Below are 44,989 nucleotides of genomic sequence, written 5' to 3'. Positions count from 1 at the left end.
CGGCGCGCCCGGCCCCGGGGCGGCGGCGCACCGGGACGGGCCAGGGGCGGGCGGCGTGCCGGGGACGCGCGGGTGCGGGCGTGGGGGAGAGTTGAGAACGTCAGCAGGCGGGGTAGGGCCGACGAAGTGAGGTCGGGGACGGACATGGTCGTCGCATTCATACTGGTCGTGGCCGGCTGGTACGCGCTGCGGGCGCTCGGACTGGCGTGGGGGCCGGCCCGCCGGATCGTCGCGGCCTGCGAACCCTGGACGCACCGCGCCCACACCTGGGCCCTGTCGGCGCCCGCCACGTTCACCTACGTCGCGGTCTTCACCGCGTCCACCCTCGTCCAGTTCTCCGCCCCGCCCAAGCTCATCGACCTGCTCACCACCCTCCAGAGCACCAACCTGCGGAACCTGCACCGCGCGCCGCTGCGCGCCCTGCTCGACAGCGCCCTGTGGGTCGCCGACAAGGGCGAGGGCCTGGCGATGTACGTGGTGCTGTTCGTGACCGTCGTCGCCTGGGCCGAACGCCGCTACGGCACCCCCCGGATCCTGCTGGTGTGGCTGAGCGGGCACGTCCTGGGGTCCCTGCTGACCGCCCTGGTCGAGACCCACGCCCTGGAGAACGGCCGCGCGCCCGCCCGCCTGGCCATCACCACCGACGTCGGCGTCAGCTACATCATGGTCGCCGGATGCGCCGCCGCCGTCCTGCTGATGCGGGGCCGGTGGCTCCTCTTCGGCATCGCCGGGCTCCTCTTCGGCGTCGTCGGGCCCGTCTTCTGGAACCACTCCCTGTGGGACCTCGGGCACCTGTTCGCCACCACCTGCGGCCTGGCCGCCGCCTGGGCCCTGCTGCAGATCGCCCCGGCCCGCACCCCGCCGGACCTGAGGCCCTGCCTGCCGCGCCCGGCGCCGCTGTGGGGCCGCCCGCCCGGCCCTCCGCTTCCCGGCACCCTCGGCACCGCCGCCCCCACCGGCCCCGCCCCGGACGGGGAAGGGCAGGAAATGCGGGACGACGGCCCCTGACCTTCGCCCCCGCGAGCGTCCTGGCGTGCGGTCCGGCGTGTGTCCTGGCGGGTCAGGGGAGGCGGGAGAACCAGGCGAGGGACGTGCCCGCCGCCGCCAGCGCGAACAGCAGCGCCACGCCCAGGAACCGGGCGGAGATGTCCCGATGCTCGGTCTTGAACCCCAGGGAACTGCCGATGTGGGTGTACACGTCGGTGAGCTGCCCCAGCGACTCCGCCTCGTAGGCGCGGCCGTCGGTGGACTCGGCCAGGGACCGCAGCGTCTCCTTGTTCACCGACACCCCGGTCGTCTCACCCTCGATGTCGACGGTGCCGTACGGCGTCCCGAACGCGATCGTGGACACCGGGACGTGCGCGGCGCGCGCCGCGTCGACGGCCTCCTGCACCGACCGGCCCGTGGTGTTGTCGCCGTCCGACAGCAGCACGATGTGCGCGGGCGGCGGGTCCTGGCTGGCCTGGGAGTCGAACGTCCGGACGGCCTGCAGGCAGGTGAACACCGCCTCGCCGATCGCGGTCCGCTTGGCCAGCACCAGCTGGTCGATCGACGCCAGCGCCGTCTGCCGGTCCGCCGACGGCGCGGCGATCAGGTTGGCGTTCCCCGCGAACGACACCACGCCCACGTTGAACCGGGACGGCAGCTCCCCGATGAACTTCTTCGCCGCCGACCTGGCCGCCTCGACCCGGCTCGGCGGGACGTCCTTGGCCATCATCGACAGCGACACGTCCACCGCCACCATGATCGTCGCCCGGTCGCGGGGGACCTTCACCGTCCCCGCGGGACGCGCGAACCCCACGACCATCAGCGTGATCATCACCAGGAACAGGCCCGCGCCGACATGCCGCCGCCACCCCGGGTGACGTGGCGCGACCTGCGACAGCAGCGCCAGGTTGGTGAACCGGACGGTGTAGCCGCGGCGGCGCCGCTGCAGCAGCACGTAGACGGCCACCAGCAGCGGGAGCAGCAGGAGCAGCCAGAGCCGTCCGGGGGACAGGAGGGTCATGCGTGGTCTCCCGCGGACGTGCCGCCGGTCGAAGGGGCAGAGGCAAACGAAGAACCGGCAACCGAAGAACCGGCAGAGGAGGAGCCGCCGCCAGCGGGGCCGGCGGCGCGTCCGGCGGACCGGCGCCGCCGCAGTGCGAACCGGGCGATGTCGGTGACCCAGTCACGGTCGGTGCGCAGCACCAGGTGGTGCGCGCCCGCGCGGCGCAGCGCCGCCCGGGTCGCCTCCCGCTGCTCCCGTGCCGCCGCCGCGTACCGCTCGCGGACCTTCCGCGACAGGTGGATCTCCTGCGTGGCGCCCGTCTCCGGGTCGGTCATCACGACCGGGCCGATGTCGGGAAGGTCCAGCTCACGCGGGTCGATGATCTCCACGGCGAGGACCTGGTGCCGCGCCGCGAGCCGCCGCAGCGGCCGCTCCCACGGCAATTCCCCAGGTGCCATGTCCGGGACGGGCGCCGCGTCGCCACGGCGGCCCCGTCCCCGTCCCCGGCCTGAACCGGCCTCGGCCGCGGCGGGCCCGGTGAACGCGGCGTCGGGGAGGAAGTCGGAAATGATCACGCGGAGGCCGCGGCGGGTCTGACCCCGGTGCAGCGCCGCGATCCCCGCCGCCAGGTCCGGCCGCACCCCACCGGGCAGAACCCCCGACAGCGTTCCCGGCGCGGAACCCGGAACGGCCTCCCGCAGGGCACCCGCGAGCCCGATCGTCCCACCCGGGCGCGCGGCCTCCGGACGATGCGGATCGGTGTCCAGCACGTCCTGCAGCAGCGCGTACAGCGCCGCCTTCCCCGTCCGGGCGGGCCGCCGCCGCAACCGGTCCCGGTCCAGCAGGTACGCCCCGACCCGGTCGCCCAGCCGGACGGTCAGGAACCCCACCGCCGCCAGGGCCGCGACCGCCAGGTCACGCTTGACCATCCGCGCCGTCCCGAAGCCCATGCTCGGCGTGAGGTCGGCCAGCGCCCACACCTCCAGCTCGTGGTCGGCGATCAGGTCCCGGACGTGCGGGGTGGTCGTGCGGGCCGTCACCGCCCAGTCCATGTGCCGGACGTCGTCCTCACCCGGCTGGTACAGGCGCGCCTCGGCCAGCTCGGTGCCCGGACCCGGCAGCAACCCCAGATGCTCACCGTTCAGCAGGCCGTCCAGGCGGCGCGTCACCGACAGCTCCAGCCGCCGCAGCGTCCGCTCCGGCACCAGCTCCGCCAGCCGCGAATCCCGCGGACCGGACCGCTCGGGCGCGGGCGGCAGCGGCGGCGCGAACCCCGGCCGCTGCCCCCACGCACCCTCACCTGCCGCGGGGGTGCCGGGATGGCCGGGGCCGTCCGCGCCCGGCACCGGATCGGACGGCGGCGGCGGTGTGGACGGGCCCGTGGCGGGAGGCATCAGGCCGTCACCTGACCGGCACCGGCCCCGGCACCGGCGGTCGTCCCCTGGTTCCACACCACGCGCGGCGGCGGCACCGCCGCCAGGATCTGCTCCACCACGTCCCCGGTGTCGACACCGTCGGCGAGGGCGTCGAACGACAGCACGATCCGGTGCGACATCACGTCCCGCGCGACCGCCCGCACATCGTCGGGCAGCACGTAGTCACGGCCGTTCAGCAGCGCCAAACCCCGCGCCGCGCCCACCAGCCCCAGCGTCGCCCGCGGACTCGCGCCGATCTCGATCACCGGCCGCAGGTCCGGCAGCCGGTACTGCTCCGGCTCACGCGTCGCCATCACCAGCCGCACGATGTAGTCGGCGACCAGCTCGTGCACCGACACCTCCTCCGCGGCGCGCTGCAACCCGATCAGCATCTCCGGGGTGAGGAGCGCGTCGGCCTCCGGCGGGTCCACGCTCATCCGCCGCAGGATCTGCAGCTCCTCGTGCGCCCCCGGATACCGCACGTCGATCTTCATCAGGAACCGGTCGCGCTGCGCCTCCGGCAGCGGGTACACGCCCTCGGACTCGATCGGGTTCTGCGTCGCCAGCACGATGAACGGCGCGGGCAGCTTGTAGGTGTGCCCGCCCAGCGACACCTGCCGCTCCGCCATGACCTCCAGCAGCGCCGACTGGACCTTCGCGGGCGCCCGGTTGATCTCGTCGGCCAGCACGAAGTTCACGAACACCGGCCCGAGCTCCACGTCGAACTGCTCGGTCGAGGGATGGTAGATCCGCGTGCCCACGATGTCGGACGGCACCAGGTCCGGCGTGAACTGCAACCGCGCGAACGTCCCGCCCACCACCCGCGCGAGCGTCCCGACCGCCAGCGTCTTGGCGACACCCGGCACACCCTCGATCAGGCAGTGGCCGCGCGCGAGGAGCGCCACCACCATCCGCTCGACCATGTGCTCCTGCCCGACGATGACCTTCTTGACCTCCGTGACCGTCCGCTGGAGCAGCGCGGCGGCCTGGTCGACGTCGTGGGCGGCGACGGTCATCTGCGGGTCCCTCACTGGATGGACGGCAATGGACGGACGGGCGGTGCGGCACGAGGCGCGGCGCCCGGAGCCCCGACCAGGGGCGGGACGGCGCCACCGAAACCTCCAAGGGCGCCGGCCGCGCGTCCCGGCGGGCCACGGCGGGCGGGGACGCCCCGTGCCGGTGCGGCCCCTTTTCCGACCTTACGCGATCACTCCGAGGGGTGTGGCGGGGAACACCCACCCTTGCCCTGCGGACACCATCCGGCCAGGCCCGGCACGATCGCCCCGGGAGCCCCACAGGAACGCCCCGCCCGGCGGCCGGCGCGACGCCCGCAGGGGCGGTCGGCGGCCGCCGCCACGGGCGGGATCCCGGAGCGGGCGGGTGTTGTTAGGCTGACGGACATGTCACGGCCGCTGCCCTCCGGGGATCCTGTCCGGGTGGGGCCGTTCCGGCTGACGGCCCGGCTCACCGAGAACGCGGCCGGGATCGTGTACCTCGGCGTGGACGACCAGGGACGCCGCGCGAGCGTCGCGGTCCTGTCCCGCGACGCCGCCTCCGACGCCGCCGCCCGCGACCGGTTCCGCGCCGCGATCCTGGCGGGCCTGGCAGGAACCTCTCACGCCCCCGGCCACCTCCCCGCGCCCATCCCCGGCGCCACCGGAACCGTCCCGGGGACCGCCGCGCCCACCCTCACCGACCCCACCCCCGCGCCTGCCCCGGCGGCGCCCGGAGCAGGGCCGGACCCGGGGGCGGGGGCGGCCGTGGACGGTCAGGCGCGTCCGGTGTTCGCCGCGCACGACGAAACACCCGGCTTCGGCACCGGACCCGCAGCCGCGCCCGCGCCCGTGGTAGGTGGCGGGCCCGGGGGAGTGGCGGAGATCCTCGCGGCGCAGCCCGACGGGCCCGCCCCCTGGATCGCGACCACCTTCGACGGCCACACGCCCGGCGCGGAACGGTTCCTCGAGCCCGTCGTCCCGCGCGGCGCGCTCCGCGGACGCTGGGGCGGCGTGCGCCGCCGCGGCCCCCTGTTCCAGCCGTACTGGGCGGGCGGCACCGGCGAACCCGCCCTCGAGGCCCCCCTGGGACCGCCGCTGCCCGCCGGGCCGCCCCCCGAACGGCCCCCGGAACGCGGCCTGGTCGCCGCGATCCTCACCCTCGCCGGAGTCCTGGCCGTCCTCGCGGTCCTGCTGCTGGTCCTGTTCGCCTGCCAGCCGACGGTGAAGACCCCGCCGCCGCAGCCCCCCGAACCGACCCTCGAGAGCCCGTCGGACACGCCACCGCCGACCACCCCGGCGACCCCGTCGCCCTCGCCGACGCCGACCCCCCGGGGCACCTCACCCGTGACCCCGGGCCCGACCGGCTCACCCGGCGACGACGGCGGCGGCGCCGGATCCGTCTGACGCCGCCCCCGGCGCGCCGGCGGGCCGCCGGGCGGTCTTGCCACGGGACGCGGCGCGCGGCGAGGATGCACCCGTGAACGAACTGGTGGCTTTCCTCGGCGCGGCGTTCCTCATCGCGATGGTGCCCGGACCCAGCACCGTGGTGATCGTCCAGCGCGCCGCGCGCGAAGGACGCCGCGCGGGACTGGCGACCGTCCTGGGGAACGAGACCGGCGTCCTGGCCTGGGGCCTGGCCGCCGCACTGGGACTGTCGGCGCTGCTGGTCGCCTCCCGCGTCGCCTACGACGTCCTGCGGATCACGGGCGCCGCCGTCCTGGTCTGGTTCGGGCTCCGGGCCCTCTGGCAGTCCCGCCGCGCGAAGCCCACCGCTTCCACGGCGTCCACGTCATCCGCGGCGTCTGCGTCGTCTGCGGAAGGGGCGGATTCGGAGGCGGCGGGCGGCGAGGACGCAGCGCCGACGGGCGTGGGACGGAGCTACCGGCAGGGCGTGGTGACCAGCTTCGCCAACCCCAAGGCCGGCGTGTTCGCCGTGTCGTTCCTGCCGCAGTTCGTCCCGCACGGCGCGTCCGTCCCCCTCACCCTCATCGGGCTGTCGGTGCTGTGGGCCCTGGTCGACCTGGCCTGGTACACGCCGATCGTGTGGCTCGCCGGCGGCGCCGGACGCGTCCTGCGGCGGCCCCGCGTCCGCCGCGTCCTGGAACGCGTGTCCGGCGTCGTCCTCCTCGGCTTCGGCCTGCGCCTGGCCACCGACTCCACCTGACCGGACCACAAGATCACGGACACGCGGAACGGGCACCGCGTGACCGCCCGCCGCCGGGCCCTACGCTGGGGAGATGATCACTTCCCTGGACGCGCTGGCCGACCGCCACGTCGACGAGATGGCCGCGCTGGACCCCTGCCTGGCCGCGATGATGGGCATCGCCGGGCAGGACGACCGGCTCACCGACTACAGCCCCGACGGCGAAGCGGCCCGCACCGACCTGGCGCGCCGCACCCTCGCCGAACTCGACAAGACCCCCGTCGACGACACGGGCGGGGCGCGGATCGCCGCCGCCGTCCTGCGCGACCGCCTCGAAACCGAGATCGCCCTCGCCGACGCCGGCGTCCGCGACCAGCTCCTCGACACCACCGACGGGCCCGTCCAGCGGCTGCGGCAGGCCGTCGAACTCCTCGACCAGGGCCCCGCGACCCGCTGGGAACCCGTCCTCGCCCGCCTGTCGGCGTTCCCCGCCGTCCTCGCCGGGCTCACCACCACCCTCACCGCCGCCCGCCAGCGCGGACGCGTCGCGCCGCTCCGCCAGGTCCAGCGCAACATCGAGGTGTGCCGGATCGCCCCCGCCTACCTCACCGGCCTCGCCGACCGCTACGCCCAGTACGGCGGCGGCCCCCTCGCCGAACCCCTCACGGCCGCCGCGCGCGCCGCCGCGGCCGCCCTCCACGACTTCGCCCACTACCTCGAAACCGAGATCGCCCCCCACGCCCCCGCCCACGACGCCCTGGGCCGCGACGCCTACGCCCTCGGCGTCCGCGACTACCTCGGCACCACCCTGGACCTGGAGGAGACCTACGCCTGGGGCTGGGCCGAACTCGCCCGCGTCGAGGCCGAGATGGCCGAGGAGGCCGCCCGGATCCTGCCCGGCGCGCGCGTCGCCGAGGTCATCGCCGCCCTCGACGCCGACCCCGCCCACCGCGTCACCAGCGCCGAGGCGTTCCGCCGCCACATCCAGGACCTCGCCGACCGCGCCATCGACGACCTGGACGGCACCCACTTCACCATCCCCGAACCGCTCCGCACCGTCGACTGCCGCATCCCCCCGGTCGACTCCGGCATCTACTACCTGGCCCCCGCCGAGGACCTCTCCCGCCCCGGCACCGTCTGGTGGACCGTCCCCGCCCCCGACGCCGACATGATCACCTGGACCGTTCCGGCGACCATGTACCACGAGGGCGTCCCCGGCCACCACCTGCAACTCGGCGCGACCACCCTCAACACCACCACCCTCAACCGCTTCCAGCGGACCTCCAGCGAACTCCACCCCGGCCACTGCGAGGGCTGGGGCCTGTACGCCGAACGCCTGATGGACGAACTCGGCTACTACCGCAACCCCGCCCACCGCCTCGGCATGCTCGCCGGCGGACAGCAGCTGCGCGCCGCCCGCGTCGTCCTGGACATCGGCCTGCACCTGGAACTCCCGATCCCCGCCGGGACCGGCTTCCACGAGGGCGAGCGCTGGAACGCCGACCTCGGCCGCGAGTTCCTCACCCGCCACGGCGGCGCCATGACCCCCGCCGAGGTCGCCTTCGAGATCGACCGCTACCTCGGACGCCCCGGCCAGGCCATCGCCTACAAGCTCGGCGAGCGGATCTGGCTGGAGGCCCGCGAGGCCGCCCGCCACCGCGACGGCGCCGCGTTCGACCTCCGGGCGTTCCACCAGCACGCCCTGGACCTCGGCCCCATGGGCCTGGACCGCCTCCGCGCCGAGTTCACCCACTCCGCCTGACGCCTCACCTCCACCCCACATCGCCCACGTCCCCCTCGGCCACCGAACCGGCCGAGGGGGACGCTCATTGGTGGGGGAGCGCTCACAGACCGGTGACGCGGAGCGTGAGGTTCAGGCGCCCCGCGCCCATGCCGGTACCGGACGGGCCCGTCCCCGGCAGCACCCGCGTCACCCCATGGAACGCCAGCCGGTTCGGCCCCCCGAACACCAGGACGTCACCCGACTCCAACGGCACGTCCCGCCACGGGCGCCCCCGCCCCTCCGGATTCCCCAGCCGGAACACCCCGGTGTCGCCCACGCTGAACGACACCACCGGCGCGGCGCTGCGCTCGTCCCGGTCCTGGTGCAGCCCCATCCGGGCGTCGGCGTCGTAGAAGTTCACCAGGGCCACGTCCGGATCCCAGCCGTCGGCCGCCGGATCCGCGGCCAACGCGGGGGACAGGCCGCGCGCGTCCGCCAGCGCCCGACCGCCCAGCTCCGCCAGCCACTCCGGGAACGGCTTCACCGGAACACCGTCGACGGCCCGGACGTACCGGTACGGCTCCCAGTGCCACCCCAGGCACACCGTCCGCACCGACATCACCCCGCCACCCGGAAGCCGCACCCGCCGCATCCCGGCGGGGCCACGCGCCCATTCCCGGCACGCCTCCACCAGCCGCGCCTGCACCCCGGGCCCCAGCCAGCCGGGAACAAGGACGACACCCGGCGCGAGTTCGGCAGGCGGACGCGGGATCAGCGCGTCCACGGCCGTCAGCGATCGGCGGGCCGCTGCCCGCTCACAGCATCCGCGTTCACGTCCGCGTCCGCGTCAGACGCGGTGTCGGACGCGGTGTCGGACGCGGCGTCGGACGCGGCGTCGCCGCCCGTGGCCCGCTTCGGGCGGGCGGGGGAGACCGCCTCGAGGTGCTCGCGGTGCAGCCACAGCTCCAGGCCGTCCAGGATCCGCTGCGCGCCGAACTCCGCGCCCTCCTCAGGACCGTCCCACCCGGCCATCTGGTCCCGGTTCTCCAGCCACCACCGCGCGTAGGCCGGATACCGCTCCGCCTGCTCCACCACAAACGGATCGAACCGCTCCAGCAGCTCCTCGTGCTCCAGGCCCAGCCCCTCGGTCGCCCGCTGGTAGGACGCCTGACCCGCCGCCGACCCGACCGCGTGCGACATCAGCACCGAACTCGCCCACGACACCGCCTGCCCGGAGAACCCCGCCGAGAGGAACACCTCGATGAACCGGTCACTGAACCGCAACGAGTTCGGGCCGATCGTCAACCGCGTCCCGAACAACCCGATCACCCAGGGATGCCGGACCAGCATCCGCCGCATCTCCCGCACGAACCCCGCCGCGGCCTCCCGCCACCTCACCTCCGGGCCCGGCAGCGGCACCTCGCCCATGATCTCGTCCATCGCGAGATCCAGCAGCTCGTTCTTGCCGTCCACATAGAAGTACAGCGACGTCGCGCCCGCCCCCAGCGCCGCGCCCAGCCGCCGCATGCTGAACCCCTCCAGGCCCTCGGCGTCCAGCAGCGCCACCGCCGCCGTCACGATCTCCCCCCGGCTCAGCTGCGGACGGCCCCGGCGCGGACGCTCAGGACGCATCCACACCGAGTCGCTGATCGGGTCGGTCTTCCGCGGCATCACACGTCCTTCGATCTCACCAGGTCCCCGGGCAGGGAGCAGGCCTTCACCCTACCTACCGTCGTACAGCGTGCGACGAGTAGTACAGTGTTCGAAAAATCGTGCACCGTACGATAGGAAGTGAGCACCCCCATGCCCACCACCACGCCGGATCCACGGCGCTGGCTCATCCTCGCCGTCCTCTGCCTCAGCCTCCTCGTCGTCGTCATCGACAACACCGTCCTGACCGTCGCGATCCCCTCACTCATCCGCGACCTCGGCGCCAGCAACGCCGACATCCAGTGGATCCTCGACGCCTACATCCTGGTGTTCGCCGGACTCCTCCTCACCGCGGGAGCCCTCTCCGACCGCTACGGCCGCCGCCTCGGCCTCATCACCGGCCTCATCCTCTTCGGCGGCGCCTCAGGCCTCGCCGCCTACGCCGGCGACCCCACCGAACTCATCACCGCCCGCGCCCTCATGGGCATCGGCGGCGCCTTCCTCATGCCCGGCACCCTGTCGATCCTCACCACCGTCTTCGACGACGACGAACGCAAGAAGGCCATCGCGATCTGGAGCTCGGCCCTCATGGTCGGCGCCCTCGGCGCCCCCGTCGCCGGCGGACTCCTCCTCCAGCACTACTGGTGGGGCTCGGTCTTCCTCATCAACATCCCCGTCGCGATCCTCGGCGTCATCGCCGCCCTCATCGTCATCCCCGAATCCCGCGGCCCCGCCAACCGCCCCGACCTGCCCGGCGCCCTGCTGTCCACCACCGGCATGACCGCCCTCGTCTGGGCCGTCATCAACATCGCCCGCCACGGCTGGACCGCCCCCACCGTCCTCATCGGCTTCGCGCTCGCCGCCCTCGGTCTCACCGGCTTCGCGCTCTGGGAACGCCACACCCCCCACCCGATGCTCCCCATCGCCCTGTTCGCCAACCGCAACTTCACCGGCGCCAGCCTCTCCATCGTCCTGATGTCCCTGTCCGCCGGCGGCCTCACCCTCGCCCTCACCCAGTACCTCCAGTTCGTCCTCGACTACACCCCCCTCAAGACCGGCCTGGCCTTCATGCCCATGCTCGTCACCGTCATCGCCTTCAACGGCATCGGCGTCGCCCTCGACCGCAAACTCGGCACCCGCGCCGCCCTCGCCACCGGACTCCTCCTCCTCGCCGCCGGATTCGGCCTCCTCGCCCTCATCCGCCCCGGCGACGGCTACCCCCACCTCGTCGCCGCCCTCATGGTCATGGGCGCCGGCAGCGGCACCGCCGGACCCGCCGCCTACGGCACCCTCCTCGCCGCCCTCCCCAAGGACCGCGCCGGAGTCGGCTCCGCCGTCAACGACACCGTCCAGCAGATCGGCCAGGCCCTCAGCGTCGCCATCCTCGGCACCGTCCTGACCACCGCCTACTCCCGCAACCTGCCCGACACCATCACCGGCCCCGCCCGCGAATCCCTCGGCGACGCCCTCGCCCTGGCCACCCGAACCCACGACACCGCCCTCGCCCACACCGCCCGCGACGCCTTCGTCCACGCCATGACCACCATCGCCATCGTCGGCGTCCTCGGCGGCATCGCCGCAGCCGCCGTCGCCTACACCGTCCTCCGCCGCCCCACCCCCCAACCCGCCACGGACCCAGACGCGGGAGAACCGGGAGAGCAGACCACCGCCCCCGAACCCACCCCGTCCACCACGGAATGACCCACCCACCTCCAGCGGACGCGCCCGGAAACCCACAACCCCGGGCCGTCCCACAGACACCACACGCCCCACCCGGCAGGCACCCGAACACCCCACACCACGAAACGCCCGCAGCCGGTCGTCGCCGTACGAGGGGATTCCGGGACGGGGGACCAGAGGGGCCAAAATCGGACGAACCGCAGGCAGATCTACATCGGATGGGGCGGCAAGTACGCCAGGAGCAGGGGGCGGCGCACTGAGAAGCGGCGCCACCGGCAGCACCGTCGTCGAGACCCGGCCCTGGACGACCTGAGCGCCCGCCCGGCCGGCCCCCGAACCACCGCGCCCAGTCGGCCGGTGAGCCTGCTCGTTCGACGCTGGTACCGCTCGAGCAGCCGGGCACCTGCTCACGGAACGTCTGATGAAGGCATCCCCGCGCCGGGCAGACCAGACGCCGCACCCGTACCGAAATCACCGCCCGCGCTCAGCACCACTTGGACGCTGCGGTCCGCACCGACGCCCGGACCCGGCTGGACGCTGGCGAGGTTGCGCACGTGGCGGAGTTCGACGTGATCCGCAGGCTGACCGGCGTCGGCGGCTACCTGCTGCGCCGCGCCCCGCACGATCCTCTGGCCGCCGATGTCCTGAGCTACGTGGTGCGTCCGACCGAGCCGTACCTTGGCGACGACGGCGTCTAAGGTCTCCACCATGACCACACTCAGTAATCACAAACCTACTGCAGGCGAGCTCCGCGCCGACCTGACCGCCAGGCTCGTCCAGCAGGGCCTCGTCGCCCCCGGCACCCCGATCGAGAGCGCGCTGCGGGAGGTGCCCCGCGACAGGTTCGTGCCCGGGGTGCCGCTCGCGGACGCCTACGCCGACACCCCCGTCTACACCAAGTACGACGGGACGGGCGCGAACATCTCCGCCGCGTCCCAGCCCGGCATCGTCGCGATGATGCTCGGCCAGCTCGACGCCCAGCCCGGCCACGCGATCCTGGAAGCCGGAGCCGGAACCGGCTACAACGCCGCGCTCATGGGCCACATCGTCGGCCCCGCCGGCCGCGTCGTCACCATCGACGTCGACGAAGACCTCGTCGACGGGGCTCGCGCACACCTGACCGACGCCGACGTCACCAACGTCACCGCGATCCTGGGAGACGGTGCCCTCGGCCACCCAGAGGGCGCGCCCTACGACCGGGTGATCGCGACGGTCGGCGCATGGGAGGTCCCGGCCCCGTGGCTGGAGCAGACCGCCCGCGACGGGCGCCTGGTCGTCCCCGTCCGGCTTCGCGGCACCGCATCCCGGTCCATCGCCTTCGAACGCACCCGGGACGCCTGGTCCTCGGTCGACAGCCGGCTCGCCGTGTTCATGCCGCTGCGAGGGATCGGAGACGACCCGCGCCGCACCGTCCACCTCACCCCCGAAAGCGACGTCGCACTCCAGATCCACAAGGACCAGCAGGCCGACGGAACGGCCCTCGCCGGCATCTTCACCACGCCCCGGCACGAGGCATGGACCGGCGCCCGCTTCGGTCACACCACATCCATGGAGTGGATGGAGCTGTGGCTGTCGCTCACGCTCCCCAACCCGCTGATGCGCATGCAGGTCCAGCCCGCGGCCAAGGAGCGCGGGACCGTGACGCCGCTGTTCGGCTGGGGCGCGATGGCCACCACCAGCGGAAGCAGCCTGGCGTACCTGACCTCGCGGCGCGGCCAGGAGGACGTCGAGGTCGGTGTCGTCGGCCACGGCCCCGACGGCGCAGCTCTCGCAGACCAGGTCGCGAACCAGGTCCAGACCTTCAACACGCATTGGCGGAACCGGACGGCCTCGTTCGCGCTGCCTGACCCGGGCACCGACCTGGGCAGCAGCACCCCCGGCACCGGCCGGTTCGTCCTCCAGCGCCCGCACCGGCCCATCGTGGTCACCTGGGAGTGACCACATGGATCCCACCAGGCCGACCGCGTGCCGACACCGTGCGGCGCGCACTCGAACCCCTGGACAGCCTCGCCCGTCTCCTCACCCGCGCGGGACGCGGCGGCGACGCCTACACGCTGCTGGCACGCCAGTACCCATCGGTCACCGGGCGCGCCGCCTCACCATCGACGGCATCGAGCCTCCTACCGACGAGCTCACCGCCACCGCGCGCGGCCACCAGGAGATCAACCGTTCCCCGAAACCTCACGCTTTGCCGCAGAACCGGTCGATCCAACATGACGGGCGCCCTGCATCTCTTGCCCGACACCTCTCGGCGCGAACGATGAAGACCTCAGCCCCGATCGCCTTCGAGTATGGCTGGAGCTCAGATGACCACCTGGGACATGCGCCTGCGGGCCATCCCCGGCATGCCACGCATCCACACCGGCGACGAGCTCGGCCGGCTCATCGCTGACGCGATCGCGTGCGACGGACATGTCCTTCAGCCTGGCGACGTCCTGGTCGTCGCGCAGAAGATCGTGTCCAAGGCCGAAGGGCGCATCGTGTCCCTCGACTCGGTCACCCCGGGCGACCGTGCTGAGGAGCTCGCCCACCGCACCGGCCGTGACCCTCGCCTGTGCGAGCTGATCCTCACCGAATCGCAGGACGTCCTGGCGATCTTCGGCCGCCACATCATCACTCTCGACAACCGCGGCATCGTCGACACCTCCGGCGGCGTCGACAGCAGCAACGCCGGCCCGTTCGCCGAGGGCTGGGCCTGCCTGCTCCCGGTCGATCCCGACCGATCCGCCCGCACCATCCGAGACGATCTCCACGCCCTCACCGGGATCCGCCCCGCCGTCATCATCTCCGACAGTCTTGGCCAGCAGTGGCGCGAGGGATCCTCCGGCGCCGCGATCGGCCTCGCCGGGATCGCGGGCCTCGAACGCCCCGTCCCAGGCGACAAGGACCTGGACGGCAACCCGGCCTGGGGCGACATCAACCGCGTCGACGAGCTCGCCGCCGCGGCATCCGCCCTGATGGGGCAATCCGGCGCAGCGACACCTGTCGTCCTCATCCGAGGCGCCACCTACACCCCCGACGAGAACGCGACCATGCACGATCTCCTCATCCGCGTCCCGCAAGCCCAGGAGCTGCTCTGACGCGTCCAATCGACCCCTGACCGCCACGCGGACGCGCCTCAGCCGAACCTCGGTTACTCGAAGGAGGCGTCGGCACTGAACGTCGCGCCATTGAGGACGGCTGCAGCCGTGAGGTTCAGCAACGTTTGTGCGCGGGTTCGAGTGACGGCTGTGGAGGCTGGGAGGCGGTGATGTCGATGAGGATCAGCGACGGTGGCGGGGGTGGAGTACGCCAGGTGCGCTGGTGATCAGGCCGGCGGCGACCAGATGTAGGGGGTCGTGGTGGTGATCGCGGTGAAGCCGAGACGCTCCAAGATGGGGCGGCTGTCGTCGGAGGCGTCGACGTGCAGGTATCGGTAGCCATGCTCGGCGGCCAGGCGCGCTCGGACGGCCACGAGGGCCCGGTAGATGCCCTGGCCTCGCCACTCCTTCAGCGTCGACCCGCCCCAGAGGGATGCGAAGACCCCGCCCTCGATGAGCTCCACCCAGGCCGCGCCGACGACCTGGCCGGCGGCTTCGGCTGTGAAGATCGCCAGGCGGTCGGGAGCGGCGGCCAGACTGCCGGACAGGTGGTCACTGATGAAGCCGCAGTCGCGTTCCCAGACCTGCGACTCCATCGCCACGATCGCGGGGATCGCCTCGCGGCCGACCCTGCGGATCACCACGCCATCGGGGGCGGACGGTGCGGTCAGTGTGTCGGAGATACCGCCGATGACGACCGTCTCGGTGGGGTCGGCGACGAATCCCGCGGCTCGCAGCCGGTCGGGCAGGTCATGAGGGAGGTCGTGGCCACAGGCCTTCCACTCCACGGCCTCACCGCGGCCGCCGAAGAAGGCGATCTGCGCGGCGATGAGAGCTTCGACGTCATGGCCGGACAGGTCGCGCGGCCCGGTGACGAAGCCGCGATGCTCCCCGACGATCCGCAGCAGCGGACCGTCCCGCTCGATCCAAGCGCCCAGTGCCGGGACGCCTGTTCCGCGCAGATGCTGGTCATAGGCGGCCAGAAGATCTTCACTCATCCGGCCGAGAGTAATGACGCGCCGTCCGGGTGGCGACGGCATTTCCACGCCCTCGATCCACCCACGCTTGAAGGCAGCGTCTCAGCCGGCAGCACGAGCTCGGGCGCGGGGCTGGGCAAACCGGTGGGAGTCGGCGCCGGTCTCGATGATGGTGCCGCCGAAGGCTTCGTTGGGAGCGACGGCCAGGCTGTTCTTCTCCTCGCGCTTGGTGAGAACCCGGAACAGCAGTTCGGCGCCGCGGCCGTAGCGGGCGATGGTCTTGATCAGCGGCTTGTCGTCGGCCGCCTCGACCAACTCGTTCACCAGCTTGGTGGCCAGGGCGTGGATGGTGGCGGGGTCGATGCCCGGTTGGCCTCGAAGTCGAACTCGCGCGGCGACTTCTGGCGGGGGAAGGCGGCGGCCTTAGGGCGGCTGACCGGACTCCGGCGAAGGATCAGCCCGGTCCCCGGCTGCCCTTATCCCGCCCACGGCCTATCGCGGCGTGCCACCGGGGGCTCCCGGCCGCGCCCCGGCGGCCGGTCCGCGGGGGCGACCCCCGCAGGACCCCACCGTGGCACGGCCGGGAAACCTCACCCGCCGCTGCTCGGCCAGGGCTCCTCCTTCGGCGGGGCGAAGGTGCCACCGCCGGGGTAGAAGTCCTCCTTCGGCGGGGCGAAGGTGCCACCGCCGGGGTAGAAGTCGTCGCTCGCCGGAGCGAACCCGCCCTTGCCCGGCCATATCTCCTCACCCGCGTGGGCGGGGGCGGCGGCCAGGCCGAGGCCCACGGTCGCCGCCGCGGCGGCGATGAGGATCTTGAGGTGTGCGCGCATGCTTCTCCCTTGCGCCGGATGCCGGATGCGGGGGTGCACGGCCGGGGACGGCCGCTCGGACCCAGCCTTGGAGGCGGAGAATTGTCTGACAACCCCCACCCACCAACGCCGGACAAACACGCACGGGCCGCGCCGCCCCGGCCGTCGTCGACGCATCGGCGACCGATCTGCGGGCGTCAGCGCGGCAGTCCCCAGATGAAGAAGGTCGCGAAGAGGATCTCCAACCCGAAGACGAGCGCGAACGCCGCGCCTCCCGTTGGGGGGCGACCGGAATACGGGAGAAAGGGGCCGCGGGGATGGCCTGGCGTCGCGGTCTTCGGAGCTGGCGTCGCTTCCGAAGCTGACCCCAGCCCCAAGGTAGCGATGCGCTAAGTCACGGTCGCGTCCCAGCTCGCCCTGGCCCACGCCCGTGAACCCGCCTGCATCCTCGTCGACGAGTGGAAACCAGCTCCGCGAGCACCTCGAGCTGCCGGAGCGCGGGTGCGGGGTCCGCACCGGGCGGAAGGTGACTGACACTTTGTGTGGTTGGGCACCGTTGATCTTTCGGTGGAGCTAGCCTGAAGGGGTCCGATTAGCTCAGTGGATAGAGCACCCGTCTCTTCGGCGGGGGGTCCCAAGTTCGAATCTTGGCTCGGACACTCAAGCTCCATCTGGACTTCGCGGGCCCCGGCTCCGGAGTCCAGTTCTTTTTGGGCGCCCGCACCGCGGCGGGCCGAGGTGGGCCTGCCCCCACCAGGAGCTCAGCCGGACACCGACTTTGGGGCTGGGGTCAGCTTCGGGAGCGGGACGCCGAGCTGGTCGCTAGCTTGATCGGCCATGGGCTTCTTGGGGGCGGCCGGAATACGCCGGAAAGACACCGTCAGAGCTAGACGCTTGCCCCGTGCTAGTGGCCACTGAGACCTGGGGGTAGGCGGTCAAGATCTAGCGGTGTACGGCCACCGGGAACGGCATTGGGCGGACGCGGTGTTGGTGATGGACGGTCAACGGGGGCGTTGACGGGCGGCCATGGCCTGGTGGTGGGCGGACGGGGAAAGTGGAGGTCCGGGCCGCGGCTGGGGTTGATCAAGGGGACCCCGCTTCGCGTGAACACGCCCCCTTGATCAACACCAGCCGGTCCAGCGAGGGCACGACCGGGGTGTCGCCGGGCCGCAGGTAGTCCATCGCCTTGATCAGCTCGTCGCGGTCGGCGTTCTTGCCGGATTGCTGGTCGGCGAAGATCCGGATGCAGCCCACGCCGGTGAGGGCGGCGCCCCGCCCAGCCCCGTTCCTCAGCCCCGAGAATCGAACGTTTTACGACACGCCTCGCCTGGCGGTCCTCTCGGGGCAGCCGGCGGCGTAACCGCAGCTACAGAGCTGCATGTCACCTATAGGAGTCAATAGTGACCCTTCGTAGCCTGTCACTCATCGATGGTGACGGGGAGACTGCGAAGCGCACCACGGGCGCCAACCGCCATCCCACCTCGGAACCCGATAGGAGAGCCTCATGCGCTTCATCATCTCTTCCGCGTTCGCCGGCGTGACGGTGGCGGGTCTGGCGGTGATGAGCCCGGAGGGAACGGCGGCTGCTGCGGCCGACCCGCCGCCGCGGTCCGTCGTCAGTGTCAAGACGCCGTACGGGTGCCTGACCAACCACAGCGGCCCCCACGCCTCCATGCGCAAGTGCGCCCAGGGCTCCCGCACCCAGCAGTGGGTATGGACCCCGGGCCCCGACAAGTCCGTGCTCCTGCGCAACGTCGCCACAGGCCGATGCCTGGACGGCGACAGGACCGGCTCGGTCTACACCTCCCCCTGCAAATCCGACAACCGCTACGAGCAGTGGCGCACCAGCGGCCCCGACAACAACAAGCAGTTCTACAGCGTAGGTACCGGCCGCTACCTGCGCGCTAACGCCTTCAACAACCTCTACACCGTCGTCCTGGGCGAAGGAGCCCTTCCCACCGGTTTCGCGGTCGCCCGAGTCTCCTGACGCCGGGAACGCCAAGCCCGCCCCTCGTCGGCACCTCCACGCGCCCCCCCGGGCCCCGGGGCTGAGGCTGCCCCTGCCCCCGAGCGCGGGTCAGGGTCCGCCTCCGTTATGCCGTGGCGGAACCCGGGCCGTGGTCTCGGCTGCACCGTTACGCCATGGCGGACACCAGCGTGGACACAGGCCCGAGGCGGTGTGCGAGCGCGGTCTGCTCCAAGCTGCTGCCGCCCGACGCGGGCCCACGCCGCCGGTACTGCTCACCGGCCTGCCGCCAGGAGGCCCATCACGCCCGGCACCGCTACGCCGACCCCACCTCCGAGCAGACCCGGCACCGACGCGCCTGGGCGTCCCGCCGGGCCGAGGTCGCCGACGCCGCGGCCACGCTGCGTCTGCCCCTCTCCGACCTGACGACCAGGATGACCAGGATGACCAGCGACACCGACGGCCGCCGCGGCGCGATGACCGCGGCCGCCGCCGAGGTACTGGCCGCCCCTCGGGAACGGCGGCCCCAGCCCGAACCGGAATCGGAGGCGCAGACCGGAGGCGGCCATGGGGGCGGCTGGGACGACACCGACGCGTGCCTTTGGCGCGATGAGGGCCGATGGGGACTGACCGGCCTGGACGGCGACATCGAGGCGCCCGAGTTCGGCTGCTCGGCAACAGCTTGCGCCCCAGCGACACCACCGGGCGCCCAAGCCGCGGCCGCCGCAGCCATCACCGCGATCACCGGCCGTGCCGTCACCGGCTGGGACCGGGACGCATGGGCCCGCTCGGTGTACGGGCCCGCCTCCTGGTAGGCGTCCTTCTCCCGAACGTGGCGATTCGGGCTCGGGACGAGCCCCCGCGTCACAGCCTCTGGAGCGTCCCGTTGACGCACTTGTAGTACGAGCTCCTGATGTGGAGGACGGCTCCCTCGGGGGTGGTCTGGCCGTAGCCCAGCTTGCAGTCCGCGAGGCCCGGGGCACTCGCCGCCTTGGCCGCGGTCCCCACGGCCCGGGACTCGGGTCCGTGTCACCCAACCTACTTTGGGGCCGGTGGCACGGACCCGAGTCCCGGGACTTCCGGGTGGTGGCGCCGTCCTGGGACGAGTCGCTGGGGCGTGTGATCGCGTGTCTGGACACCACGCTCCGGTGGATCGGGGCCGCGCCGACGTATCTGCTGACCGACAACGCCAAGACCGTCACGGTCCGGCATGTGGCCGGGGTCGCGGTCGGCCGTCCGGGGCCTCCTTGCGGGTCGGCCGGAGTCGGGGTGTGGGGTAGCGGCTCGGGGCGGGCCGGGGCGCCCAGCCCGTGATTGCTCAGGGTGGGTTTCCCCGGCCCGCCCGCTCTACGCGGCCCTGCCGAGCACCGCGGGGTACGTGCGTGGGTGACGTCCGTGTGACCGGCTCGGAAGGGACGCGATGGGTCCCATTCACTGGGAAGGCGTCGGCTTGCTCATGTCAGCCGTGCTGGTGCGGGTTCCCCAGGTAGGGGAAGTCGGCGAGAAGGTCGGTGTGGGGCCGCAGCCCGTCGTGGGGCACGGCGCCGCCGCTCAGCTGGGCGATGCCCATGTTGATGACGTCGTCGGTGAGGTTGCGGCCGTTGGGGAATCCTTCGCCGCTGGTGTAGTCGTAGGTGAGGAGGTCGGGGAGCAGGCTTTCCGCGAGAGCGGCGGCCCGGTCGGCGGGGTGACCGGCGTGCTCGAAGACGTGGGTGAACTTGCCGAGGAATCTCTCGCGATCGTGAGACGGCTCCTGCTGGTTCCAGACCCGCTTGTCGTCGTCGTCCTGGTTGAAGTTGTTGTCGATCCCGGGCCGCCCGGCCCGGTCGCCCTGGACGAGCCGGCCGTCATGGGGGACCAGGACCCTGGCCCAGACACCGACCCGGGGGTTCGGGCCGAGCGCACTGTTGGGGACCTCCAGCACGATGCCGAACACGTTCTTGTCGGCGAAGAAGTCCTTGCCGGTCCACTGGAACTTGTCGGTCGCGCCGACCGGGTCGGCGAAGAACGGGTCGCTGCGGAGCCCGGCGAAGAACCTGAAGCCGCCGTCCGCGGTGACCTGCGGTTCGGAGCCGAAGGTCACCGGCGCGTCGGCAAGGATCGTGTCCCCTGCGTCGAGGTCGGCGGCGGCGTCCCGGCCGGTCGCCAGTTGCACGCTCGCGGTCTGTCCGTTGTCCCGCACGGGGGAGAAGCGGACGCGGAAGGCGATGTCGGTGACCGCGTCGCCGTCGGTGTCCACACCGAGCTCGTAGACCGACTCGTGGTCGACGGCGTCGTCGGTGATCGGCGAGGTCGGATTGACGTCGACCGCCAGGATGGTCTTGCTCACATCGCCCGGCTTCTGGAAAACGTAGAGGTCGGTGATGTGGCTCCTGGGGTCCATGCTCGTGGGGCTGATACCCAGACCGGAGACGTGGTGCGCCATGCCGAGGCTCCTATCAGCTTGCGGTGCGGACCGGGCCCGCCGCCGCTGTCCGCTGCGACAGGTATATCGATCTCCTGCTTCGATGGGCCTGGGGCCGGGTAGCCGGAACCGGCCAAGTAGTACGGCAACCGGGGCCTGCTCTGCCCCTCACCCCACTCGCCTACTGCCAGGCGCGGCAGGGCCGACGACGCGGGACCACTACGCCCAGATCGCCGCTTCCGACTCCACCGCCGACCGGGAGGGGGAGGAGCGGCTGTCACGGGAGGTCGGTCCCGTACAGACTCCTCGTCCGGAAACCGGTCGTGTCCGCGGACGTCTCGCCGGGAGGTCAGGCACGACCACCGGTGGCGGGGACGCGCGGCCGCTCGTCCCGCGGTACCGCCGCGCGCCGGGGTGCCCGAGCGATGACCACGCCCGCGAGGATCAGGAGGCCGCCCGCCGCCGTGTTCCAGCCGATCGGCTCGGACAGGAGCGTCGCCCCGAGCATCGTGGACCACAACGGGGCCACGTAGGTGACCGTGGCCGCGACCGTCGAACCGGCGCTGCGGATCACCGCGAGGTTGAGGACGTAGGCGACCCCCGTGCCCGCGGCGCCGAGGACCAGCAGGGCCGCCCCGGCGCGTGGGCCCGGCCAGGTCGGCGCGCCGCTGATGAGCGGGGTGAGCAGGGCCAGTTCGGCCGTCGCGCACCCGATCTGCATGGCCGACAACCCGGCCGCGGAGGCGCCGTGCCCGGAGAAGAACCGCTGGGTGTAGGCGAAGCCCGCCCCGTAACAGATGGTCGTCGCCAGACAGGCCAACGCACCGGCGACAGTGCCGCCTTCGATGCCCTGCCACACCCCGAGGACGACGAGGACCCCGGCGAACCCGGTCAGCAGGCCGAACAGACGCCGCCCGGTGAGCCGCTCCTGCGGCACCAGAGCAGCGGCGAACATCATCGTGGCGAGCGGCGTCGTCGCGTTCCAGATCCCGGCCAGCACCGAACTCACCTGCGTCTCCCCGTAGGCCAGCAGCGTGAACGGCACGGCATTGAGCAACGCCGCCACCACGAGCGCGTGCCCCCACAGCACAGGTTCGCGAGGCGGCCAGGTCCGGCGGATCGCGCAGATCCCCAGGAGAGCCAGGGCGCCGAACAGGCACCGCCACAACGCGACCCACGCCGGGGCCACCCCGGCGTCGACCGCCACCTTGATCAACGCGAAACTGGCCCCCCAGATCGCGGACAGGGCGACGAAGCCGGGCATCCATCGGAACGTGTTCAGCACAGGCCGCATCCTGCGGACACCTGCCATCATGAGTCCAACAAGTAAGCACGCGCGCCCCATGAGGAAGGCTCATGAACATCAGCTTGCCGCAGCTCCGCGCCTTCCTCACGGTGGCCGAGGAAGGCAGCTTCAGCGCCGCAGCCGACGCGCTCGGGGTCAGCCAATCCGCCGTTTCCCACTCCGTGGCCACGCTGGAACGCGCGCTCGGCAGCCCCGTGCTGACCCGGCACGGGCGCCCGCAGCCGACCGCGTTCGGCGACCGGATCCTCGCCCACGCCCACGCCGCGATCGCGGCCACCGCCGCCATCTGCGACCTGGCCGCACAACGCGACGGACTCCCCGCCGGATCACTCCGGCTGGCGGCCCCGCCGACCGTGTGCCAAGGCCTGCTGCCCGGACTGATGATCCGCTGGAAGGCCGACTTCCCCCGCGTGGAGATCGCCCTCTTCGAAGGCGAGGACGACGAAGTCGCCGACTGGCTCACCAGGAACACCGTGGACCTCGCCGTCCTCGTCGACCCGCCCCCAGGCCCGGGCACACCCATCGGACGCGACGTCTTCCAGGCGGTCCTGCACCGCGACCACCCGCTCGCCGGCGAACCCGCGATCGACGTCGCCGACCTCGACGACGACCCCTTCCTCCTCTCACAGGGCGGCTGCGAGAGACACATTCAGGAACTGTTCCGCCGCGCCGGTACACCGCTCGCTCCGACCCACCGCGTACGCGAGCTGGGAACCCTGCTGGCCATGGTCCGGGCCGGCATCGGCGTCTCCATCGTGCCCGGCCTCACCTTGGCGATGATCGACCCGCAACTGGTCCTCGTCCCGCTCCGGCAGCACCTCGAACGCACCCTGGTCCTCACCGGACCACCCCACCGACCCTGGCACCCGGCCGCCACCGCACTCGTCAACGCCACCAGCACCACCAAGCCCCTGAGCACACCCGCGTGATCGTGATCTGACCAGGGCCGTTGGGTGATGGCGGATGGGGGAGCGGAGGCCCCGGTGGCATGGCCGGGCCCCCAGGGGGACGACCACCGACGCCAGCCGCGGCACACGCTCCCATCGGTCAGCCCTGCAACCCCGGTATCGGCGGGCGGTCAGTGGACCTGTGCCTGTGCCCCGGCGACGGCGGGAGACACCGTCGAGGCACGCGTGTCTCGAGGCTCCCCTCACATCCACCGGCATATACCTTACTTTGTAAAGGCCCGGGGCGGGTTCAGTGCCTGCTTAGCCACCAGCATGAACCTCCTCTCGCCACCACCAGGGGGCCGTGGTGGTGGTCGGTGACCGGGCCACCTCCGAGGACGTTGTTCAAGGTTGTCGTGGCGCTGCAGCAGCCGAACACGGGCGTGCTGGGCGTCGAACTCGGCGGTGCGGATGCGGCGCTGCTTCCACAGCACCGCCAGCCAGCGCAGGGCGCAGGTGCGCTGGGCGGCCAGGAACAGGTGCCGGTCGCCGGGCGTGACTCCCAGGTCGGGCAGCAGCACGATCCAGGTGCTGTCGGGGATCTCACGGGCGCTGATGTGCTCGATCAGGTCCGCGGCGTCGAAGACTTTCGTGCTGTGCCCGCTGTACTCGAAGTCGACGCAGGGCGAAGTGTCACCGTCGCGGAGCCAGTTGAGCAGGTTGGAGTCTCCGCGGGAGAACACCCCTGGGGCCGTGGTCTGGCTCAGGAGTTCGGCGTCGCCACTGTCGTGCCAGGCGGTGAGCAGAGCCCTCATGGCCGGAGTCAGGGGACCGTCCTCATCGTCTGCCAGGAGCGCCGGCCAACTGCCGGTGAGACGCTTCATGTAACGGGGGACCGAGTCGACACGCTCGAGGTCGGCGAGCAACCCGGACAGGGGCACCTGCTGCAGGCGACGAGTGGTGTGGGCGAGGCCCCTGAGGGCGGCCTGGTGGTCGGCGCTGTCCAGGAGCGGCGTGCCGTTCAGCAGCGTCATGCCGATGGCGGGGACGTTCTCGTTGCTGTTGAGCCACAGCGGGCGGGGGACACCCCTGACCCCGTGCTCGGCGAGCAGGGTCAGGGCCGCCCACTCGCGGTCGACGCGGCGGCGGTGGTTGCCCTTGGCGTAGAGCTTGATGCAGATGGGGCCATGATCAGGGTCGTCCCAGGCGTAGACGTGGTTCTGGAAGCCGCCCGCGAGCGGCCTCAGACCGTGGCACTCCAAGGCCGCAAGGCGATCTTCGTGCGTCCATGCAGGCGCTACCCAGCTCGGCGAGGAGAGCGGCGGTGAGCGGGGTGATCACGTGGCGTTCATACGGGTGCCCCGTACATCCGGCGGCCGAGGCGAGTTGAACTCGAGCGTGGCGATCCTGGCGACGAACAGGGGGGCGATCCCCGCAGGTCGATCCACGACGTAGCCGCACCGCAGTTCCTCGACGTTGTGCATGTGGTCGTAGGGCGGGTTCATAGCTTTGTCGCAGGTGTACTTGCTGTTCACAGGAGTTCTCCGGGGTTTGAACCCGGGGCGGGGTTTGATTCGGAGCGGCCGGGTGGGGCCGCTGGTCGCTGAACGGTGGTGATCGCGTCGTGGACTCGGCCGAGGTCGAGAAGCAGCCACGCCAGAGTGCTGCTGGTGGCAGGCAGTTGGGCCTGGAGAACGGTGATGGCCTGCTCGGTGCGGCCAGCGTCGACCAGGACAGCAGCGACTGCGTCGGCGACGCGCCACGTATCGGCGTCAGGGTGGGCTCGGGCGAGTTCGATCGCTTCGTCGTGTCGGCCGCATTGGCTCATCAGCCACAGGCGCAGCCCGATGAAGTCGCCTTCCTCGTCGAGGAGGCGTGCCTCGGCCGCGTCGAGGTAAGCCAGTCCGTCGGCGGCGCGGCCGTGGTCGGCGAACAACTTGCACATCATGGGCACGATGCAGTCGTCGCTACCGTCGGGGGTGTCGGCCAGAGGGCGCAGCACTTCGATGGCCTCCTGACCTCGGTTGTGCCGGGCCAGGAGCTGGGCGAGCTGCACCGCGTGGTGGATGCGGCGGGCGGTCGACGCCTCAGGCTGCTGCGGGTACAACGCGATCGCGCCGTTCAGGTCACCGCGCGCCTCCAGTAGCTCGGCCAGGCATCGGGTGGCGTCGTCCGAGGGGCTGGCGGCGGCGTAGGCGCGTAGCTCGGTGATCCGGTCGTGCCGGGCCAGCAGGTCAGCCAGCTGGTCGCGGCCGGATATCGAGGTGGACTCGCGGGTGTGGAGCACCGCGATGGCCTCGTCGATCCGGCCCTGGCGTTCGCGGATCCCGGCGAGCAGTTCGATCGCATTGGACGGCCGGATCTCGACGTGCAGGCACGTCGGTGAACCACAGCGGCAGCGCTCACCCGCCTGGATGCACGCCTCCAGTAGTTTCGCGGCGTCGTCGGCTCGGCCCGTGGCTTGGGTGGCCTGGGCCATGGCAGCGGCCAGATACCAGTCGTCGATGTGCGGGGCCAGCAGGGTGAGTCCTTCGTCGGCGCGCCCGTGCCGGGCCAGCAGCCGTCCGACGAACTCCAGTGCGTTCCGGTCTCCGGCCTCGGCATGGGGGAGGGTCAACGCGATCGCTTCCTCGCCGCGGCCCCATTCCTCCAGCAGCTCGGCCGTCTCCTTGGCCGCCCGCCACCATCCGGTTGCCGCATACGGGGCCAGCACCTCCAGGGCCTGTTCCTGGCGCCCCTGCTCGCCAAGCAGCTGAGCCCACTCGTACGCGCAGAACCATTCTCCTCGGCCGGCCTGATCTGCCACCTGCTCGTGGTGGCCGAGCTCCAGCAGACGCGAAACCAGATATGGCGGGATGCAGTCGGACATCATCCGGTGCCGATGCTCAAGCTCAGTAGCGTTCACAGGGCCGCACCTTAACCAGGCTCACTGACAACGCCAGCTGGCCGTCCCTCGCTGCTTCAGCACCCCGAAGCGGGGGCTGCGTTCTCGGGCGGCATGGGCCGCCTGGCGTCGGACACCGCCAGGCGGCCGTGGAACCCGCCGCATGGGCCGACACCGATCGTCGCCTCAGACCTGAAAGCGCGCAGGCATGGGAAGTAGAGAGGGTGTCGCCTGCCTGGATGGACCGGCCGAGGAGGTCGCCGTTCAGCTGGCCCCACCGGTCAGTGTTGGCGCTCGTCGCCTACAAGGTCTCCAGAGCGAGGCCAGCAGAGCTACGGTGAAGTCCTGGTCGACAGTGCCTGGGCGCTGAGGATGCGCACTGCGGTCGGCGCTCCGTCCAAGGCCGGGTTGACCATCACGCGCCATCCAACTCGGGCAATACCAACGCATTGCCATACGTGCCTCAGAATCCGAACCAGGCGTCCGCCTCTACTTCGAGGCCGAACCCGCTCACCAGCGACCGGACGATGCCTTCTTGGGCGGGGAACGATGAACGAGGACACCACGAACGTCACCGACCCGAGCAGCGACCATCGCCGCCCCCGTCACGACCAGCGCGGTCTGGGCGGCGCCGATCGCTCCGAACGCCAGCAACGGCCCGACCAACAGGGTCCGGTGGGGGATCCTGTCGGCGGCCGCCCCGGATACCGGCATCGGCAGCACATGTGTCCCGACCTGCGCCGGCAGCAGCATCGCGATCCCCGACCCGAGGGCGTTGGCGACCGAGGACCGTTGCACCGCTGGCACCCGGGCAGGCGCGCAGCGGCGCGGAGATCCGGACGGACTGACCACGCGCCTGGCCCACGACTCGGCGAGCAACCCGGTTCCCACGCCGCCCGCCGCCGCCCAGAAAGCGGGACCGCCGTGCGACACGTCGTGGACGTCACTGGAGAGCACCGCATCGGCCTTCTCGCCCCGCACGGCACACCTACGACTGCTCGGCTGCCAGCGCCCCAGGCTCCCGCCCCGATTCGGTGCTCGAGCCTGGTTCCGGTCAGGGACTGCCGCTCCACCCTGTCGGCGGTGGGGCACGAACGTCACGTGGTCAAGCCGATCCTCGACCGCTCGTCGATGAGCATGACGCGCAGGGAACTGGGCCTGTGGCGCGGCGGTTGTACCAAGTGCTTCTGGTCGATCGCCGAGTGCGGTGCTTCCACGTCCGTGAACGCCCTGACATGCTCTGGTTGGCATGGCGAACATGGATGTGTGTCTGCCTGGAGGATGCCCGTGGACCTGAATCTGGATGTGGATCCGCTGGAGCCAACTGATCCGGGCAGGGTGGGGTCGTATCGTCTTCGGGGGCGCATCGGTGCCGGTGGCATGGGGCAGGTGTACCTGGGGCGGAACCGGGGCGGCCGCCTGGTCGCGGTGAAGCTGGTCCGTCAATCATGGGCCGATGACCCGCAGTTCCGTCAGCGCTTCGAGCAGGAGGTCGAGGCGGCCCGCAAGGTCGGCGGGTTCTACACTGCTCACGTCGTCGACACCGGCCTCGCTGATACCCCACCCTGGGTTGCCACCGCCTACATCCCCGGCCTCTCGCTGCAGGAGGCCGTTCACGCACACGGGCCGTTCTCGGCGGAGGCTATCGAGGATCTCGGCGCCGGGCTCGCCGACGCTCTCGCCCATATCCACGAGTGTGGGCTGGTGCACCGCGACATCACGCCCAGCAATGTGATCCTGGCTGTCGACGGTGGTGTCCGTGTCATCGACTTCGGCATCGCCCGCGCCCTGGACGTCCGCACCACGACCGGAACCGACTTCGGAACCCCGGCCTACATGTCTCCCGAACACGCGCGCGGTGAACCCGTCGGCCCGGCCGGCGACGTGTACTCGCTCGGGCGTGTGCTGGTCTTCGCCGCCACCGGCCGTAACCCCTCCGCTCCCCATGTCGGCCCTGACCACGAAGGTGTTGAGAAGGAAGCTTCCGAGAAGGTCGCCTCTGGCGCATCCGACCTCGCCACCCTGCCGGGCAGCCTGCCGGACGACCTCATCACCCTGATCACCGACTGCTTGGCCGAGGATCCCGCCCAACGACCAAGCGTCTCCGCGATTCTCAGTCAACTCGCGCCGGACTACGACGGCACAGTGCGGCTTTCACCAGACATCACGGAAAAGATCACCCGGCGGGGCAAGGCCGCCGACTCCCTCTCCGCCATAAGTGGTCGCTTCCTTGGCCTCGCCGCAGTCGGCCTTGCCGCCATCGCGATCACGCTGACCGTCGTCGCTGTGCTGGCGCCAGGGCAAGACCGCCGCGCCGACACGACCAAGCAGCCCGAGACCGTCCGTGCAGCCGCGGTGCCGGTATGGCCGTCCTGCAACGACGGCGTCCGCCAGATGCTCGGCCCGTCGGTCCCGATCAGCGTCAAGGCCCCCGGCAACGACCACGCCCGCCCCGTAGGCGACCTGTACCTTGCCTGGATCCCGAGCTGCCGCCGTGTCTACGCCGAGGTCCACTGGCGCTCTGGAGATCAGAATCCCGGGCGCGGCCCATCATCGGCCGACGTGTCCGGAGGCGACATCTACCTCAACGACCAACTCCACAACACCGTGGGCCACCACGTCTTCACCAAGGCCGACGTCGCCCGCTCGGCGTGGACCACCTCGGGCCTGGTGTCGGTTGACGTGCCGCCCTACGACCGGGTGCCGGAGTACGCCAGCCCGAAGTCGTTCACCGCCGCCCTGCGGTGGTCCGCGTTCACCGGACGCTGCGAGGGAGTAGCCGTTGGCAACACCCACTCCTTCTCTACCAGCGCCAACAGCGGCGGCAGCGGAACGCAATGCAAGCCATGACCGGATCACCCCATCCCACAGCGGCCCTTGCCCGCACGCCTCCACATAGCTGGGCACCCAGCCGGTCATCTCGGCCATCCGCCGCGCGCTCCTCATCAGGGGCGAGTAGACCGACACCGCTGTCGCCCATGCGCGGATGGGCCGCTGGGCGGCCCGCGAGGAGGCTGAGTGCAGAAATTAGCGGTATCCCGTCGGGCTCTCGGTCGCTCCCGAACGTGACCTGATCCCCGAAGTTGGCGCGACTTTCTGGACGGGGTTTTCAGGACGGTATCGGTGCAGGTCGCTAAGGTGTCCTGTCGATTTCAGGAGTCCTGTGCAGTGGTGTCAGAAGTGGTCTGCCCAGCCTGGTCTCGGACTGCCGTGTCGACGGCTGTGCACAGTCGTGCGATCGCCTGGTGGTGGGCGGCGGGATCCTGGTCGGCGAATGCGGATGACTGCCAGAGGCTGCCGGTGAAGCGGTCGGCTCGGTGGGTGCCGCGTCGCTCGTCGAGGTGGAGAAGGGCCCCGATCGCCGGGCCTTGGTCGTAAAAGCAGTCTGTCTGCGGTAGGTAGCGGTCCAGGTAGGCCGCCAGGATGTCGGCGTCCTCGCTCTGGCCGAATCTGGCGAGGGCGAAGCAGTAGCCCTGGCCCGCGTAGGGACCGGCGCTTTCCAGGAGGAGATCGCCGAGGACCGAGCGATAGCGCTCGCGGCGGTCGATGCCGATCAGCCATGCGGCGGTCAGGCGTGGCCGCCAGCCGCAGGACAGCAGCCGATCGAGGTCGGGGTTGCTGATCTTTCGGGCGTCCCGCAGGAGGGCGTTGCGGAACCGGCGGTCCCACGCTTCGAACCGGCCGCCGATGAGCTTGAGGTATCGGGGTTTGAGGCCTCGTGCATTGACGTAGCGCTGGATCGCTTTGGCGTTGTCGGGATCGAGGTCTGGGATGGGGCGATCGTTAGTGCCGAAGACATGCTGCAGGAGAGCGTCGGCCTGACGTTCGTTCAGCTCGGCCATCTCACTGTCCTTCCGGGCCGGGACTGGATGCTGCGCCGACTGCACGGTCCAGAACGCGGTAGACGGTGGCGCGGCCGATGGAGAACACCTCCATCAGCTCGGCGATGGTGTAGTCGCCGGTGGCGTGCATGCGGACCAGCTCGGCCTGTTGACGTGCGGTGAGTTTGGGTTGGCGGCCTTTGAGCTTGCCGCGGGCGCGGGCGATGGCCATGCCCTCGCGGGTGCGCATCTTGAGCAGGTCGGCCTCGAACTCGGCGAACACCGCCAGCATGTTGAAGAACATCTTGCTCATGGGGTCGGCCGGGTCGTAGATACTCCCGCCGAGCGACAGCCGGATGCCGCGGGTCACGAGGGCGTCGCCGATGTCGCGGGCGTCGGGCACCGACCGTGCGAGGCGGTCCAGCTTCGGGACAACGAAGGTGTCGCCGGCTCGGACGGCCGCGAGGGCCTGGTCGAGGCCGGGCCGTTCCCGGTTGGTGCCGGTGAGTCCCTTGTCGAGATAAATGCGGTCTTCGGGGACGCCGAGTCCGATGAGGATCTCGGTCTGTGCGGTCAGGTCCTGCAGCACGGTCGAGCACCGGGCGTAGCCGATCAGTTCTCCCACCCGCGCAGCGTACCGTTTAGGCCCCCTTCACCGGACACATTCGCGGACCACCTATGTGAGACGGCGTCGCCGCAGGTCGCGATCTCGCGAACGAGGTGGTCGCGGGTGTCCGGTGAGCGTTCCCCTAACGGACACACCCCTGTCGGTCCTTGTGAAGGTCACTGGATACCTCGGTCCCAGTACAGAACGCCGTCCTGCGGCACGTGAGGGCGGAGCCCGTCGAGTGGGGTGTGGTTCTCCAGCGCGTCGGCGACCTCGGCCAGCATGTCGGCGATCCCGGCCCACCGCGGCTCCAGGTCGGTGAAGACCTTGTCGAACTCGCGGACGCATCCGTGCAGGGGCCCGGTCCGCAGATCGACGAACAGGGTCTCCCCACCGACACCGCCGGCGATGGGCAAAAAGCCCGGAAGCCACATCCCGGCCTTGCTCCCTGCGGGGCCGGCCTGGGCACCGAGGAAGTCCTCCTCCGCCAGCCATCCCCGCTCGATCGTGTCGTCGTGCCAGACCTGCCACCAAATCCGGCGGCTGCGCAGGGCCTGCTGGATGCTGCACGGATAGAAGCGCGGGATCAGGTACAGGTCGCGCCCTCGGCCGGGTCGCGTGGTCCCGTCGGCCCGCCGCCACCAGTGCACCAGGTCGCCAGGCAGTTCGGCGCCCACCGCTTCTTGCGCCTCTGCCAGGTCTGCGGCGCTAGCCGGCCCGCCAAGAAGCTCCGCCGACCTGGGTGCGTGTCGCGCGAGCCAGGCCACAATGCGATTCCATGATTCGTCAACGGCCGCAGTCACGAGCTCATGATCGACAGGGGTGGCGGGATTCTCAACCCAGCTTCCCCAAGCGGACCTCTCACCGATGTCAGCAAGAAGGGTGCCCCGGTGGCCTGGGCAGCAGGCCGAGGCGGCGGGCGTCGGGCAGGGCGGCAGCGTTGAAACCGATGGTGATCAGAAGTTGCCGGTTGCGGTCGAAGTCCTCGAGTGTCCGGCAGGGCTCGGTGAAGGCGGCGAGGACTCCTCGGGGCGACGCGGGCACCTTCCGTTCCAGGGAGGCGAAGTACTGCACGACCTTCTCCCATGCCTCGTCATAGACGGCCTGTGGTGGGGGCGGCGGCTCGCCGTCGTAGACGTGCTGGTGCGGCTGGATGGTGAGCAGGTGGCCGAGGGTGCCCTGGGCGGTGATCTGCCCGGTGCCGATGAGGTGGAGCGCAGTCGCGGCGGCCTCCAGCATCCTTCCCTGGCGTAGGAGGTCGAGTGACTCGTAGGGCCGCCAGACCTTAAGGCCCGCTCGGCGGGGATAGCCGGCGGTGTCCCAGATCAGTTCGAGCGCGGTGGCTGAGCAGCGGCGCACCTTGGAGGTGGAGATGCTGACCTCGTCCAGCAGGGTGCGCAGCATCCGCAGCCAGACCCCGACGTGGACGGCCCTGCGGGGCAGGGTGACGGTGCCGGTGGTCAGGCCCTGGTGGGTGAGGTCGTCCATGGCCAGGACGTGATCGCGGGCGTGCTGAGGGGAAGCGCCCCCCTTCCAGGTGGCGTAGGCGACGTCGTCGCGGTCTTCGAGCTGACAGCGATGCTCGGTGCAGGACCGCATCAGCGCGACGGTGGCGGTGAGCAGGGTTCCCCGGCCAAGGTCGGCGTAGCACAGCGGGCACAGGCGGCTGGGCGCGTGCCGGGTCGGCGGTTCGGCAGGCAGCCAGGGCAGCCATCGCCCGACCACGTTGGCGCCGGCCTCGCCGCGGCCGAGTAGCACCGAGTCTTGGCGGGCGTAGGTGTGGAACGCCTCCGGGCCCTCGTCGGGGTCCAGAGTGTCGGCCAGCCATGGCACCCACCCGGCGATCGTCATCAGGCGTATGTCTGCCAGCGCCACGCCGGTCCGCGCCGCGACGGCCTGCAGGACCGGGGCGGCCGGGGCCCAGTCCAGGTCATCGGCCGCGGAACCAGTCCTGGAGCCGGGCGCGGGAAGCAGGGCAGAGGCCGGGCCGAGGTTGTGTTCGACCAGCTGTCGGACCGAAAGGCCGTAGGGCTGGGCGAGGCGATGCAGCCAGGAGGTCAGTGCCTCGCCCGGGTGGGGTGGTGGGTGCAGTGGCCACCGCCTGGCGCGGCCGGCGCCGGAGTTCATGCGAGTTCGCGCTCGAACATCGCCCGCCGCTGGGTCGGGCCCGCGTAGGAGGCCAGGAGCAAGGTCCGCTGGCTGATCGCTTCCTCCCCGGACTCGATCGCGCCCACGGCCGCCTCGGTGAGCAGGGCGGTGAGTTCCCCGATCGTCCCTCGCTACGAGTCAGCAGATACTCAGCCATGTCCGGGGTGGCGATGAGGGAGGGGCGGCGCAGCGGGAACGCCGCGGCGAAGCTGGCCAGCAGTTTGCACGCCTGCTCATCGGGCTTCCAGCTGGGCAGCACGAACGGGGCGAACCGGTCTCCAGCTGGTCGTCGGAGCGGATCGCCAGATAGGCGTCCCTGGTACCGACGCCGACCAGTGGGATCTTCAGCTCGTTGCCCAGGAACCGCAGCAGGTTGAGGAATTCCCGGCGGGCGGTGCCGTGACCGGCCAGCGTGTTGTACAGCTCGTCGATCACCAGCACGCGTACCCCGGTCTGGCGCAGCAGCCGCAGTGTCAGCTGTTCCAACTCGGCCAGCCGCTGACCGGGACGCAGCGGCGCTCCGAGCGCGGTCAACAAAGCAGTGTAGAAGCGCGACACCTTCGGGTCCGAAGGCATCTGCACCGTCAGCACCGGGATCTCCTCCCAGTCCGGATGCCAGACCGGCGGATGAGCGCGACGGAACTTCTCGATGATCACCGATTTGCCGTTGTTAGTAGGCCCGAGCAGCAGCAGGTTCGGCATCCGCTGCTTGGCCGGCCACGCCAGCAGCGCCTCCAGCCGGGCCAGGGCCTCGGTGGCGCGGGTGTAGCCGATCCACCGGTCCGCCCGTAGATACGCCGGCCGCTCACCAGCCGGCAGCCGGGCGATCTGCTGCGCGGCCTGGTGGAGATGCGACAGATCTTCGGCCGCCACGAGCTCCGCCTCCAGCACCGGATCGGTCGGTTCCATCGCGCCAGCACCAGGCGGCCCCGCGCCTGGATCCGAGGTCACCACTGCTCGATCACCTCGAACGGCTCGGCCGCCACCCGCAGCCGCCGCAGCATCGCCGGGGGCGGGAGGACTCGGTACCGCGGCTGGGGCAGGGGAGGGTGGCGTCTGGCGACGGCGCTCCAGGTCCCGGCGGGCGGGCTCCGCGGGTCTTGGCAGCGGCCTCCTCGGTGAGACGCCGCATCTGCTCCACCATCTGGAACAGGGAATTCTCATCCACTTGGGCACGGCCCTGCTCACGGAGCCGGTCGGTTGCGGCCTTGTTCTCCCAGGCGCTGATCGGCGGTCGTGACAGCGTCCGGTACGGCACCTGCACGTACGCCGTACCGTCGGGATCCAGCACCCAGATCCGGGAGATGTCACGCGGATCACGGCGCAACACGAACTTGTCCAACCGTTCCCGGCAGGCGATCCACGGCTTGAGCGCGTCGCTGTAGTACTGAACGTGGTCGAGCTGGAAACCGGTCCGAGTCAGCGCCCACCGGAACACCGGCAGGAAGTCGACCAGGAAGGCCAGCTCGCTGGCCACCGTGACCGGACGGCCGTCCTCAGCAATCCCCTGCTCCCAGCGGCCGGCCGGAGTCTGCCCCAGAGTGCCGTGGATCTGGCCGTGGTAGACCGCCACCGCCAGCGCCAGCCACCGGTTCAGCTCGGCCAACGTCAGGACAGCCGAGGCGTCACTGTCGTAATCGCCGCGCTCGGCCGGGTTGGAGAAGGTGGTGCCCGGCAGTTGGTGCACCATCTGCATCATCGTGCCGATCACCCGCTCGACGATGCCGCCGAAATGCGGCATCCCCGGCGGCCGGTACTCCAGCTTGATGCCATGCTGCTCGCAGCCCCGCCGCAGCGCCTCACCGTGGAATTCCGCCGCGTTGTCGGTGAACACCTCCCGCGGCTTCCCCGACATCGGCCAGACCGCATCCGCGCCAAGCCGCTCCAGCCGGGCCCCTTTGTCGGTGACCATGTGCGCCAGACACAGCCCGACCGACAGCGCCGACGGCGCCTCCAGCGTGACGACCAGCCCAACCACGCAACGGCTCGCCACATCAATACCGGCGACGACGTCCAGCTCGCCTTCAACGCCGAGTGGCAGGAGGAACGCGGCGAGGACCACCTGCCCACCGGCCGCCACATCGACCCCAAGCCCGGTCCCTGGGACGACTGCTTCGGGATGCCCGACGGCGTGAACGTCACCCTGACCTGGCCCGGCGCCCTGGAGTTGAACATCACCAGCCGTGCTGAATGGGTCCAGATCTACGACGAGGTTGAAGGCGCCGTAGTCGGCGGTGCGGTCGATGCGCCACAGCTTCTGGTCGGGCAGCTGCGGGGCGTAGGTGAACCCGGCCAGGGTGAGCAAGCCGAAGACGATGTCGGAGTACGAGGCGGTGTCGGTGACCACCATCTCTGGGCGCCGGCCACTGTCGCGGTCGTAGAGGACGTCCAGCACGTACAGGGAGTCGCGCGGGGTGCCGGCCACGACCTTCCCGCCGAGCCCTGCGGCCTGGTCGTTGATCAGGTTCAGCCACGTCGCCCCGGACCGGCGCCCGCCGCCGCCGGTGGAGGCGCCGAAGTACTCCGGGTTCGGCCTGGCGTACACCGAGGGCACCGGCACGACGAAGCGCATGCCGTCGACCGAGGCGACCAGGCCGCCGCCCCAGACCTGCGCGAGCGGGATCGACGCCTGGGCGCCGATCAGCGCCGAGTTGGCCTGCCGGCAGGTCTCCATCCGCAGGTACGTCTGGTCCACGTGCGACAGCCGCCCGTACTTGAGGGTGTCCGCGCCGCCGACCACCGGGGTGAAGCCGACGTTGCAGCCGTGCACGATCAGCAGCGCCGCGATCTTCACCGGCAGGTCCCTCAACCGGGGCTCGCCGCGGTCACCGAGGCGTCCGCGATCCCCACCTGCTCGGCCAGGTACTCCGCCACCTCGTGTGGCGCCTGCCGCGGGTCCGGCATGAAACGCCCCAGGAAGCGCACCGTCGTCAGCTGCGCCGCGAAGCCCAGCCGGTTGTGCGCCCGCCGCTTCGCCTGCACCTTCTCCCGATCCGCGTCGTCCAGGAAGAAGAACCGCTCCAACTCCGCCCGTGCTGGGGCACCGTAGAACGCCCCGTACCGGGACGCCTGCTCATCCGTCAGAAACTCGACCGCCACAACGGCCCTCCGAAGATCGACAACATCGACCCGCGAAGGTTGGAGCCCACGATCAGCCCAGGTCAACGGCCTCCGGAGACCGTCTGGCCTTAGCGCACGATCTGGCATGAATGTTCCTTGACCCCCAACAGCGGCAAGAGCAATGGTCAAGAGTGGTGTGGGTGAGCTGATTTCAGCTCTCGCTGGGGTGGCTGAGGGTGGCCTTTGCGGTGTTGCGGATCCGCTTGGTGCGGCCGGCTTCGGCGAGGATCCCGATGGCTTCGGTGTTGGTCCCGGCGGCGGTCATGAGCTGGAGCCAGTTGGATGACGCGAGCAGTTCGTCCGGCTGCCAGGGCAGCTTGAGCGTGACGGCGCGGAACAGTGTCCACTCCCGCAGGCGCTGAGTCAGGAAGGGGCGGTCGGTCACGGCCCGGGTCATCGCCCGCGCCCACCCCTCGTAAGCGGGACCGGGGTAGAGGCCGGCCGCTCGACGGTCCAGGTGCCGCAGCACCGCGGACTGGGCCATCGCCTGGTCCGGATCGGTGAGCACGCGGCCCACCAGGTCGACCTCATCCGGATCGGCAACACGCCCCAGCCTGCCGAGGTAGGCCGCGAAGCGGACGTGCTCGTCCGGGTTCTGCAGGATGTCGTCGGCGTTCACGCCGCAACCTCGGACCGCTCGGCCAGGACGCCGTTCTCGAATCGGGCGCCCGCGCGGACCAGGGACACCAGGTGGGCTCCGGTGACCGCGCGCCGTCGCGCCGGGGCGGACTCGGCCGGCTTGAACACCATCGCAAGCGCGCCCGCCGGGCTTCCGGCGCCGCAGGTGACCTCGGTGCGGAGCTTGACCATGGAGAAGGCCGACTCGATGGGGTTGGTGGTCCGCAGGTGGATCCACTGCTCGGCCGGGAAGCCGTTGAAGGCGAGCAGTTCGTCCTGGTCGTCGGTGACTGCGCTCAGCACGGGCGCGCCTTCCCGACCCGCGCTGCAACGCGGGCCTACTCGGAGACCATCAGGGGGATCATTCGGGAAGGTACGCCCTCCGCGTGGCCTCCAGGAACCGATCCACAAGTCCTGATCGCTGCTTCAGCGGCACGCCCTCCCTCACTCCCGCGCATTCGCCTGAGCCGCGATGACCGTCCTGGTGGTGGCCCGGCTCCACGCACATCGCATCTTGTGGCACTGACGTCGCAGGCTGCAGCCGCATGAACGTCAGTACCGACCTTCGCCTACCTGGTCCGGGGGAGCGGGCGGCCAGCTCACTGATCAGTTCCTCGGCTTCGAGGGGGGCGGCGATGAAACGCGACTGGCTTTCAGGCAGAAGCCGGGCCGACGGCCTCACGGCGACTGGATCAGCTCCGGCGACGGCGGGGGACTGCATCGCCGTTGGTGGAATGGTCGGTTCCAACGTCGTCCAGCCTGGCAGGAGCCACGACACGGGCAGCAGCGGATCCACAACCCCATGGTTCGGCAGCCGATGTCTCATCATCGATCAGCGACGTCTCGAGCACTCGCCCGGAACGAGGCGAGGGAGACCAGATCAGTCCCGCAGCAGCCTGTCGCGTACGGGAATCCAGTCCAGGGCGGAGCGGATCGCACTCTCCAGGGACAGTCCGGGGGTCCAGCCCAGCAGTTCGGCCGCGCGGTCGCTCTTGGTGTAGCCCCCGGCGACGTCACCGGGCCGCGGGTCGGCGTCGACGGTGTCCAGTGGGGTGTCGACCACGTTGTTGAACGCGGCGCACAGCTCGCGGACCGTGGTGCCGGAGCCGGTTCCCAGGTTGATCGCGATCGAGCGCTTCGTCCCGGTGAGGATGGAGTCGAAGCGTTCGATCGCCGCGACGTGGGCCGCGGCCAGATCCCAGACGTGCACGTAGTCCCGGATGCCCGAGCCGTCGCGCGTCGGCCAGTCCACGCCCGTGATCGGAAACGGGCGGCCCTGCTGATGCGCCTGGATGAGCACGCCCAGCGCATGACTGGGCCGCTTGAGCTGGAGCCCGGTACGCAACTCGGGGTCGGCCCCGACCGGGTTGAAGTATCGCAGCGACAGCACGCGCGGACCACCGGCGGTGGCGATGTCGGCGAACATGCCCTCGCACACCGCCTTGGTCCGTGCGTAGGGGCTCTGCGGCGCCAGCGGTGAGTCCTCGTTGAGGGGCGAGCCGTCCTCCGCCCGGTAGATCGAGCCCGAGCTGGAGAAGATGACACGGTCGCAGCCGTTGCGGTTCAGGTGGCCGACGAAGGCGAGGCTCTTGGCGACGTTCGCGTCGTAGTACCCGATCGGGTTCGCGACCGACTCCGGCACCAGGATCAGCGCCGCGCAGTGGACCACGGCCGCGATGTCCGGATGCTCGGCGAAGACCCGATCCACCAGCCCGCCGTCCGCGATGTCGCCCTCGTAGAAGGCGCGGCCCCCGGTGAACTCACGGCGTCCCCGGACAAGACTGTCCAGGACCACCGGGGTGATGCCCGCGTCCAAGCAGGCCGACCCGACCGTGCTGCCGATGTAGCCGGCTCCACCGGCGATAAGGACCTTCACAGCATCTCCTCCGACCTTGATCAGATCCACTCGGGGACGGGCAGCAAGGCTAGCGAGGATGCCAGGCGCGGGAGGGCCGTCACTACGAGCCCTGTGTACGAACGGGCAATGACGCCTAGCCGTTCTGTCCTGTGAGGTTGTGGTTCTGCTTGCGGGGATGCTTCACCTGACGGAGGTCTGCGTACCTCAGCTGGAGATCACAGCGGGAGGTCGAGCATCAGCACATCGAACGTCGGCGCGTCAGGCATGTTCGGGCGAAGTTGCCCGATGGTCTTCCAGCCCCACCGCCGGTACGCCTCATAGGCGTCGTTCGTGGGACGCACCAGCAGCGTGCAACGCTGTTCGGGTCGACCGTTCAGCAACTCGTTGTGGAGCTTGTGGCCCGCGCCCTGGCCGGAGGACTCCTGCCGGACCATCAGCTCCGACAGGGCGAACGTGCGTGTGCCGTCCTCGTCCAGATAGCCCGGCTCAACTGGCGTCAGCAGACCGCCCCACCAGCCGGTGTCGGCAGGGAGCGGCCATCCCCACGCCTGCCCGGCCGGACGCCCTTCCTCATAGGCGATCACCAGATCGAATCCGTCGCGTTCGGTGTAGGCGTCGAACCGCTTCATGAACGCCTGACCGGCGGCGAACCGGTCGCCCTCGGCGATCTTCTTGCTGTAGGCGTCGCGGTGGATGTCGGCGACGTCGTCTCGCCGCGCACGGGCCTGTTCGCCGTTGAAGTGCTCGAACGTCACAGCCACTGAATCGCCCCTCCGTTACGCGCTGGCCAGCATGGCCTCGGCCCGGTCGTACTGCTCGCGGAACTCCTCGGCGCGGGTCTCTGCCGCGTCCCGTACGGGTCGCAGCTCGCGCAGGACCCGCCCGGACGTCATGGTCCCCTCCATGAGCCCAGGGAGCACCGCGAGCCCTTCCTCGATGGCGCCGGAGGTGTCCCCGACTTGCGTGAGGCTACCGGCAAGCCGCGCACGGTAGTAGGCCAGATCCCGGGGCGACCGGTCGTGCTCCAGGACCTGCCGGTACAGGCCCGTGGCACGCTCCGGCCGGCCGAGCGCGCCGTAGCCGATCGCCTCATAGCCCGTGATCTCCGAATGGCCCACGAACAGCGTCCAGCTTTGATCGGAGTCGTGCCGGCCGCGGTCGACCTCGTCGCGCGCCCGCCCGATTGTTCGACGGAATGCGACCTCATCGCCGAGCTCGGCATGCGCGAGGGCCTGCCGGAGTGCGATGAGCGCCTGCAACGTCGCGGACGGCAGATGCCGGGCCGCGACCTCGGCCTGCTGGGCAAAGCGGAGCGCCTCGCGTGCTGTGCCCTTCCGCCCCGTCGTCCGGGCGAGGTACGTGGCCTGCTGCGCCATGTTCGCGTGCAAGTGCACTTGGACCTCGGGGTCTCCCGAGCACTGGGCCAGTAGCGCTGCGTCCTTGTAGAGGGTCCGCGCGAGATTCTGGTCGCCCGCGTCGTACGCGAGCCAGGCCGTGACGATCCCAAGGTCGGCCGTCACGACCAGGAGATCACCGCCGATCTGGGCGGTGAAGTCGCATTCGTCAAGCATCGCCCGCGCACGCTCCAGCAACCGCTGCCCCTGCTGGAGGAGACCCGTGCCTCCGATCAGCCGGTCCTGCCCACGGAGCCTCTCTTACCCCGCGCACCTAAAGGAATCTACGGCGTGAAGACTCTGTCGCTGCGCAGGAACCCTCCCGGCGACCGGAGGTCGAGCTTGGTTGCGGCGACAGGCGGGGGAGCTGGTCCGGCCGGACGGGGCCAGGAGACGGAGACGTTCGGGGCACCATGTCGGGAGATTTAGGGGGACACCTGTTCGAATCACCGCGCGCGCCCGGACGCGCGCTGCGGCTAGGGTCGCTGACACAGAGCTAGCCAAAGAGGGAGCGCCAGGGCAGGGGGTGAGGACATGATCCAGCTCGTGGTGCCATGGTCCAGTGGCTTCGTGGGCATGCAGGACCTGCGGATCAGTTCGCCCGTCCTTTCCTGCGAAGGCATCGATGCCAATCCGGCCTTGTTCGAGTGGGCTGTTGCGCTATGGGATCTCCTCAAAGAGGAGGCGTTCGGCGCCTGCTTCGTCCCCGGTTCCAAGAAGCGTTCTCGCCTGCCTGTTGTCAGGCACGCCGCATCACGGACCGGTCTGACGGGCGCTCGTTCCGCCCTCAGTACCAGGGCCATTTGCGCTGCCCGGTCGGCACCGGCGCGCTGGCCCGGGTTCAGCGCCACCATGGGCCAGGCGGTCTACGCATTGAGGGACGGCCTGTTTTGGCGGCCCGGGTGGACGCCGGTCCGCATCACCGTGCTGCACCGGCCGTCCGCACCAGTGCCCAACGTGGACGTCGCCACTCCGCCCCTCGACAGGCCGGTCGAGCGCTGGAGCGTTCGGGTGAGCCAGCAGGTTGCCGAGGCCACGTTGGAGGCGCTCTGGCAGTTCCTCAGCGGCGTCCTGATTCTGCTGCGGCGCCTGCGGGTGCTGCTGCTGATCGCGCTGACCCGCGTCTTCGACCAGACCGACTTCACCTCTGTGCTGCTCGCTACTGTCCGCCGCTTCGGGCGGCGTGGTGAACCCTCCGATGGTCTCTCCCTACCCCTATCGCTATTGGACCAGATAGCGGGGAGGAGCCTGGCAGCGGTGTGACGCTCCTGCTCTCCCCGCACGAGTACGGGGAGAGCAGCAGGTGCTCACGGAGCTTCTTCGCCTGGTCGCCGAGGCAGGCCCGATGGCGGGCTGGATCGTCGGCGTCGTCCTCACACTGATCAGTTGCGCCGTCCTGGCGGTCCTGATCTTCCTCGGCTTCACCCTGCGCGCGCTGCTGCGCTGCCAGGACCTGGCGACGGCGCGCCTGTACTTGCAGGCGCTCAGAGCACAACTGGATTTCGTTCGTCAGCTGGTGCGGCGCGGGTCGCGGTGACGATGGAACCCGCCCCGATCCCGTCCTCGGGCAGCCCGCCGCCGGAGTCGGCCCCAGGCGCACGGCGTGGGCGTCCGCCGTCCTGCCCGCCCGAGGTGGTCGCCGAGGTGCTCGCGCTGCGCCGCGCGGGCCTCAGCCTTCAGGGCGTCGGCATCAAGCTGACCGCCGCTGGCGTGCCCACGCCCGGCGGCAAGACCATCTGGACCCGCAAGCACGTCCACCGCCTGCTGCAGGCGCGCCACGTCCAGCGGATGCCCCAGGACGTCCCGCCCACCGAAGGCGCCCCTTCCGCCAGTCGGCCGCCAGGGCCGATCCGGCAGAACTCATCGTCTCGCGCGGCGCGTCCGGCGAACGGCCCGCCGTCCCGGGCGCGCCCGTTGGGCAGCGGTACACGAGGAGAGAGGGACCGGAGTCCGGCGGGCACCCCGACCCCGTCCCCCGACCGCGCCCCTATTCATCGCGCCATCCCAGGCCCTGCACAAGGACCGTCCCCTGCGCCCGCCACGGCCACCGCCCTCGGCCGGGGCAGGTCACAGGTCGAACTTGGCGACCGGGGTGTTGACCTGGTCATCGCCGTCGCGCCAGTACCGCATCACGGTCGCCACCGAAGTCCAGCGGACGTGGCGCGCGATGGTCTCCGGGGCGGTGTTGTTGCGAGCCGCGGTGGTGGCGAACCCGGCGCGCAGCCCGTGCCAGCTGTAGCGCCGTGGATCGGCGAGAACGAAGCCGTTGGACTCGTCCTTGTCGGCCAGGTCCAACGCGGTGCGGAGCAGGTCGTTGAGAGCCTGGTCGGACAGCCGCCCGACGTGCTTGGGCCCGGCGTACTCGGCGGTTCCGGCGATGCGGCCGCTGCGGTCCACGCCGCGCAGCAACGGCCCCGAGGTGATGCGCTGCTTGTCCAGCGCGGCGATCCAGGCGCGGGTGACCCGGACCGGGCAGGTCGCAGCGTTCGATCGGTTGGGCAGATGGTGGATGCTGCCGTCGGCGTCCTGGTCGGTCTTGCTGTGCAGCAGCGCGCACTGGTCTCGCCGCACCCGCACCGCGGGGAGCGCCTGCTCTTCCTCGGCTTTCAAAAGCGAGGCGATCAGTACGCCCACCAGGCGGTCGCCGATGGGCAGGGACTGACGCCGGACCGGCAGGGATTCGGCGCGGCGCGCCTTGGCGTGCTCGCGGCGGTAGGTGCGCAGCACCAGCCGCGCCAAGCGGGTGTCGGCGGGAGCACCAGCGAGCTTGTGCACCGCCTGCAACGCACCCAGCACCTTGTCCAGGGTGCCGGGCGCCGGGGGCGTGCCGCGCCGAGTCGGCTGGCGGGACAGGTGATCGAGGTAGTTGGCCAGGGCCTCGGCGCTCGCGGGCAGCGGCTGGTGCCCGGTCAGGTAACACCACCGCACCCATCCCGCCCACTCCCGCTCGTACACGGTGCGGGTGCTGGAGGCCAGGGACTCCCGGATACGCTCGGCGGCACCGGCCGACAACTCCTCCCGTGGCCGCTCACCCCCGGCGACGCCGCGCGCGGCAGGCGAAGGATCCACCGGTATCGACGCCACCACACCGCCCACCAGGGCGCTGGACGAGTCGGTCGAGGACGTGGCGGGGAGCAGCGTCACGGGCCGGACGACGTCCGCAGCAACGGGGCCGGGAGCGTCTTCATCACCGATCATGTCGACGGCCGGGGCGCGAGATGCCCCGGCGACGCCGGACCCGGTCGGCGTCCGAAGATCATGACCACGGTGCGACTGGAAGACGGACGCACCGTCGGAGTGGAGAGGGAGCTCAGCCATGTCGGGCGTAAGGAACGCCCGCCGTGCCCGGTGGCGTCGGGAATCGTCCGCAGCGCCGTGCGCGTCAGGAACCCGCCGCCCCGCCGAGCGCGTTGAGCGGCCGGTTCAGCGCTGGGAACACTCGCCCCGGCTGAGCTCGAGGCGGCCCTCGACACCTACCTGGACCGGATCGCCCCCTAAGGCGCCAGGCCGAGCCGGCCAATGGCAGCTTCAACTGGCACACCCGCCTGACCTCGTTCACCCTCCCGGGCTGCGCGAGCACGCCGACCAACGGGTTCGACCACCGACCCGAACTTCTCTCCCCCCTTCTTCACCCCATCTACCTAGGCAGATGATGAATATCGGCGCCCGGCGTGGTCATCCTGCTTGGCGCCTCGGCCTCAACGCCCGGGAAGGTGGGCCCTTCGGGCGGGGGGGAAGACAGGCATTTGCCAATGGGGGAGACGCCGGTGGGAGAACCGCCGAAGCGGTCCGTCGTTCGTGCGGCCCTCTCACAAGACAAGGCCAGGGCCGGACGCCGGTGTGGCGAGCTCCGGCCGACGGGGCGGGGAGCCAGCTGGTCGAAGACGTCACGGCAGTGTGAAGGTCAGCTCGGGGAAATGCGGGTTGGTGATGGTCTGCCGGTCTTGGTCGATCCGCATGCGGAAGGCTTCGGGGCCGGGTCGTCCGGCGTGGTCCCAGGCGTCCCAGGCGGTTTCTATGTCGTCCCACAGCCGCCGGGGGCCCGCCTGGCGGACGTTGTATCCGCCGCCGGTGGTAGCGGTGAGGGTCGCGGCCGAGCCGGTGGTGACGTCCAGCAGGTGCCGCACATCCCGGCCGCCGTCGACGGGCTGGGTAGCGACCTGGGCGTTCGGCGCGGCGAGCTGGGCGAGGAACCTGGCGAAGAACCCGGTGAGGGTGGCCTCGTCCAGGCGGGTGGGGGCGTGGCGGGCCTCACGGGCGGGGGAGGCGGAGGTGAGGTGCGCCCAGTGCGCGGGGTTGCCAGGGGCGGGGCGTTCGTGCCGGCGGGCGGCCATGAACGAGATCGTGCCGGGCAGCAGCGGCCCTTCCGCGATATGGGAGCCCGTGACGGTGAGCAGCACCCGCGCATACCCGTACAGCCAACCGGACAGGGTGGTGAGGATTCTCCCGCCCGGCGTGGTCTGCGCCAGCCACGCGGAAGGCACACGGCGCACAGAACAGGCGGCCACGATCCGATCGAACGGGGCTGAGGGCCAGTACCCCCACAGACCGTCGGCGACCGCCAAGTCGGGGGAGTACCCGCACCCGTAAAGGGCACCAGCGGCCTGCTCGAGCCGACGGGGATCGACCTCGATGGAAGTCACCTCCCCGGTGCCGGCGAGGCGCTGGCAGGCCAGCGCCGTGGAGTACCCGGTGCCCGTGCCGACCTCCAGAACATTGTGCCCGTCGGCCAGGCCAGCGTCAGCCCACATCTGCACGACCAGCGACGGCAGCGTCGACGAAGAGGTCGGCGCGCCCCCGAGCCGGGCGGCCGGGTGAGTCCAATCAGGTTCGTCGCCGTCGAACTGGGTGATCAGGGTGGTGTCGCTGTACACGGTCTCCAGCCATCGCGCGGGGGCAGCGCGGGCGGTGACCGGCTCCCAGACCGTCAGCCCGTCCGCATGGCCGGACGGAGCGTAGAAACCGGCGACGAACCGGTGCCGGGGGACTGTCTCAACAGCGCTTCGCCACGCGGGGGAGTCCAGCACGCCCTGGCCGGCCAGGTTCTCGGCCAACGCCGCACGCAGCGGTACTGCCGCCGCGTCGGCACCCGCCTCGGCCCCATGGGGGGCGCTGTCGGCGTCGATGTCAGGGCGCGTGCCGGTCATGGGTCACATCCTGCCTGCAGCAGAGCGGCGAAGGCATCAGCGATGGCCTCGAAGTCGGGCAAGAATCCCCACTGTCCGTTGGGGTTCATCTCGATGAACCAGAGCTTGCCGGCATGGTCGAGCGCGAGGTCGAAGCAGCCGAACTCCAGCCCGAAGCAGTCCAGATGGGAGCGCAGCAACCCTCGAAGGTCTGCTGGGACGGGGAACGGCTCGCAGATCAGCTGGTCCCAGTCGGATGCGCGCCAGTCCAGCCTCCCATCGGGTGTGGTGATCGCTGTGGCGAAGACGCGGTGGCCGACGACAGTGATACGGACATCGGCGGCCTTGTCGATCTCCGCCTGATACAGGTGGGCTGTGACGCCGATCG

The 44,989-nt window shown here is 71.1% G+C and carries 45 protein-coding genes, 1 tRNA gene and 3 pseudogenes (1 of these 49 only partly in view); 16 read left to right on the top strand and 33 right to left on the bottom strand.

From position 1 onward, the window contains the following. The first annotated feature begins 144 nt into the window (after window positions 1-144). Window positions 145-1,008 (top strand): rhomboid-like protein, encoded by an 864-nt coding sequence (locus EBO15_RS16925; protein WP_199744593.1) that lies wholly within the window; start codon window positions 145-147, stop codon window positions 1,006-1,008. Between the two features lie 52 nt (window positions 1,009-1,060). On the opposite strand, the gene EBO15_RS16920 is transcribed toward EBO15_RS16925, so the two are convergent. Genes EBO15_RS16920 through EBO15_RS16910 form a run of 3 tightly spaced genes read right to left on the bottom strand, consistent with a single transcriptional unit; the run spans window position 1,061 to window position 4,421 of the window. Further along, entirely contained in the window at window positions 1,061-2,008 is a 948-nt protein-coding gene (locus EBO15_RS16920) for a VWA domain-containing protein (protein WP_122195349.1), read from the bottom strand. After that, entirely contained in the window at window positions 2,005-3,384 is a 1,380-nt protein-coding gene (locus EBO15_RS16915) for a DUF58 domain-containing protein (protein ID WP_122195348.1), read from the bottom strand. Before EBO15_RS16915 ends, EBO15_RS16920 begins: the two co-directional genes overlap by 4 nt. After that, window positions 3,384-4,421, bottom strand: a complete 1,038-nt coding sequence (locus tag EBO15_RS16910) for an AAA family ATPase (protein WP_122195347.1) — start codon at window positions 4,419-4,421, stop codon at window positions 3,384-3,386. The genes EBO15_RS16915 and EBO15_RS16910 overlap by 1 nt, the downstream gene beginning before the upstream one ends. A gap of 384 nt (window positions 4,422-4,805) precedes the next feature. Between EBO15_RS16910 and EBO15_RS45340 the strand changes: the two genes are divergently transcribed. The 3 genes from EBO15_RS45340 (at window position 4,806) to EBO15_RS16895 (ending at window position 8,305) form a co-directional block, all read left to right on the top strand. Continuing rightward, a complete protein-coding gene (locus EBO15_RS45340; protein WP_199744592.1) occupies window positions 4,806-5,804 on the top strand; it encodes a hypothetical protein in 999 nt (332 codons plus the stop codon). A gap of 73 nt (window positions 5,805-5,877) precedes the next feature. Then, complete coding sequence (locus EBO15_RS16900; RefSeq protein ID WP_233616247.1) at window positions 5,878-6,564, top strand: LysE family translocator; 687 nt, start codon at window positions 5,878-5,880, stop codon at window positions 6,562-6,564. Window positions 6,565-6,637: 73 nt separating this feature from the next. After that, on the top strand, window positions 6,638-8,305 hold the full coding sequence (locus EBO15_RS16895; protein WP_199744591.1) for a DUF885 domain-containing protein: 1,668 nt from the start codon (window positions 6,638-6,640) through the stop codon (window positions 8,303-8,305). 82 nt (window positions 8,306-8,387) lie between these two features. Here the strand turns inward: EBO15_RS16895 and EBO15_RS16890 are convergent, their stop codons facing one another. Then, window positions 8,388-9,059 (bottom strand): alpha-ketoglutarate-dependent dioxygenase AlkB family protein, encoded by a 672-nt coding sequence (locus EBO15_RS16890; protein ID WP_199744597.1) that lies wholly within the window; start codon window positions 9,057-9,059, stop codon window positions 8,388-8,390. Beyond that, entirely contained in the window at window positions 9,056-9,937 is an 882-nt protein-coding gene (locus EBO15_RS16885) for a TetR/AcrR family transcriptional regulator (RefSeq protein WP_122195345.1), read from the bottom strand. The genes EBO15_RS16890 and EBO15_RS16885 overlap by 4 nt, the downstream gene beginning before the upstream one ends. A 132-nt stretch (window positions 9,938-10,069) precedes the next feature. On the opposite strand from EBO15_RS16885, the gene EBO15_RS16880 reads away from it, so the two are divergent. Next, window positions 10,070-11,617 carry an MFS transporter gene (locus EBO15_RS16880; protein WP_122195344.1) on the top strand — a complete coding sequence of 516 codons (1,548 nt, stop codon included), beginning with the start codon at window positions 10,070-10,072 and terminating at the stop codon, window positions 11,615-11,617. 293 nt (window positions 11,618-11,910) lie between these two features. On the opposite strand, the pseudogene EBO15_RS45335 reads toward EBO15_RS16880, so the two are convergent. After that, window positions 11,911-12,077: pseudogene (locus tag EBO15_RS45335) on the bottom strand (ISL3 family transposase); the annotation flags it as partial. Between the two features lie 73 nt (window positions 12,078-12,150). Here EBO15_RS45335 and EBO15_RS44235 point away from each other — a divergent pair. The 3 genes from EBO15_RS44235 to cofE all read left to right on the top strand — a co-directional run bounded on the left by EBO15_RS44235 (window position 12,151) and on the right by cofE (window position 14,676). Next, entirely contained in the window at window positions 12,151-12,294 is a 144-nt protein-coding gene (locus EBO15_RS44235; RefSeq protein ID WP_158628260.1) for a hypothetical protein, read from the top strand. 10 nt (window positions 12,295-12,304) lie between these two features. Further along, window positions 12,305-13,534, top strand: coding sequence for a methyltransferase, FxLD system (gene fxlM / locus EBO15_RS16870; protein ID WP_122195343.1), 1,230 nt, complete (start codon window positions 12,305-12,307; stop codon window positions 13,532-13,534). Window positions 13,535-13,902: 368 nt separating this feature from the next. Next, complete coding sequence (gene cofE, locus EBO15_RS16865; RefSeq protein WP_158628259.1) at window positions 13,903-14,676, top strand: coenzyme F420-0:L-glutamate ligase; 774 nt, start codon at window positions 13,903-13,905, stop codon at window positions 14,674-14,676. 227 nt (window positions 14,677-14,903) lie between these two features. On the opposite strand, the gene EBO15_RS16860 is transcribed toward cofE, so the two are convergent. The 3 genes from EBO15_RS16860 to EBO15_RS16850 all read right to left on the bottom strand — a co-directional run bounded on the left by EBO15_RS16860 (window position 14,904) and on the right by EBO15_RS16850 (window position 16,483). Continuing rightward, window positions 14,904-15,674, bottom strand: a complete 771-nt coding sequence (locus EBO15_RS16860) for a GNAT family N-acetyltransferase (RefSeq protein WP_122195341.1) — start codon at window positions 15,672-15,674, stop codon at window positions 14,904-14,906. Between the two features lie 81 nt (window positions 15,675-15,755). After that, entirely contained in the window at window positions 15,756-15,977 is a 222-nt protein-coding gene (locus EBO15_RS47075) for a hypothetical protein (RefSeq protein WP_199744590.1), read from the bottom strand. 266 nt (window positions 15,978-16,243) lie between these two features. After that, window positions 16,244-16,483 carry a hypothetical protein gene (locus EBO15_RS16850; RefSeq protein WP_122195340.1) on the bottom strand — a complete coding sequence of 80 codons (240 nt, stop codon included), beginning with the start codon at window positions 16,481-16,483 and terminating at the stop codon, window positions 16,244-16,246. Window positions 16,484-17,048: 565 nt separating this feature from the next. Between EBO15_RS16850 and EBO15_RS16845 the strand changes: the two genes are divergently transcribed. After that, window positions 17,049-17,121, top strand: a tRNA-Lys gene (locus EBO15_RS16845). Between the two features lie 424 nt (window positions 17,122-17,545). Here the strand turns inward: EBO15_RS16845 and EBO15_RS16840 are convergent. Further along, on the bottom strand, window positions 17,546-17,716 hold the full coding sequence (locus EBO15_RS16840; protein WP_233616246.1) for a recombinase family protein: 171 nt from the start codon (window positions 17,714-17,716) through the stop codon (window positions 17,546-17,548). A gap of 250 nt (window positions 17,717-17,966) precedes the next feature. Between EBO15_RS16840 and EBO15_RS16835 the strand changes: the two genes are divergently transcribed. Together EBO15_RS16835 and EBO15_RS16830 are read left to right on the top strand one after the other, a co-directional pair. Further along, window positions 17,967-18,449, top strand: a complete 483-nt coding sequence (locus EBO15_RS16835) for an RICIN domain-containing protein (protein WP_122195338.1) — start codon at window positions 17,967-17,969, stop codon at window positions 18,447-18,449. Between the two features lie 155 nt (window positions 18,450-18,604). Continuing rightward, window positions 18,605-19,243, top strand: coding sequence for a hypothetical protein (locus EBO15_RS16830; RefSeq protein WP_122195337.1), 639 nt, complete (start codon window positions 18,605-18,607; stop codon window positions 19,241-19,243). A 49-nt stretch (window positions 19,244-19,292) separates the two neighbouring features. Here the strand turns inward: EBO15_RS16830 and EBO15_RS44230 are convergent, their stop codons facing one another. Further along, window positions 19,293-19,436, bottom strand: a complete 144-nt coding sequence (locus EBO15_RS44230) for a hypothetical protein (RefSeq protein WP_158628258.1) — start codon at window positions 19,434-19,436, stop codon at window positions 19,293-19,295. A gap of 75 nt (window positions 19,437-19,511) precedes the next feature. Between EBO15_RS44230 and EBO15_RS47070 the strand changes: the two genes are divergently transcribed. Then, window positions 19,512-19,742 (top strand): hypothetical protein, encoded by a 231-nt coding sequence (locus EBO15_RS47070; protein ID WP_147481526.1) that lies wholly within the window; start codon window positions 19,512-19,514, stop codon window positions 19,740-19,742. 145 nt (window positions 19,743-19,887) lie between these two features. On the opposite strand, the gene EBO15_RS16825 is transcribed toward EBO15_RS47070, so the two are convergent. Together EBO15_RS16825 and EBO15_RS16820 are read right to left on the bottom strand one after the other, a co-directional pair. Beyond that, window positions 19,888-20,853: a DUF4331 family protein gene (locus tag EBO15_RS16825; RefSeq protein WP_122195336.1), complete on the bottom strand. Its 966-nt coding sequence runs from the start codon at window positions 20,851-20,853 to the stop codon at window positions 19,888-19,890. Between the two features lie 328 nt (window positions 20,854-21,181). After that, a complete protein-coding gene (locus EBO15_RS16820; RefSeq protein WP_233616245.1) occupies window positions 21,182-22,117 on the bottom strand; it encodes a DMT family transporter in 936 nt (311 codons plus the stop codon). A gap of 71 nt (window positions 22,118-22,188) precedes the next feature. On the opposite strand from EBO15_RS16820, the gene EBO15_RS16815 reads away from it, so the two are divergent. Then, a complete protein-coding gene (locus EBO15_RS16815) occupies window positions 22,189-23,067 on the top strand; it encodes a LysR family transcriptional regulator (protein WP_122195334.1) in 879 nt (292 codons plus the stop codon). Between the two features lie 242 nt (window positions 23,068-23,309). On the opposite strand, the gene EBO15_RS16810 is transcribed toward EBO15_RS16815, so the two are convergent. From EBO15_RS16810 to EBO15_RS44225, 4 genes are all read right to left on the bottom strand, one after another. Next, window positions 23,310-24,287 (bottom strand): aminoglycoside phosphotransferase family protein, encoded by a 978-nt coding sequence (locus EBO15_RS16810; protein ID WP_122195333.1) that lies wholly within the window; start codon window positions 24,285-24,287, stop codon window positions 23,310-23,312. Window positions 24,288-24,362: 75 nt separating this feature from the next. Beyond that, window positions 24,363-24,560 carry a hypothetical protein gene (locus tag EBO15_RS16805; RefSeq protein WP_122195332.1) on the bottom strand — a complete coding sequence of 66 codons (198 nt, stop codon included), beginning with the start codon at window positions 24,558-24,560 and terminating at the stop codon, window positions 24,363-24,365. Then, a complete protein-coding gene (locus tag EBO15_RS16800) occupies window positions 24,557-25,930 on the bottom strand; it encodes a tetratricopeptide repeat protein (protein WP_199744589.1) in 1,374 nt (457 codons plus the stop codon). Before EBO15_RS16800 ends, EBO15_RS16805 begins: the two co-directional genes overlap by 4 nt. 489 nt (window positions 25,931-26,419) lie before the next feature. Then, a complete protein-coding gene (locus EBO15_RS44225) occupies window positions 26,420-26,890 on the bottom strand; it encodes a hypothetical protein (protein WP_158628257.1) in 471 nt (156 codons plus the stop codon). 306 nt (window positions 26,891-27,196) lie between these two features. Here EBO15_RS44225 and EBO15_RS44220 point away from each other — a divergent pair, with 306 nt between their 5' ends. Further along, the gene (locus tag EBO15_RS44220; protein ID WP_158628256.1) at window positions 27,197-28,759 is read left to right on the top strand and encodes a serine/threonine-protein kinase; all 1,563 of its coding nucleotides are present in this window, start codon (window positions 27,197-27,199) and stop codon (window positions 28,757-28,759) included. Between the two features lie 302 nt (window positions 28,760-29,061). Here the strand turns inward: EBO15_RS44220 and EBO15_RS16790 are convergent, their stop codons facing one another. The 13 genes and pseudogenes from EBO15_RS16790 to EBO15_RS16725 form a co-directional block, all read right to left on the bottom strand. Next, window positions 29,062-29,751: a DUF6000 family protein gene (locus tag EBO15_RS16790; protein ID WP_122195330.1), complete on the bottom strand. Its 690-nt coding sequence runs from the start codon at window positions 29,749-29,751 to the stop codon at window positions 29,062-29,064. Between the two features lies 1 nt (window position 29,752). Next, window positions 29,753-30,355 (bottom strand): recombinase family protein, encoded by a 603-nt coding sequence (locus tag EBO15_RS16785; protein ID WP_122195329.1) that lies wholly within the window; start codon window positions 30,353-30,355, stop codon window positions 29,753-29,755. Window positions 30,356-30,513: 158 nt separating this feature from the next. Then, window positions 30,514-31,104 (bottom strand): SMI1/KNR4 family protein, encoded by a 591-nt coding sequence (locus EBO15_RS16780; RefSeq protein ID WP_267898412.1) that lies wholly within the window; start codon window positions 31,102-31,104, stop codon window positions 30,514-30,516. A 103-nt stretch (window positions 31,105-31,207) separates the two neighbouring features. Next, window positions 31,208-32,464, bottom strand: coding sequence for a TniQ family protein (locus EBO15_RS16775; RefSeq protein ID WP_122195327.1), 1,257 nt, complete (start codon window positions 32,462-32,464; stop codon window positions 31,208-31,210). A gap of 159 nt (window positions 32,465-32,623) precedes the next feature. Further along, window positions 32,624-33,394 carry a TniB family NTP-binding protein gene (locus EBO15_RS16770; protein ID WP_233616244.1) on the bottom strand — a complete coding sequence of 257 codons (771 nt, stop codon included), beginning with the start codon at window positions 33,392-33,394 and terminating at the stop codon, window positions 32,624-32,626. 52 nt (window positions 33,395-33,446) lie between these two features. Next, window positions 33,447-34,175, bottom strand: a complete 729-nt coding sequence (locus EBO15_RS46090; protein ID WP_325051912.1) for a Mu transposase C-terminal domain-containing protein — start codon at window positions 34,173-34,175, stop codon at window positions 33,447-33,449. Between the two features lie 516 nt (window positions 34,176-34,691). After that, window positions 34,692-35,318, bottom strand: a pseudogene (locus tag EBO15_RS46085) (Tn3 family transposase); the annotation flags it as partial. Then, window positions 35,291-35,692, bottom strand: coding sequence for a DUF4158 domain-containing protein (locus tag EBO15_RS16750; RefSeq protein ID WP_233616243.1), 402 nt, complete (start codon window positions 35,690-35,692; stop codon window positions 35,291-35,293). The pseudogene EBO15_RS46085 and the gene EBO15_RS16750, both read right to left, overlap by 28 nt. Before the next feature lie 64 nt (window positions 35,693-35,756). Continuing rightward, window positions 35,757-36,224, bottom strand: coding sequence for a hypothetical protein (locus EBO15_RS16745; RefSeq protein WP_122195325.1), 468 nt, complete (start codon window positions 36,222-36,224; stop codon window positions 35,757-35,759). Continuing rightward, a pseudogene (locus EBO15_RS16740) lies at window positions 36,221-36,514 on the bottom strand (IS256 family transposase); the annotation flags it as partial. The pseudogene EBO15_RS16740 and the gene EBO15_RS16745, both read right to left, overlap by 4 nt. Window positions 36,515-37,103: 589 nt before the next feature. Beyond that, window positions 37,104-38,099 (bottom strand): UDP-glucose 4-epimerase GalE, encoded by a 996-nt coding sequence (gene galE / locus EBO15_RS16735; RefSeq protein ID WP_122195324.1) that lies wholly within the window; start codon window positions 38,097-38,099, stop codon window positions 37,104-37,106. A gap of 197 nt (window positions 38,100-38,296) precedes the next feature. Continuing rightward, complete coding sequence (locus tag EBO15_RS16730; RefSeq protein WP_122195323.1) at window positions 38,297-38,842, bottom strand: GNAT family N-acetyltransferase; 546 nt, start codon at window positions 38,840-38,842, stop codon at window positions 38,297-38,299. A gap of 15 nt (window positions 38,843-38,857) precedes the next feature. After that, complete coding sequence (locus EBO15_RS16725) at window positions 38,858-39,673, bottom strand: hypothetical protein (protein WP_122195322.1); 816 nt, start codon at window positions 39,671-39,673, stop codon at window positions 38,858-38,860. 336 nt (window positions 39,674-40,009) lie between these two features. Between EBO15_RS16725 and EBO15_RS16720 the strand changes: the two genes are divergently transcribed. Both EBO15_RS16720 and EBO15_RS16715 read left to right on the top strand, forming a co-directional pair. Further along, on the top strand, window positions 40,010-40,738 hold the full coding sequence (locus tag EBO15_RS16720; protein WP_122195321.1) for a hypothetical protein: 729 nt from the start codon (window positions 40,010-40,012) through the stop codon (window positions 40,736-40,738). A 40-nt stretch (window positions 40,739-40,778) separates the two neighbouring features. After that, window positions 40,779-41,012: a hypothetical protein gene (locus tag EBO15_RS16715; RefSeq protein ID WP_122195320.1), complete on the top strand. Its 234-nt coding sequence runs from the start codon at window positions 40,779-40,781 to the stop codon at window positions 41,010-41,012. A 530-nt stretch (window positions 41,013-41,542) separates the two neighbouring features. Here the strand turns inward: EBO15_RS16715 and EBO15_RS16710 are convergent. The 3 genes from EBO15_RS16710 to EBO15_RS16700 form a co-directional block, all read right to left on the bottom strand. Further along, window positions 41,543-42,673, bottom strand: coding sequence for a site-specific integrase (locus EBO15_RS16710; protein WP_147481525.1), 1,131 nt, complete (start codon window positions 42,671-42,673; stop codon window positions 41,543-41,545). A 689-nt stretch (window positions 42,674-43,362) separates the two neighbouring features. Further along, entirely contained in the window at window positions 43,363-44,622 is a 1,260-nt protein-coding gene (gene tgmC, locus EBO15_RS16705; RefSeq protein ID WP_122195318.1) for an ATP-grasp peptide maturase system methyltransferase, read from the bottom strand. Beyond that, a protein-coding gene (locus EBO15_RS16700; RefSeq protein ID WP_122195317.1) for an MvdC/MvdD family ATP grasp protein crosses the window boundary here: on the bottom strand, window positions 44,619-44,989 show its 3' end. The gene runs 550 nt beyond the window's last position; 371 of the gene's 921 nt are visible here — the last part of the coding sequence; the start codon falls outside the window, past its right edge — the gene reads right to left on this strand; its stop codon occupies window positions 44,619-44,621. Before EBO15_RS16700 ends, tgmC begins: the two co-directional genes overlap by 4 nt.

The sequence above is a fragment of the Actinomadura harenae genome, from assembly GCF_003696215.1.
Classification (GTDB): Bacteria; Actinomycetota; Actinomycetes; order Streptosporangiales; family Streptosporangiaceae; genus Spirillospora; species Spirillospora harenae.
Note: the sequence above shows the minus strand (reverse complement) of the source record. Positions and strands in the feature narration are given on the sequence as shown.

Bases quoted from the DNA above. Each gene is read 5' to 3' on its own strand.
- EBO15_RS16925 (WP_199744593.1), top strand. From the start codon at position 145: ATGGTCGTCGCATTCATACTGGTCGTGGCCGGCTGGTACGCGCTGCGG.
- EBO15_RS16920 (WP_122195349.1), bottom strand. From the start codon at position 2,008: ATGACCCTCCTGTCCCCCGGACGGCTCTGGCTGCTCCTGCTGCTCCCG.
- EBO15_RS16915 (WP_122195348.1), bottom strand. From the start codon at position 3,384: ATGCCTCCCGCCACGGGCCCGTCCACACCGCCGCCGCCGTCCGATCCG.
- EBO15_RS16910 (WP_122195347.1), bottom strand. From the start codon at position 4,421: ATGACCGTCGCCGCCCACGACGTCGACCAGGCCGCCGCGCTGCTCCAG.
- EBO15_RS45340 (WP_199744592.1), top strand. From the start codon at position 4,806: ATGTCACGGCCGCTGCCCTCCGGGGATCCTGTCCGGGTGGGGCCGTTC.
- EBO15_RS16895 (WP_199744591.1), top strand. From the start codon at position 6,638: ATGATCACTTCCCTGGACGCGCTGGCCGACCGCCACGTCGACGAGATG.
- EBO15_RS16885 (WP_122195345.1), bottom strand. From the start codon at position 9,937: ATGCCGCGGAAGACCGACCCGATCAGCGACTCGGTGTGGATGCGTCCT.
- EBO15_RS16880 (WP_122195344.1), top strand. From the start codon at position 10,070: ATGCCCACCACCACGCCGGATCCACGGCGCTGGCTCATCCTCGCCGTC.
- fxlM (WP_122195343.1), top strand. From the start codon at position 12,305: ATGACCACACTCAGTAATCACAAACCTACTGCAGGCGAGCTCCGCGCC.
- cofE (WP_158628259.1), top strand. From the start codon at position 13,903: ATGACCACCTGGGACATGCGCCTGCGGGCCATCCCCGGCATGCCACGC.
- EBO15_RS16860 (WP_122195341.1), bottom strand. From the start codon at position 15,674: ATGAGTGAAGATCTTCTGGCCGCCTATGACCAGCATCTGCGCGGAACA.
- EBO15_RS16850 (WP_122195340.1), bottom strand. From the start codon at position 16,483: ATGCGCGCACACCTCAAGATCCTCATCGCCGCCGCGGCGGCGACCGTG.
- EBO15_RS16835 (WP_122195338.1), top strand. From the start codon at position 17,967: ATGCGCTTCATCATCTCTTCCGCGTTCGCCGGCGTGACGGTGGCGGGT.
- EBO15_RS16830 (WP_122195337.1), top strand. From the start codon at position 18,605: ATGGCGGACACCAGCGTGGACACAGGCCCGAGGCGGTGTGCGAGCGCG.
- EBO15_RS16825 (WP_122195336.1), bottom strand. From the start codon at position 20,853: ATGGCGCACCACGTCTCCGGTCTGGGTATCAGCCCCACGAGCATGGAC.
- EBO15_RS16815 (WP_122195334.1), top strand. From the start codon at position 22,189: ATGAACATCAGCTTGCCGCAGCTCCGCGCCTTCCTCACGGTGGCCGAG.
- EBO15_RS16790 (WP_122195330.1), bottom strand. From the start codon at position 29,751: ATGGCCGAGCTGAACGAACGTCAGGCCGACGCTCTCCTGCAGCATGTC.
- EBO15_RS16775 (WP_122195327.1), bottom strand. From the start codon at position 32,464: ATGAACTCCGGCGCCGGCCGCGCCAGGCGGTGGCCACTGCACCCACCA.
- EBO15_RS16770 (WP_233616244.1), bottom strand. From the start codon at position 33,394: ATGGAACCGACCGATCCGGTGCTGGAGGCGGAGCTCGTGGCGGCCGAA.
- EBO15_RS46090 (WP_325051912.1), bottom strand. From the start codon at position 34,175: ATGGTGCACCAACTGCCGGGCACCACCTTCTCCAACCCGGCCGAGCGC.
- EBO15_RS16750 (WP_233616243.1), bottom strand. From the start codon at position 35,692: ATGCCAGATCGTGCGCTAAGGCCAGACGGTCTCCGGAGGCCGTTGACC.
- EBO15_RS16720 (WP_122195321.1), top strand. From the start codon at position 40,010: ATGATCCAGCTCGTGGTGCCATGGTCCAGTGGCTTCGTGGGCATGCAG.
- EBO15_RS16710 (WP_147481525.1), bottom strand. From the start codon at position 42,673: ATGATCGGTGATGAAGACGCTCCCGGCCCCGTTGCTGCGGACGTCGTC.
- tgmC (WP_122195318.1), bottom strand. From the start codon at position 44,622: ATGACCGGCACGCGCCCTGACATCGACGCCGACAGCGCCCCCCATGGG.